Source organism: Actinoplanes sp. NPDC023936, assembly GCF_040639325.1.
Lineage (GTDB): Bacteria > Actinomycetota > Actinomycetes > Mycobacteriales > Micromonosporaceae > Actinoplanes.
In genome coordinates this window covers 1-55477 of record NZ_JBEZZR010000026.1, presented here as the reverse complement: position 1 = coordinate 55477, position 55477 = coordinate 1, and the positions used below count along the sequence as shown (strand labels likewise).

At 71.4% G+C, this 55477-nt stretch carries 60 protein-coding genes (1 of these 60 cut by a window edge); 36 read left to right on the top strand and 24 right to left on the bottom strand.

Annotation, left to right across the window (positions count from 1 at the left end; all coding sequences use genetic code 11):
- A protein-coding gene (locus AB0F72_RS28320; RefSeq protein ID WP_360436965.1) for a DUF1800 domain-containing protein crosses the window boundary here: on the bottom strand, nt 1–54 show its beginning. The gene continues 1461 nt to the left of window position 1, outside the view; 54 of the gene's 1515 nt are visible here — the first part of the coding sequence; the start codon lies at nt 52–54; the stop codon falls past the left edge of the window.
- Between the two features lie 116 nt (nt 55–170).
- Between AB0F72_RS28320 and AB0F72_RS28315 the strand changes: the two genes are divergently transcribed.
- Nucleotides 171–1220: an ROK family protein gene (locus AB0F72_RS28315; protein WP_360436962.1), complete on the top strand. Its 1050-nt coding sequence runs from the start codon at nt 171–173 to the stop codon at nt 1218–1220.
- 31 nt (nt 1221–1251) lie between these two features.
- Here AB0F72_RS28315 and AB0F72_RS28310 read toward each other — a convergent pair whose 3' ends face one another.
- Both AB0F72_RS28310 and zwf read right to left on the bottom strand, forming a co-directional pair.
- Complete coding sequence (locus tag AB0F72_RS28310) at nt 1252–1599, bottom strand: STAS domain-containing protein (protein WP_360436959.1); 348 nt, start codon at nt 1597–1599, stop codon at nt 1252–1254.
- Between the two features lie 103 nt (nt 1600–1702).
- The gene (zwf, locus tag AB0F72_RS28305; protein ID WP_360436956.1) at nt 1703–3196 is read right to left on the bottom strand and encodes a glucose-6-phosphate dehydrogenase; all 1494 of its coding nucleotides are present in this window, start codon (nt 3194–3196) and stop codon (nt 1703–1705) included.
- Nucleotides 3197–3348: 152 nt separating this feature from the next.
- On the opposite strand from zwf, the gene AB0F72_RS28300 reads away from it, so the two are divergent.
- Complete coding sequence (locus tag AB0F72_RS28300) at nt 3349–4287, top strand: exopolyphosphatase (protein ID WP_360436953.1); 939 nt, start codon at nt 3349–3351, stop codon at nt 4285–4287.
- Between the two features lie 189 nt (nt 4288–4476).
- Here the strand turns inward: AB0F72_RS28300 and AB0F72_RS28295 are convergent, their stop codons facing one another.
- Nucleotides 4477–5322 carry a DUF1775 domain-containing protein gene (locus AB0F72_RS28295; RefSeq protein ID WP_360436950.1) on the bottom strand — a complete coding sequence of 282 codons (846 nt, stop codon included), beginning with the start codon at nt 5320–5322 and terminating at the stop codon, nt 4477–4479.
- A gap of 101 nt (nt 5323–5423) precedes the next feature.
- Here AB0F72_RS28295 and AB0F72_RS28290 point away from each other — a divergent pair, with 101 nt between their 5' ends.
- Nucleotides 5424–5633, top strand: a complete 210-nt coding sequence (locus AB0F72_RS28290) for an RNA-binding S4 domain-containing protein (RefSeq protein ID WP_360436947.1) — start codon at nt 5424–5426, stop codon at nt 5631–5633.
- Nucleotides 5634–5719: 86 nt separating this feature from the next.
- Nucleotides 5720–6601, top strand: a complete 882-nt coding sequence (locus AB0F72_RS28285) for a hypothetical protein (RefSeq protein WP_360436944.1) — start codon at nt 5720–5722, stop codon at nt 6599–6601.
- 99 nt (nt 6602–6700) lie between these two features.
- Here AB0F72_RS28285 and AB0F72_RS28280 read toward each other — a convergent pair whose 3' ends face one another.
- The 5 genes from AB0F72_RS28280 to AB0F72_RS28260 all read right to left on the bottom strand — a co-directional run bounded on the left by AB0F72_RS28280 (nt 6701) and on the right by AB0F72_RS28260 (nt 8185).
- Nucleotides 6701–6835, bottom strand: a complete 135-nt coding sequence (locus AB0F72_RS28280; RefSeq protein WP_360436941.1) for a hypothetical protein — start codon at nt 6833–6835, stop codon at nt 6701–6703.
- The gene (locus AB0F72_RS28275; RefSeq protein ID WP_360436938.1) at nt 6832–7035 is read right to left on the bottom strand and encodes a hypothetical protein; all 204 of its coding nucleotides are present in this window, start codon (nt 7033–7035) and stop codon (nt 6832–6834) included. Before AB0F72_RS28275 ends, AB0F72_RS28280 begins: the two co-directional genes overlap by 4 nt.
- A gap of 54 nt (nt 7036–7089) precedes the next feature.
- On the bottom strand, nt 7090–7431 hold the full coding sequence (locus AB0F72_RS28270) for a hypothetical protein (protein WP_360436935.1): 342 nt from the start codon (nt 7429–7431) through the stop codon (nt 7090–7092).
- Nucleotides 7428–7697, bottom strand: coding sequence for a hypothetical protein (locus AB0F72_RS28265; RefSeq protein WP_014445316.1), 270 nt, complete (start codon nt 7695–7697; stop codon nt 7428–7430). The genes AB0F72_RS28270 and AB0F72_RS28265 overlap by 4 nt, the downstream gene beginning before the upstream one ends.
- A 119-nt stretch (nt 7698–7816) precedes the next feature.
- Entirely contained in the window at nt 7817–8185 is a 369-nt protein-coding gene (locus AB0F72_RS28260; RefSeq protein WP_360436930.1) for an FKBP-type peptidyl-prolyl cis-trans isomerase, read from the bottom strand.
- Between the two features lie 138 nt (nt 8186–8323).
- On the opposite strand from AB0F72_RS28260, the gene AB0F72_RS28255 reads away from it, so the two are divergent.
- The 5 genes from AB0F72_RS28255 to AB0F72_RS28235 all read left to right on the top strand — a co-directional run bounded on the left by AB0F72_RS28255 (nt 8324) and on the right by AB0F72_RS28235 (nt 12392).
- Nucleotides 8324–9241: a lytic polysaccharide monooxygenase gene (locus AB0F72_RS28255; protein WP_360436927.1), complete on the top strand. Its 918-nt coding sequence runs from the start codon at nt 8324–8326 to the stop codon at nt 9239–9241.
- Between the two features lie 84 nt (nt 9242–9325).
- Nucleotides 9326–9601, top strand: a complete 276-nt coding sequence (locus AB0F72_RS28250; RefSeq protein WP_360436924.1) for a hypothetical protein — start codon at nt 9326–9328, stop codon at nt 9599–9601.
- A gap of 22 nt (nt 9602–9623) precedes the next feature.
- Nucleotides 9624–11015: a DUF4331 domain-containing protein gene (locus AB0F72_RS28245; RefSeq protein ID WP_360436921.1), complete on the top strand. Its 1392-nt coding sequence runs from the start codon at nt 9624–9626 to the stop codon at nt 11013–11015.
- On the top strand, nt 11012–11380 hold the full coding sequence (locus AB0F72_RS28240; protein ID WP_360436918.1) for a phospholipase: 369 nt from the start codon (nt 11012–11014) through the stop codon (nt 11378–11380). The genes AB0F72_RS28245 and AB0F72_RS28240 overlap by 4 nt, the downstream gene beginning before the upstream one ends.
- Nucleotides 11381–11390: 10 nt before the next feature.
- A complete protein-coding gene (locus AB0F72_RS28235) occupies nt 11391–12392 on the top strand; it encodes an AraC family transcriptional regulator (RefSeq protein ID WP_360436915.1) in 1002 nt (333 codons plus the stop codon).
- 55 nt (nt 12393–12447) lie between these two features.
- On the opposite strand, the gene glgC is transcribed toward AB0F72_RS28235, so the two are convergent.
- Entirely contained in the window at nt 12448–13680 is a 1233-nt protein-coding gene (glgC, locus tag AB0F72_RS28230) for a glucose-1-phosphate adenylyltransferase (RefSeq protein ID WP_360436912.1), read from the bottom strand.
- A 154-nt stretch (nt 13681–13834) separates the two neighbouring features.
- Here glgC and glgA point away from each other — a divergent pair, with 154 nt between their 5' ends.
- From glgA to AB0F72_RS28205, 5 genes are all read left to right on the top strand, one after another.
- Nucleotides 13835–15034, top strand: a complete 1200-nt coding sequence (gene glgA, locus AB0F72_RS28225) for a glycogen synthase (RefSeq protein ID WP_360436909.1) — start codon at nt 13835–13837, stop codon at nt 15032–15034.
- Entirely contained in the window at nt 15034–16653 is a 1620-nt protein-coding gene (locus AB0F72_RS28220; protein WP_360436906.1) for a family 10 glycosylhydrolase, read from the top strand. The genes glgA and AB0F72_RS28220 overlap by 1 nt, the downstream gene beginning before the upstream one ends.
- A 10-nt stretch (nt 16654–16663) precedes the next feature.
- Nucleotides 16664–17932 carry an alpha/beta fold hydrolase gene (locus AB0F72_RS28215; protein ID WP_360436903.1) on the top strand — a complete coding sequence of 423 codons (1269 nt, stop codon included), beginning with the start codon at nt 16664–16666 and terminating at the stop codon, nt 17930–17932.
- 203 nt (nt 17933–18135) lie between these two features.
- Nucleotides 18136–18627: a hypothetical protein gene (locus AB0F72_RS28210; RefSeq protein ID WP_360436900.1), complete on the top strand. Its 492-nt coding sequence runs from the start codon at nt 18136–18138 to the stop codon at nt 18625–18627.
- 732 nt (nt 18628–19359) lie between these two features.
- Nucleotides 19360–19542, top strand: coding sequence for a hypothetical protein (locus AB0F72_RS28205; protein WP_360436897.1), 183 nt, complete (start codon nt 19360–19362; stop codon nt 19540–19542).
- 133 nt (nt 19543–19675) lie between these two features.
- Here AB0F72_RS28205 and AB0F72_RS28200 read toward each other — a convergent pair whose 3' ends face one another.
- The 3 genes from AB0F72_RS28200 to AB0F72_RS28190 are packed head-to-tail and all read right to left on the bottom strand — an operon-like array spanning nt 19676 to nt 22604.
- Complete coding sequence (locus tag AB0F72_RS28200) at nt 19676–21292, bottom strand: ABC-F family ATP-binding cassette domain-containing protein (protein ID WP_360436895.1); 1617 nt, start codon at nt 21290–21292, stop codon at nt 19676–19678.
- Between the two features lie 36 nt (nt 21293–21328).
- Complete coding sequence (locus tag AB0F72_RS28195; protein WP_360436892.1) at nt 21329–21760, bottom strand: PPOX class F420-dependent oxidoreductase; 432 nt, start codon at nt 21758–21760, stop codon at nt 21329–21331.
- 28 nt (nt 21761–21788) lie between these two features.
- On the bottom strand, nt 21789–22604 hold the full coding sequence (locus AB0F72_RS28190) for a PhzF family phenazine biosynthesis isomerase (protein ID WP_360436889.1): 816 nt from the start codon (nt 22602–22604) through the stop codon (nt 21789–21791).
- 114 nt (nt 22605–22718) lie between these two features.
- On the opposite strand from AB0F72_RS28190, the gene AB0F72_RS28185 reads away from it, so the two are divergent.
- Entirely contained in the window at nt 22719–24143 is a 1425-nt protein-coding gene (locus AB0F72_RS28185; protein ID WP_360436886.1) for a sigma 54-interacting transcriptional regulator, read from the top strand.
- 37 nt (nt 24144–24180) lie between these two features.
- Nucleotides 24181–26136 carry a hypothetical protein gene (locus AB0F72_RS28180; RefSeq protein ID WP_360436883.1) on the top strand — a complete coding sequence of 652 codons (1956 nt, stop codon included), beginning with the start codon at nt 24181–24183 and terminating at the stop codon, nt 26134–26136.
- Between the two features lie 20 nt (nt 26137–26156).
- Here the strand turns inward: AB0F72_RS28180 and AB0F72_RS28175 are convergent, their stop codons facing one another.
- Nucleotides 26157–27104: an AraC family transcriptional regulator gene (locus AB0F72_RS28175; protein ID WP_360436880.1), complete on the bottom strand. Its 948-nt coding sequence runs from the start codon at nt 27102–27104 to the stop codon at nt 26157–26159.
- Nucleotides 27105–27435: 331 nt separating this feature from the next.
- Between AB0F72_RS28175 and AB0F72_RS28170 the strand changes: the two genes are divergently transcribed.
- The 10 genes from AB0F72_RS28170 to AB0F72_RS28125 all read left to right on the top strand — a co-directional run bounded on the left by AB0F72_RS28170 (nt 27436) and on the right by AB0F72_RS28125 (nt 35690).
- Complete coding sequence (locus AB0F72_RS28170) at nt 27436–28065, top strand: CDP-alcohol phosphatidyltransferase family protein (RefSeq protein WP_360436877.1); 630 nt, start codon at nt 27436–27438, stop codon at nt 28063–28065.
- Entirely contained in the window at nt 28062–28997 is a 936-nt protein-coding gene (locus AB0F72_RS28165) for a DUF881 domain-containing protein (RefSeq protein ID WP_360436874.1), read from the top strand. The genes AB0F72_RS28170 and AB0F72_RS28165 overlap by 4 nt, the downstream gene beginning before the upstream one ends.
- Entirely contained in the window at nt 28994–29326 is a 333-nt protein-coding gene (locus tag AB0F72_RS28160; RefSeq protein ID WP_229072715.1) for a small basic family protein, read from the top strand. Before AB0F72_RS28165 ends, AB0F72_RS28160 begins: the two co-directional genes overlap by 4 nt.
- 18 nt (nt 29327–29344) lie before the next feature.
- A complete protein-coding gene (locus tag AB0F72_RS28155; RefSeq protein WP_360436869.1) occupies nt 29345–30316 on the top strand; it encodes a DUF881 domain-containing protein in 972 nt (323 codons plus the stop codon).
- Nucleotides 30317–30331: 15 nt separating this feature from the next.
- On the top strand, nt 30332–30712 hold the full coding sequence (gene gcvH, locus AB0F72_RS28150) for a glycine cleavage system protein GcvH (RefSeq protein ID WP_360436866.1): 381 nt from the start codon (nt 30332–30334) through the stop codon (nt 30710–30712).
- A 196-nt stretch (nt 30713–30908) separates the two neighbouring features.
- The gene (locus AB0F72_RS28145) at nt 30909–31361 is read left to right on the top strand and encodes an FHA domain-containing protein (RefSeq protein ID WP_014445292.1); all 453 of its coding nucleotides are present in this window, start codon (nt 30909–30911) and stop codon (nt 31359–31361) included.
- A gap of 68 nt (nt 31362–31429) precedes the next feature.
- Nucleotides 31430–32098 carry a MerR family transcriptional regulator gene (locus AB0F72_RS28140; RefSeq protein ID WP_360436861.1) on the top strand — a complete coding sequence of 223 codons (669 nt, stop codon included), beginning with the start codon at nt 31430–31432 and terminating at the stop codon, nt 32096–32098.
- A 127-nt stretch (nt 32099–32225) separates the two neighbouring features.
- Entirely contained in the window at nt 32226–32690 is a 465-nt protein-coding gene (locus AB0F72_RS28135) for a bifunctional nuclease family protein (RefSeq protein ID WP_014445290.1), read from the top strand.
- A 162-nt stretch (nt 32691–32852) separates the two neighbouring features.
- Nucleotides 32853–33398, top strand: a complete 546-nt coding sequence (locus AB0F72_RS28130) for a MerR family transcriptional regulator (RefSeq protein ID WP_360436857.1) — start codon at nt 32853–32855, stop codon at nt 33396–33398.
- Between the two features lie 39 nt (nt 33399–33437).
- Complete coding sequence (locus tag AB0F72_RS28125; RefSeq protein ID WP_360436854.1) at nt 33438–35690, top strand: excinuclease ABC subunit UvrA; 2253 nt, start codon at nt 33438–33440, stop codon at nt 35688–35690.
- Here AB0F72_RS28125 and AB0F72_RS28120 read toward each other — a convergent pair.
- Complete coding sequence (locus AB0F72_RS28120) at nt 35675–36514, bottom strand: alpha/beta hydrolase (protein WP_360436851.1); 840 nt, start codon at nt 36512–36514, stop codon at nt 35675–35677. The genes AB0F72_RS28125 and AB0F72_RS28120 overlap by 16 nt on opposite strands.
- A gap of 76 nt (nt 36515–36590) precedes the next feature.
- Here AB0F72_RS28120 and AB0F72_RS28115 point away from each other — a divergent pair, with 76 nt between their 5' ends.
- Nucleotides 36591–37559 (top strand): sigma-70 family RNA polymerase sigma factor, encoded by a 969-nt coding sequence (locus AB0F72_RS28115; RefSeq protein ID WP_360436848.1) that lies wholly within the window; start codon nt 36591–36593, stop codon nt 37557–37559.
- A gap of 3 nt (nt 37560–37562) precedes the next feature.
- Here the strand turns inward: AB0F72_RS28115 and AB0F72_RS28110 are convergent, their stop codons facing one another.
- Both AB0F72_RS28110 and AB0F72_RS28105 read right to left on the bottom strand, forming a co-directional pair.
- Nucleotides 37563–38009 (bottom strand): hypothetical protein, encoded by a 447-nt coding sequence (locus AB0F72_RS28110; RefSeq protein ID WP_360436845.1) that lies wholly within the window; start codon nt 38007–38009, stop codon nt 37563–37565.
- Between the two features lie 113 nt (nt 38010–38122).
- On the bottom strand, nt 38123–38416 hold the full coding sequence (locus AB0F72_RS28105; RefSeq protein WP_360436842.1) for a hypothetical protein: 294 nt from the start codon (nt 38414–38416) through the stop codon (nt 38123–38125).
- A gap of 119 nt (nt 38417–38535) precedes the next feature.
- Here AB0F72_RS28105 and AB0F72_RS28100 point away from each other — a divergent pair, with 119 nt between their 5' ends.
- A complete protein-coding gene (locus tag AB0F72_RS28100) occupies nt 38536–39150 on the top strand; it encodes a DUF4142 domain-containing protein (protein WP_360436839.1) in 615 nt (204 codons plus the stop codon).
- Here AB0F72_RS28100 and AB0F72_RS28095 read toward each other — a convergent pair.
- From AB0F72_RS28095 to asnB, 4 genes are read right to left on the bottom strand one after another with little or no spacing between them, the layout of a single operon-like run.
- Nucleotides 39147–40235, bottom strand: a complete 1089-nt coding sequence (locus AB0F72_RS28095) for a HAMP domain-containing sensor histidine kinase (RefSeq protein WP_360436836.1) — start codon at nt 40233–40235, stop codon at nt 39147–39149. The genes AB0F72_RS28100 and AB0F72_RS28095 overlap by 4 nt on opposite strands.
- On the bottom strand, nt 40228–40893 hold the full coding sequence (locus tag AB0F72_RS28090; RefSeq protein ID WP_360436833.1) for a response regulator transcription factor: 666 nt from the start codon (nt 40891–40893) through the stop codon (nt 40228–40230). The genes AB0F72_RS28095 and AB0F72_RS28090 overlap by 8 nt, the downstream gene beginning before the upstream one ends.
- Nucleotides 40893–41513, bottom strand: a complete 621-nt coding sequence (locus AB0F72_RS28085) for a VanZ family protein (RefSeq protein WP_360436830.1) — start codon at nt 41511–41513, stop codon at nt 40893–40895. Before AB0F72_RS28085 ends, AB0F72_RS28090 begins: the two co-directional genes overlap by 1 nt.
- Nucleotides 41514–41518: 5 nt before the next feature.
- Nucleotides 41519–43507 (bottom strand): asparagine synthase (glutamine-hydrolyzing), encoded by a 1989-nt coding sequence (gene asnB, locus AB0F72_RS28080; RefSeq protein WP_360436827.1) that lies wholly within the window; start codon nt 43505–43507, stop codon nt 41519–41521.
- Between the two features lie 154 nt (nt 43508–43661).
- On the opposite strand from asnB, the gene AB0F72_RS28075 reads away from it, so the two are divergent.
- The 3 genes from AB0F72_RS28075 (at nt 43662) to purU (ending at nt 47156) form a co-directional block, all read left to right on the top strand.
- Nucleotides 43662–44366, top strand: a complete 705-nt coding sequence (locus AB0F72_RS28075) for a response regulator transcription factor (RefSeq protein ID WP_360436824.1) — start codon at nt 43662–43664, stop codon at nt 44364–44366.
- Nucleotides 44363–46165, top strand: coding sequence for an ATP-binding protein (locus tag AB0F72_RS28070; RefSeq protein ID WP_360436821.1), 1803 nt, complete (start codon nt 44363–44365; stop codon nt 46163–46165). Before AB0F72_RS28075 ends, AB0F72_RS28070 begins: the two co-directional genes overlap by 4 nt.
- Before the next feature lie 85 nt (nt 46166–46250).
- Nucleotides 46251–47156 carry a formyltetrahydrofolate deformylase gene (gene purU, locus AB0F72_RS28065; protein ID WP_360436819.1) on the top strand — a complete coding sequence of 302 codons (906 nt, stop codon included), beginning with the start codon at nt 46251–46253 and terminating at the stop codon, nt 47154–47156.
- Nucleotides 47157–47257: 101 nt separating this feature from the next.
- Here the strand turns inward: purU and AB0F72_RS28060 are convergent, their stop codons facing one another.
- The gene (locus tag AB0F72_RS28060) at nt 47258–47830 is read right to left on the bottom strand and encodes a TetR family transcriptional regulator (protein ID WP_360436816.1); all 573 of its coding nucleotides are present in this window, start codon (nt 47828–47830) and stop codon (nt 47258–47260) included.
- 121 nt (nt 47831–47951) lie between these two features.
- On the opposite strand from AB0F72_RS28060, the gene AB0F72_RS28055 reads away from it, so the two are divergent.
- Nucleotides 47952–49064: an S-(hydroxymethyl)mycothiol dehydrogenase gene (locus AB0F72_RS28055; protein WP_360436813.1), complete on the top strand. Its 1113-nt coding sequence runs from the start codon at nt 47952–47954 to the stop codon at nt 49062–49064.
- Nucleotides 49061–49672 (top strand): MBL fold metallo-hydrolase, encoded by a 612-nt coding sequence (locus tag AB0F72_RS28050; RefSeq protein ID WP_360436809.1) that lies wholly within the window; start codon nt 49061–49063, stop codon nt 49670–49672. Before AB0F72_RS28055 ends, AB0F72_RS28050 begins: the two co-directional genes overlap by 4 nt.
- A gap of 166 nt (nt 49673–49838) precedes the next feature.
- Here the strand turns inward: AB0F72_RS28050 and AB0F72_RS28045 are convergent, their stop codons facing one another.
- Nucleotides 49839–51230 (bottom strand): FAD-dependent oxidoreductase, encoded by a 1392-nt coding sequence (locus AB0F72_RS28045; protein WP_360436806.1) that lies wholly within the window; start codon nt 51228–51230, stop codon nt 49839–49841.
- 74 nt (nt 51231–51304) lie between these two features.
- Here AB0F72_RS28045 and AB0F72_RS28040 point away from each other — a divergent pair, with 74 nt between their 5' ends.
- Nucleotides 51305–51958, top strand: a complete 654-nt coding sequence (locus AB0F72_RS28040) for a TetR/AcrR family transcriptional regulator (protein WP_360436803.1) — start codon at nt 51305–51307, stop codon at nt 51956–51958.
- A 454-nt stretch (nt 51959–52412) separates the two neighbouring features.
- On the opposite strand, the gene AB0F72_RS28035 is transcribed toward AB0F72_RS28040, so the two are convergent.
- Nucleotides 52413–53261 (bottom strand): MurR/RpiR family transcriptional regulator, encoded by an 849-nt coding sequence (locus AB0F72_RS28035; protein WP_360436800.1) that lies wholly within the window; start codon nt 53259–53261, stop codon nt 52413–52415.
- 72 nt (nt 53262–53333) lie between these two features.
- Between AB0F72_RS28035 and AB0F72_RS28030 the strand changes: the two genes are divergently transcribed.
- Together AB0F72_RS28030 and AB0F72_RS28025 are read left to right on the top strand one after the other, a co-directional pair.
- Nucleotides 53334–54344: an ornithine cyclodeaminase family protein gene (locus AB0F72_RS28030; protein ID WP_360436797.1), complete on the top strand. Its 1011-nt coding sequence runs from the start codon at nt 53334–53336 to the stop codon at nt 54342–54344.
- Nucleotides 54345–54573: 229 nt separating this feature from the next.
- Nucleotides 54574–55477, top strand: a 904-nt coding sequence (locus tag AB0F72_RS28025; RefSeq protein WP_360436794.1) for an aromatic amino acid lyase, incomplete at its 3' end; no start/stop codon positions are given.

The following is a 55477-nucleotide window of genomic DNA, read 5'->3' as shown; positions in this document are numbered from 1 at the left end:
AAGCGCGGCGGGCGCGGCGGCGGCAGCGGCGAGCAGGGTACGGCGGCTGGTCATGCCAGACGGTTCGGCCCGCACTTGAGGATTCCGCGCCGGCGCACCGATGACTAACGGCTCCGCAATCCGTCTGCACCCGTGTCCTCCGGCGGGCCCCACGTCGTAGGCTCAAGCCCGTGGATCGAGCTGAAACGGTACGGACCCCGTCCTCCTGGGTCGTCGTCGGGCTGGACAACGGCGGCACCTGCAACAACGCCACGGTTCTCGACGCGACCGGGCAGTTCCTCGTCAGCAATCTCGTGGAGAACCCGAGCCGGGTTCTGGAGGGGCCGGAGTCCGCCGTCGAAGCTCTGGCCGAGGCGTTCACCGGCATCCTGGAGCTGACCAGCACCCCGTTCTCGCTGGTGCGGGCGGTCGGGCTGGACACCCCCGGCCCGGCCAGCGCCAACGGGGTCATCTCGTCGAAGGGCGGCACCAACTTCAACATGGCGGCCTGGCACGGCTTCGACATCCGCAGCGCCCTGGAGAAGCGGCTCGGCTTGTCCGTTATCTACCATAATGACGCTAATGCGGCGGCGCTCTATGCCCATCACCGGCATTTCGGTACCGAAGCGCTGGGGAAGAGCTCGGTCTCCGCGATCGTCGGCACCGGCCTCGGCGGCGGGGTCGTCGAGAACGGCAAGGTGATCCGGGGCGCGGCCGGGATGGCGGGCGAGCTCGGCCACGTCCAGATCCCGCTGCACGGCGTCCTCGAGGACGGCCAGCCGGTGCCGGCGTGCAACTGCGGATTCGACGGTGACGTGGAGAGCATCGCGTCGCTGACCGGCATCAAGAAGAACCTGCTGCCGTACTGGCTGACCCGGTTCCCGGACCACCCGCTGGCCGGCGAGCCGATCGAGCGGGCCGCGAAACTGCTCCGTGGCTACGGGGAGAAGGACGATCCGCTCGCGATCGCCGTCTTCAGCCAGCAGGCCAGGGCGATCGGCAAGCTGTTCACCATCGCCGCCAACTTCACCGACCCGGACGCGTACTTCCTGGGCGGCGGCGTGGTCGAGGCCGCGCCGCACTTCCGCCAGTGGTTCCTCAACACGGTCCGGGAGAACACCCAGCTGCGCGACGAGCAGGCCCAGGCGGCGACCTTCGCCCTGGTCCCCGACCTGGACATGGCCGGCGCCCGGGGCGCGGCGGTGGCGGCCCTCGACGCCGTGGCCGCCGGCGCCCGATAGCCGGCGCGGCTCCTCCTTCAGCACGGCCCCGCTAGCCGGCCGGGGGCTCGTCCTTCAGGGCGGTCGCCACGTCCGGGAACATCGGGAGGTACTCGGTCAGGCCGAGCGTGTCGAAGAGACGCCGCAGGAAGCCGGACGGGGCGGCGAGCCGGACCCAGCCGCCCCGCTCGGTGGCCCGGCCGTGCGCCGTGACCAGCACGCCGACGCCCATCGAGTCACAGAAGTCCAGGCCGGACACGTCGACCACGACGCGCGGCGCCGGGCGTTCGACGAGGCGGCCGAGGTTGGCCTTGAGAGCGGGCGCGGTGTCGATGTCGAGGGATCCGCGCAGGACGAGCACGGCCGTGTTCGGTGGATGATGGGCGACCGAGACCTGCATATGTGTGACTTTCGTGAACGGGGCCGGGGCGGGCTCGCGGGGATCGAGACTGATGACCACCCTATGCGAGCCCACCTCCGGTTGCTCGTTTGACGCGTCCGGGTCAGGCGACGTTTCGCCACTTGCGGCCGTTACGGCCGATCAGACGGTCGGCGTCGGTCGGACCCCACGAGGCGGCCTCGTAGGTCGGGATCGGCGACCGGTCCTTCGCCCAGTGCTCGATGATCGGGTCGACGACCCGCCAGGACTGCTGCACCTCGTCGCTGCGGATGAAGAGCGACGCGTCGCCGATCAACGCGTCCAGGAGCAGCCGCTCGTACGCCTCCGGGGACTCCTCGACGAACGTGTTCTCGTACGAGAAGTCCATCGACGCGGTCCGCACCCGGAATGAGTGACCCGGCACCTTGGCGCCGAACCGCAGCGAGATGCCCTCGTTCGGCTGGATGCGCAGGACCAGCGCGTCCGCGTCCAGCTCGGTGAGCTGGCTGGTCGGGATCGGCAGGTGCGGCGGCCGCTGGAACTGCAGAGCCACCTCGGTGACCCGGGCCGGCAGGCGCTTGCCGGTACGCACGTAGAACGGGACCCCGGCCCAGCGCCAGTTGTCCACGTTGAGCCGCATCGCCGCGTAGGTCTCGGTGCGCGACAGCGGGTCGACGCCGACCTCCTCGCGGTAACCGGCCATCAGCTCCTCGCGGGTGCCGCCGCGGGTGTACTGGCCGCGGACCGCCGCGTCGGCGATGTCCCGGTCGGTGGGCAGCCGGATCGCCTGGAGCAGCTTCACCTTCTCGTTGCGCAGGTTCTCCCCCTCGAACGAGACCGGCGGCTCCATCAGCGCGAGCGCGAGGACCTGGAGCACGTGGTTCTGCACGATGTCGCGCATCGCGCCGGCGTGCTCGTAGAAGCCGCCGCGGGTGCCGACGCCGAGGGTCTCGGCCACCGTGATCTGCACGTGGTCGACCCAGGACCGGTCCCAGATCGGCTGGAAGATCGAGTTGGCGAACCGGAGCGCGAGCACGTTCTGGACGGTGTCCTTGCCCAGGTAGTGATCGATGCGGAAGACCTGCGACTCCTCGAACGCCTGGTGCACGACGGCGTCGAGCTCGCGGGCCGTCGCCAGGTCCCGCCCGTACGGCTTCTCGATGACCAGGCGGGAGAAGGTGTTCTCCGACTCCTGGTTCAGACCGGCGCCGGCCAGGCCGCAGATGACCGGCTCGAACGCGCCGGCCGGGGTGGAGAGGTAGAACAAACGGTTCCCGGACGTGCCACGCTGCGCGTCCAATTCGTCGAGCACCTCGGCGAGGCGCTTGAAGGTCTCCGGGTCGTCGTAGCCACCCGCGACGTAGCGGATGCCACCCTTCAGCTGGCGCTTCTCGGCCAGGCTGCGGCCACCCAGCGCGCTGTCCGCGAACTGCTCGTCGCTCATCGGCGTCCGGGCGACGCCGACCAGGGCGAACTGGTCGGGAAGGCGGTTGTGCCGGGCGAGGCTCTCGACGGCCGGGAGCAGCTTACGGCGGGTCAGGTCACCCGAAGCGCCGAAGATCACCAGCGTGGCTGGCGGGGCGCTGCGCTCCTGGATGAGCTGAGGTGCGTGGTCCATGGTCTGCGTGTCCTCCGACCGGGTCGTTACCGTCCGTTCGACCTTACGGCGCGGCAGGCTCCGGTGGTTCACATCCATACCGCGATGCGACCAGGGCCATACCGAAAAAAGTGGCAAACTGGGCGCAAAGGTCTGGCATCCGAGGGGGACCCGTGAAGTACCGGCTCGTAACCCGCAGCGACTTCGACGGTCTGGTCTGCGCCGTGTTACTGCGGCTGCTGGACCTCATCGACGACATCAAGTTCGTGCACCCCAAGGACGTGCAGGACGGCGTCGAGGAGATCACCGACCGGGACATCCTGACCAACCTGCCGTACGCGCCGGGCGCGCACATGGTCTTCGACCATCACCACTCGGAGACGCTGCGCAACGAGGGCAACCTGCCGAACCACGTGATCGACCCGAACGCGCCCTCGGCCGCCCGGGTGATCTACGAGCACTTCGGTGGCAAGGAGCGGTTCCCGGGAGTCTCCGACGACCTGATGCGAGCCGTCGACCAGGCCGACTCGGCGAACTACACGCTCACCGACATCCTCAGCCCGACCGGCTGGACGCTGCTGAACTTCCTGATGGACAGCCGGACCGGGCTCGGCCGGTTCCGCAATTTCCGGATCTCCAACTACCAGCTGATGATGAAGCTCATCGACGCCTGCATCGAGCACCAGGACGTGCACGAGATCCTGGCCCTGCCGGACGTCTCGGAGCGGGCCCAGCTCTTCCACGACTGCTCGGCCCGGTTCGTCGAGCAGCTGCACCGGGTCTGCCGGCTCGACGGCGACGTGGTCATCGTCGACCTGCGCAACGAGGAGACCATCGAGGCCGGCAACCGCTTCATGGTGTACGCGCTCTTCCCGGAGGCCCGCGTCTCGGTGCACATCATCTGGGGCCGGCAGAAGCTCAACACCGTCTTCGCCTGCGGCAAGTCGATCCTCGACCGCGGCTCCCCGGTCGACATCGGCGAGGTGATGCTGCGGTACGGCGGCGGCGGGCACATCGCGGCCGGCACCTGCCAGGTCCCGCACGACGAGGCGGACCGGGTGGAGCGCGAGATCATCGACGCGCTGCGCACCGAGCGGGTCGTGCCGGTCTGACGTCCGGGATGAACAGGACGGCGGGTGAAATAGGGCGGGCGGGTTTCCCCGCCCGCCCTGCGCGCGGATCACGGGCCTTGCCCGGGGCCCCACCCGCCGGTCGTGGCTCACGCCCCACGCGCTCGCCACGACGTCCTCACGCCCACCCGCGTGAGGTTCCCGCTCGCAGGCTCGGCCTGCGTCGGAGTCTCAGCCTTTGAAGGCCCACTTGCTCACGCCGGCCGCGACCGGCTCCTTGCCGGCGTCGGCCGGCTCCGCCTCGTTCTCGTCGGGCTCCTCGCCGCCCGGCTCCTCCTCGGCGCGATGCCGGTCCCGGACGTCATCGGGACGGCGCCGGTTGCGCAGGAACGCCCAGCCCGCGCCGGCCAGGGCCAGCGCCGCGACCACCCAGCCGGCGATCGACATCACCGACGGGCCGTTGCTGGAGTTGAGGATCTCGTCGAACGCGGCCTGTTCCGCGGGCGACAGGCCGGCCGTCTGATCCGTGCCGGTCGCGCCGCCGCTCGTGCCGCCGTGGTGACCGGTCGTGGCCGGGCCGCCGGACGGCGTCAGCGTCAGCGCGGCGGGCGGCATGGCCGGCGCCGCCGAGCCGTCGGCGTACCGGGCGTCGACAGTGAAGCCCATCGAGCTCAGGGTCGGCAGTGGTCCCACCGCGACGGTCAGGTCGGCGGACTTCCCGGGCGCGATGGCCGTGCCGTTCACCGCCATCCAGGTGATCGCGCTCGGCACCTGGTCGACAGGCGTCGCGCCGTGGATCTGCTCGATCGGCCGGCTCAGCTTCTGCCAGTCGATCTTCGGAGCCCAGTCGTCCACGGAGAGCGGATAGACCTCGGCGATCGGCGTGTCCGCCGGGATCCGCAGCGTCACCTCGGTGATCGGCGCCTTGCCGTCGTTGGTGACGTGGAAGGTCAGATTGGCTCCACTGCCCTGCGGCGCGCTCGCCGGGCTCACCGTCACATCAGCCGCGGCCGGGCCGGCCGCGACGAACACGGCGGCAGCGGAAACCGCGGTCAGCACGCCCGCACGGCGGGCCATCCCCAGATGCCTCACGACATGTAGTTCGGATCACCGGCCCGGATGGTTCAACGACGGCCCGGAAGTTTTCGAGATCCTGGCTCATACCCGATGATGGGCGGATGCGAGACGTTTCCATCGGCGGCGACATGATCCGGCTGGGCCAGTTCCTCAAACTGGCGGACCTCATCGACACCGGCGGCGAGGGCAAGATCCTTGTCGCCTCCGGCGACGTGGCCGTGAACGGCGAGGTGGACACCCGCCGGGGCCGCCAGCTGCACCCCGGCGACGTCGTCGAGGTGCAGGGCCGCAGCGCGCGGGTGGCTGCCTAGGGGCGCTGCGCGGAACGAGAACCCCCGATCAGGCGAAAACCGAATGCGGACGGAACCGGCGTGACGGCCGTCTCGTCGTACCGGTCATGACCCGAACCCGCGGCCTCCTGACCGCCGCCGCCATCCCCATGCTCCTGCTGGGCGCCTGCGCCCGGCCCGGCGCCGCCGGTGAGGCCGGCTCACCGGGCCCGGTGACCGAGAGCCCGGTGACCGAGAGTGCCGCCGTGCCCGCCGACGACGTGGTGCTGCGTGTGCACCACCGCGGCGGTTTCGTCCCCCCGCAGCTGCTGGCCGGCCGGCTGCCGCTGGTCAGCGTCTACGCCGACGGCCGGGTGATCACCGAGGGGCCGACCACGCTGATCTATCCCGGCCCGGCGCTGCCCAACCTGCAGGTCAGCCGGATCTCCCCGCAGCAGGTCGAGCAATTGGCGGCGGAAGCGGAGAAGGCGGGCGTGCGGACCGGCGCCGACTTCGGCACACCGAATGTCGCGGACGTCCCGAGCACGGTTGTCACGGTCGTCACCGGGTACGGCACGCAGACCGTCGACGTGGTCGCCCTGAACGAGGCGCAGCCGGACGACAGCGCGCTGACCGCCGAGAACCGGGCGGACCGCACGAAGCTGAAGGCGTTCGTCGACAAGCTGACCGGTCTGGGCGGGACCGGCACGGAGCCGTACCGGCCGGCGGGGCTCGCCGCGATCGCCCAGCCGTGGACCGACCCGGGTGACGGCCTCAGCGGCGAGCCTGTCGCGTGGCCCGGCCCGCAGCTCCCGGGGGAGGCGCTGAACAAGGCCGCCGGGATCCACTGCGTGGCCGTCTCCGGCGCGCAGAAGGACGCAGTCTGGGCCGCCGCCGGCGAGGCGAGTCAGCGGACGTCGTGGACGTCCGGCGGCAAGCAGTGGTCGGTGCTGTTCCGCCCGCTGCTGCCCGACGAGTCCGGGTGCGCGTCGCTGCGGAGCGCCGAGTGAGCCCGTTCGGCGAGGAGTTCGACGAGTTCCCCGGAGCCGGCTTCCGCTCCGGGGCGGAGCCGATGCCGGCCCGGCCACGCCGCTGCCGGGCCCGGACCGTCATCCCGCGCGGGCGCCGACGCCCCCGCCGCTGACCGTCGCGCCGGTCGTGCCGCCGGTCGTGCCGCCGGTCGTGCCGCTGGTCGTGCCGCTGGTCGTGCCGCTGGTCGTGCCCTTGGCCGTGCCGCCGGTCATCCGACGTGATTGACGACGCCCGCGCGGACGCCGGTGGAGGCCGGTGCGGCCTGCGGCGCCGCCGGGTGGCGGGACGGCAGCCGGTCACGCGGGTGCTCGGGGAGCACCGGAGCGTCCACCAGATGCGCCTGTATGAACGCCTCGGCCAGCTTGTCGCCGTGGACCTTCAGGGGTTCCTCGGTGTGATGTTCTTCTGCCATGGGCTCATGATCGACCCATCCGGTTGCATCGGGGCCGGTTTGGACCAAGCCCTGCTACGCCGCGTGGCCGCTCTGGGCCGCGTGGGCGATGGCCCGGCGCAGCACCGCGACCGACACCGTGAGGTCGCCGGCCATGTCGGTCAGGCCCAGCTCGATCCACTCGCGGACCAGCTGGGAGTAGGGCACCCCGGCCTGGTCGGCGGCGGCCCGGACGCGCTGGGCGAGCGCCGGCGGGACCCGGACACCGAGCGGCACCATCGGCTCGGTCTCCGGGACCGGGGGCAGGGACACCCGGGCCGTCTCGTCGTAGGTGACGGCGCCGGCGGCGAAGGCGGCCGCCGCCGCGCCGAGCTGATCGTCGGAGTACTGCTCACCGGAGTGCTGCTGCCTGCTCATGACGCCTCCCAAGCCTCGAACCGCGCCAGTTCGTCCGGTGTCATCTCCCGGGCGCCGATGATCTGCTGCTGGTGCCCGCCGAGAAGACGGACCGCGACGACCAGGGGCCGGCCGGACTCGGTCCGCCCGCTGATCGTCAGGAAGTGCACCCCCGCGCTCTCCGCGGCGAGCGGAAGCCGCTGCTTGGCGGAGAGCACCTGGGTCACTTCCCACGTCTCGACGTTGCGCAGGGCAGCCAGTGCCGCTGTCAGCCACTCGTACCCCACCCACCCAGCGTAAAACGTTCGTCAGACAGCGTCGAGGCCCGGTCGGTCGAACCGGCCGGGCCCCGCGGACGAACTGGACGAGCGGCAGAGCTGGACGAGCGGCAGAGCTGGACGAGCTGTCAGTGAACCTCGAGCAGGTCCACCACGAAGATCAGGGTCTCGTTCGGCTTGATCGCGCCGGCCGCGCCGCGGGCTCCGTAACCCATGTGCGGCGGGATGACGAGCCGGCGGCGGCCGCCGACCTTCATGCCGGCGACACCCTCGTCCCAGCCCTGGATGACCTGCTGGCCACCGACCCGGAAGCCGAAGGCCTCGCCGCGGTTGTAGGAGGCGTCGAACTCCTTGCCCGTGGACTGGGCGACGCCGACGTAGTGGACGCTGACGAAATCGCCGGCCTTCGCCTCCTGGCCGTCACCCTCGACGATGTCCTCGATCAGCAGCTCGCTGGCGGGGGAGTCGGGGATGGGGCCGACGTCAGGCTTGTTCATGAATCCTCCAGAATTTCTTACCGGACATCGGCCATGCAATCACAGCTTCTCGCCCGCTGAACGAGCGGTGCCCGAAGTACGTACCTCCGGGTGGCCGGGAACCGCCCGGCTGTGCCGCCGCGTGTCCAGGAGTGCTCCGTGTTCGTCCGCCGTCTCGCCGTCGCCGGTCTCGTCGCCGCCGCCGCGGTGCCCGCCGTTCCCGCCGCCGCGCTCGCGCATGGCGCGCCGGTCACGCCGATCAGCCGGACCGCCGCCTGCGGCGGCAACGGCAGCAAGACCGGTGCGGCGGCCTGCGTCGCGGCGCGCAAGGCCACCGGGGGACGATTGGGGGCGTACGACAATCTGCGGCTCGCGCGCGTGAACGGCGAGGACCGCGCGCGGGTGCCCGACGGGGAGCTCTGCAGCGCCGGGATCGCCCTGTACCGGGGCCTCGACCTGGCCCGCGACGACTTCCCGGCGACCGAGGTGACGTCCGGCCAGCGGCTCGCCGTCTCGTATCGGGGGACCATTCCGCACCGGGGCAGCTTCCGGATCTACCTGACCGGGGCGGGTTATCACCCTGCCGAGAGGCTGACCTGGGACGACCTGGGCGCGAAGCCGCTCGCCGAGATCACCGACCCGCCGCTGACCGACGGCGCGTACCGGATGCGGGTGACGCTGCCCCAGCGGACCGGGCGGCACATCCTCTACGTGGTGTGGGAGACGTCGAGCACACCGGACACGTACTACTCCTGCTCGGATCTGGTGTTCCCGGCGCCGGCGGTGACGAAGGCGGCCGTCCCGGGAAAGCCGTCGCCGTCGAAGAGCGCGGACGTGGCGGAGCCGGTGGCCGAGGAGACCCCCGCGGAGAGCGCCGAGGAGGCCGCCGCCGAGAGCATCGAGGAGACCCCCGTGTCGCCGGAGCCGTCGGACACGCCGGCCCTCGCCGCGATCGAGGCGAGCGACGACGGGACGATCACTCTCGGACACTGGCTGATTGTGGGAGCGCTCACAACAGCCGCCCTGGTCACCGCCGGTGCGGGCGTCACCCGGATGCGCCGCCGCAAAAACGGTTGAACCGCCGCTGTGTGGATCTCGTACTGACGGGCGTCGACGATGCACCGCCCGTCCGGCCCCCCAAGTGACGACGAAAGGCCCAGCATGAGTCGTGTTCGTTACCGCGCACAGACCCGCGGGTGGCTGTCCCGCCGCCGGGTCCTCGCCCTCGCCGCGACAGGCGTCGGCGTCTCCGCCGTTTCCATCACCGGCCTGAGCCTGGCCGGCGAGAACGGCGACGCGAAGAACGACGGCCAGCCACTGGTGCTCTCCCTGCGCGACGCGGCCGAGGGAACGTTCGACGTGTTCTCCGGTGACAAGAAGGTCACCATCACCGACAGGAAGCTCGCCGCCCGCCTGCTCAAGGCCACCGGCCGCTAACGGACACGAGGAGAACACCGACATGTCTTCCCACCGCGAAGCGCCGGAGATCAGCAAGGACCCGGTGGCCGACAGTTCCGACCTGTACGCCTTCGTCAGCCCCGACGACCCGGACACCGTCACGCTCATCGCGAACTACGTGCCGCTACAACTCCCGGCGAGCGGCCCGAACTTCTTCGAGTTCGGCGACGACGTGCTCTACGAGATCCACATCGACGCGAACGGCGACGCCCGCCCCGACGTCACGTACCAGTTCCGGTTCCGGACCGAGCTGCGCAACGACCGGACGTTCCTCTACAACACCGGCCCGATCGAGTCGCTGGACAGCGAGAACTGGAACCGGCGGCAGTTCTACTCGGTCACCAAAGTCGACGCGCAGGGCAAGAGCACGGTCCTCGCGAAGAGCCTGCCCTGTCCGCCCTGCAACGTCGGCCCGCTCTCCATCCCCGACTACGAGAAGCTCGCCGAGGACGCGGTGCACACGCTGAAGACCGGCGAGAAGGTCTTCGCCGGCCAGCGGGCCGACGCGTTCTTCGTCGACCTCGGCGCGATCTTCGACCTGGGCACGCTGCGCCCGTTCCAGGACAAGCACCTGGTCGGGCAGAACCTGTTCAACTACGCCGGCAAGGCGGTCAACGCCACCGACAAGACGAACGTGCACAGCATCGCGATCCAGGTGCCGCTGCACATGGTCCGCCGGGACGGCAAGAAGCGGGTACGCGGACGCGACGCCGGAGCGGTCATCGGGGTGTGGACGTCGGCGAGCCGCCGTCAGGTGGAGGTGCGCGGCAACTCCGACGGCGCCGACGTGGTGGTCGGGCCGCAGGTGCAGGTGTCGCGGCTGGGCAACCCGCTGTTCAACGAGGTGATCGTCCCGATGGCGGAGAAGGACAGGTGGAACAGCCTGCCGCCGAGCGAGGACAAGCGGTTCGCCGGGTTCGTCGCCACCCCGGAGCTCGGCGCGCTGCTGCCGGCGCTCTACCCGGGCCTCTTCGACAACCTGGCCGCGCTGAACAAGACCAAGGAGCCGCGCGCCGACCTGCTGGCGATCCTGCTCACCGGCATCCCGGACGGCCTGATCGACGGCTTCCAGAACAACACCGGCGCGTTGCAGGCGGACATGCTGCGGCTGAACACGGCGATCCCGCCGGCGAAGAAGGAGAACAAGTTCGGCGTGGTCGGCGGCGACCTGGCCGGCTTCCCGAACGGCCGGCGCATCGCCGACGACGTGGTCTCGATCTCGCTGCGCGCCATCGCCGGCGCCACGGTGCCACTGGTGAACCCGGACTTCGAGCCGGACGCCGCGGCCGCCGCGGTGGAGCAGGGCCTGAGCATCAAGGACGCCAGCGCCGGGCTGCTGAAGAAGTTTCCCTTCCTGGGCACCCCCTTCGACGGATTCGGAAACCCCTCGTGAGCCACACGCACTCCCACGACCACCACCACACGCTGGCACCCTCCGGGCAGGGCACGGTGATGCTGAACATCGGCGGCGGCATCGGCGCGCTGATCATCTACACGCCGGGCCGGCTGCACGGCCACGAGATCGAGGTGAGCCCGGCGGCGACGCCGGGCGAGCGGACCCACGCGGCGGTCCGGGCCCGGTACGTCCGGGGCGGTGTCACGTTCTGCGTGGTCCTCGACGCCCTGCCGCAGGGCCGGTACCTGATCTGGCAGGCGGGTGACGAGCCGCTCGCCGAGATCGAGGTACGCGGTGGCGCGGTCGCCGAGTTCACCTGGCCCGCCACCGCTGTCCCCGGCCGGACGCTGCTTTCCGTCTAGTCTGGACGCCATGGCGAGCGGCCCCGTCACCCCGGGGGCGGACACCCCGGTCCACGTCGCCCTGCGCACCACCGACGTGGACGAGGCGCGGGCGTTCTGCCGCCGGCTCTACTACGGCCCGTTGCGGATCGAGCCGGTCGGCGACCCGGCCCGCCTGGAGTTCAGCGCGGACGTGGTGCTGCTCGGCCCGATCACCATCGGCGAGGTGGGGTACGGGACGGACATCCGGATGTCGATCGGCGCGCTGGAGACGTCGTACCACGTGCTGCTGCCGGTCACCGGGATGCTGCGGTCCCGGCACCGGGGCGCGGTGGTCTACGCCGACCCCACCCGCGCCGCCGTCTACCGCCCGAGCGGCGCCATCGAGCTGGACTGGCCGGGCACCTGCCGGCTGATCAGCGTCAAGGTGGAGCGGGGCGCGCTGGAACGGGAGCTGGACGCCGGCCTGGACCAGCGGGTCATCTCGCCGATGCCGCTCGGGGCCAGCTTCGACCTGGTCGACGGTCCCGGGCGGACCTGGGCGGCGCTGGTCCGGCTGCTGCTCAGCGAGCTGCGCGGACCGGACGCGCTGGCCAGCCAGCCACGGATGGCGGCCCGCTGGCGGGACATGGTGGTCAGCGGGCTGGCGCTGAGCGTCGAGCATCCGTACGGGCAGGAGCCGGCCGGGCTGCAGGGCCCGTACCGGCCGCGGACCGTGAAACGGGCGCTCGACGTGATGCACGCCGAGCCGTGGCGGCCGTACACGATCCGGGACCTGGCGACAGTGGCCGGCGTCGGGGTGCGGGTGCTGCAGGAGTCGTTCCGGCAGCACGTCGGGATGCCGCCGCTGACCTACCTGCGGCGGCTGCGGCTGGACGGGGTGCACGCCGAGCTGTCCCGTTCCGATCCGGGGCAGGCAAGCGTCAGCGAGGTCGCGTACCGGTGGGGGTTCACCCATCTCGGCCGGTTCGCCGGCGCCTACCGGGAGCGGTTCGGCGTCTCCCCGTCACACACCCTGCGGCACCGGGGATAGGCAGGCGCCCGCGGGGCGACGCCCGGCGGGCGCGAGGCCCGTCAATGGGGTGATGTCACAGCTCGACGCGCTGGCCCTTGCCGATGACGACCACGCCGTTGTCGCTGACCGTGTAGAGCTTGCGGTCCCGGTCCAGGTCGACGCCGATCTGGGCGCCCTCGGGGATCACCACGTTCTTGTCGATGATCGCGTTGCGGATCACCGCGCGGCGGCCCACCGACACCCCCTCCATGATCACGGCGCCGTCCACATGGGCCCACGAGTTGACCCGCACGTTCGGCGAGATCACCGAGCGCTCGACGAGCGCGCCGGAGACGACCACGCCGGGGGAGATCATCGAGTCGATGGCGCGGCCCTGGCGGTCGTCGTACCCATGCACGAATTTGGCCGGGGGCCACGAGCCGTAGTTCGTGAAGATCGGCCACTCGTGGTTGTAGAGGTTGAAGATCGGCAGGGTGGCGATCAGGTCCATGTGGGCCTCGTAGAACGAGTCCAGCGTTCCCACGTCACGCCAGTAACCGCGGTCGCGATCCGTGCTGCCCGGCACGTCGTTGTCGCGGAAGTCGTAGACGTTCGCCTCGCCGCGCTCCACCAGCATCGGGATGATGTTGCCGCCCATGTCGTGCTTGCTGTCCGGGTTCTGCGCGTCGGCGGAGACCGCCTCGCAGAGCGCGCGGGTGGTGAAGACGTAGTTGCCCATCGAGGCGTAGACCTCGTGGGGCGAGTCGGGCAGGCCGGTCGCGTCGCGCGGCTTCTCCCGGAACGCCTTGATCCGCTTGCCGTCCTCGGCCACGTCGATCACGCCGAACTGGTCGGCCATCGAGAGCGGCTGCCGGATGCCGGCGACCGTCACCGAGGCGCCCGAGGCGATGTGGTCGTTGACCATCTGCTTCGGGTCCATCCGGTAGATGTGGTCGGCGCCGAAGACGATCACGTAGTCCGGAGCCTCGTCGTTGATCAGGTTGAGGCTCTGGTAGATCGCGTCGGCCGAGCCGGCGAACCAGCGCGGGCCGAGCCGCTGCTGGGCCGGGACCGGCGTCACGTAGTTGCCGAGGAGCGTGGACATCCGCCAGGTCTTGGAGATGTGCCGGTCCAGCGAGTGCGACTTGTACTGCGTCAGAACAACGATCTTGAGATACCCCGCGTTCGCGAGGTTGGACAACACGAAATCGATCATGCGGTAGATGCCGCCGAACGGCACGCCGGGTTTGGCCCGGTCCGCCGTCAAGGGCATCAGGCGCTTGCCTTCCCCACCAGCCAGAACGATCGCAAGCACCTTGACAGCCATGGGAAGGACGCTAGTGTTCCGGCTGCCCGTCCGCCACCCGAAGGGGTGGTTCGAAATATCTTGCTTGGCCTGTCATGGTCTTGCGATCCGTGGTGTGCTCGAGCCTACCGGTCGGCAGGGTCACTGATCGCACCGGCCAGCTATCCTGCGACTCGTGACCCGACGACTGCGCGCCGACCTGATCACCCGTGAGTACCCGCCGGAGGTGTACGGCGGCGCCGGGGTGCATCTGGAGTACCTGAGCCGTGACCTGCGGCGCCTCGCCGACGTGCGGGTGCACTGCTTCGGCGCGCCCCGCGACGAGCCCGGCGTCACCGCGTACCCGGAGATCGCCGAGCTGGCCGGGGCGAACGCGGCCCTGCGCACCATGGGTGTGAACCTCGCGATGGCGAACGGCGCGGCCGGCGCCGACGTGGTGCACAGCCACACCTGGTACGCCAACTTCGCCGGGCACACCGCGAAACTGCTGCACGGCATCCCGCACGTGATGACCACGCACAGCCTGGAGCCGCTGCGCCCGTGGAAGGCCGAGCAGCTCGGCGGTGGATACGCGCTCTCCTCGTTCTGCGAGCGGACCGCCGCGGAGAACGCCGACGCGATCATCGCGGTCTCCGGCGGGATGCGACGGGACGTGCTCCGGGCGTACCCGTCGGTGGATCCCGACAAGATCCGTGTGGTCTACAACGGCATCGACACCGAGCTGTACTCGCCGGACCACGGGACCGATGTCGTGGACCGGCTCGGCATCGACCGCAACCGGCCCAGCGTCGTCTTCGTCGGCCGGATCACCCGGCAGAAAGGCCTGCCGTACCTGATGCGGGCCTGTCACGACCTGCCCGCCGAGGCGCAGATCATCCTGCTCGCCGGCGCGCCGGACACCCCGGAGATCGCTGCCGAGGTCGCCGAGCTGGCGCGCGACCTGCGTGAGGCCCGGGACCCGCAGGGCGTGATCTGGGTACAGGAGATGCTGCCCAAGCAGGAGGTGATCCAGGTGCTCACCCACGCGACGGTCTTCGTCTGCCCGTCGATCTACGAGCCGATGGGCATCGTGAACCTGGAGGCGATGGCCTGCGAGACCGCCGTGGTGGCCACCGCGACCGGCGGGATCCCCGAGGTGGTCACGGACGGCGAGACCGGCCTGCTGGTGCCGATCGAGCAGGTCCAGGACGGTACGGGCACGCCGGTGCACCCGGAGAAGTTCGTGACCGACCTGTCCGCGGCGCTGACCCGCGTGCTCCGCGACCCGCAGCTCGCCGAGACGATGGGCAAGGCCGGCCGCCGCCGTGCGGTGGACCACTTCAGCTGGACGCGGATCGCCGAGGACACGCTCGAGGTCTATCGTTCGGTGCTCTGATGGCCCGCCACTCCGTGTTACGCCGCCCCCCGCTGCGCCTCGCCCTGCTGCTCGCCGTGGTGCTGTTCACCGTCGGCGTCCTCGGCGTCGGCCTGGTCCGGGCCGCCCTCTACTCGCCGCTCGCCACGGACGCCGTCGCCGGCGATCCGGTGCCGGTGGTGGCCGCGCCGGCGCCGACGTCGGACGGCCGCTGCGGCACCGTGCCGGTGAAAGCCCCGCGTGAGCTGCGCGGGATGTGGCTCACCACGGTCTACAACATCGACTTCCCGTCGAAGCCGGGCCTTTCCGAGGCGCAGGTGAAGGCGGAGTACCTGGGGTGGCTCGACCTCGCCGCCGCGCAGAACCACAACGCGATCTTCGTGCACGTCCGGCCGAGCGGCGACGCGTTCTGGAAGTCCGCGTACGCGCCGTGGTCGAACTGGCTGACCGGCAAGCTGGACGGCAGCGATCCCGGCTGGGACCCGATGGCGTTCATGGTCGAGCAGGCGCACGCGCGCAACCTGGAGTTCCACGCCTGGTTCAACCCGTACCGGGGGACCCAGCCGGCGCCCAGCGGCGCCGGCACCGACCTGGCGAAACTGGCCCCGAACCATCCGCTGCGCGCGCATCCGGACTGGCGGATCGCCTATCCCACGGGGAAGACCGGGCGGCTCTACTTCGATCCGGGCAATCCGGAGGCGCGGCGGTTCGTCGAGGACGCGATGCTGGAGGCCGTCACGAAGTACGACATCGACGGCGTGCACTTCGATGACTTCTTCTACCCGTACCCGGAGAAGGGCGAGGACTTCCCCGATGACGCCTCGTACGCGAAGCACGGCGGCGGGAAGTCCCGGGCCGACTGGCGCCGGGCGAACGTCGACACGCTGGTCCGGGAGATGCACGAGCGCATCGCCGCGGTGAAACCCTGGGTGAAGTTCGGGATCAGCCCGTTCGGCATCTGGCGCAACGGCGGCGAGGGCTCCGACACCAACGGCCTGGAGAGCTACGACGCCATCTACGCCGACACCCGCAAGTGGGTACGCGAGGGCTGGCTGGACTACATCGTGCCGCAGCTCTACTGGACGATCGGGTTCGGCAAGGCCGACTACGCGAAGGTGCTGCCCTGGTGGGCGAAGACCGTCAAGGGCACCGGCGTGCAGCTCTACATCGGGATGGCCGACTACCGGGTCGGCGAGGACGGCGACTGGAGCGACCCCGCCGAGCTGGACCGGCAGATGCGGCTCAACGACCGGTACGGCGTGCAGGGGCAGGTCCACTACAGCGCCAAGATGATCCGGGAGAACAAGCTCGGCTCGGTCACCCGGTACCGGAACGCGCACTACGCGACGCCGGCGCTGCAGCCCCGGATGGAACGGCTGCCGTCCGCGCCACCCGCCGCGCCACGCCTGGTCGCGGCGAAACGCGAGGGGAACGGGCAGCTCCGGTTCGAGGCGGCCGCCGACGGGGTGAGCTGGGCGCTCTACCGGAGCGGCGACCTCGTCGCCACCGGGCGGGCCGGCACCCCGGTGGTCGACCCGTCGCCGCCGGCGGGCGGCGCGGCGTACTGCCTGTCGGCGTTGGACCGGTCCGGGAACGAGAGCCCGATCAGTGCTCCGCTCACGGTGGCCGCGGGGCCTTAAGGTGGGCCGGGTGATCGCTCATCCGGGACTCCTTTTCACCGACCACACCGTCACCGTGCCGCTCGACCACCGGCGGCCCGGTGTCGCCGGGATCGAGGTCTTCGCGCGGGAGGTCGTCGCCGCCGACCGGGCCGGCGACGATCTGCCGTGGCTGCTCTACCTGGAGGGCGGTCCCGGTGGCCGGGCGCCCCGGCCGCTGCGCGCGGACTCCTGGCTGGCCCGGGCGGTGCGGACCCATCGCGTGCTGCTGATGGACCAGCGGGGGACCGGGCGGAGCACCCCGATCACCGCGCGGACCGTGCGGGACATGCCGGCCGACCGGCTCGCGGCGTTCCTCAAGCTGTTCCGGGCGGACAGCATCGTGGCCGACGCCGAAATCCTGCGGGAACGGGTGGCCGGTGGGTCGAAGTGGGACACCCTCGGGCAGAGCTATGGCGGGTTCATCACGATGGCCTATCTGTCGGGGGCGCCGCAGGGGCTGCGGACCTGTTATGTGACGGGCGGGCTGCCGGGGCTGTCCGTCACGGCTGATGAGGTCTATGCGCGTACCTATCCCCGGGTCGCCGCCAAGAACGCGGAGTTCTACCGGGCCTTCCCGGAGGACGCCGGGCTGGTGCGGCGGCTCGCTGATCACCTGTCCGAGAATGTGGTGCTGCTGCCGGACGGAGATCGGCTGACGGCTCGGCGGTTGCGGGTGCTGGGCAGCGTTTTCGGGATGAGTTATGGGTACGCTCAGGTGCACTGGTTGCTGGAGCAGGCGTGGCTGAGCAGCAGCAAATCCGACATTTCGGATTTGTTTATGTATGACGTGATGAAGCTGACCGGGTTCGTCGACGCGCCGATCTTTGCCCTGCAGGAGTTCACCTATGGGCAGGGGGCGACGCCGACGGGCTGGGCCGCCGCCCGTGCCATCACGAAATATCCGGACTTCGCGGACGGTGCCGAGCCGCTGTTGTTCACCGGCGAGATGATGTACCCCTGGATGTTCCAGGAGATCGCCGCCCTCCGCCCGTTCGCCGGCGCCGCCGACCTGCTCGCCGCCGAAGACGACTGGCCGATCCTGTACGACACCGCCCGTCTCGCCGCCAACGAGGTCCCGGTCCTGGCCGCCGTCTACGCCGACGACATGTACGTGGACGCCGGCCTCTCGATGCGAACGGCGGCCGAGGTCGGGAACGTGCGCACCTGGCTGACCAGCGAGCACGAGCATGACGGGCTGCGTACCTCGGGTGACGCGGTGCTCGGCCACCTCTTCGCGATGGCCGCCGGCCTGCGTTAGCCCGGCCGCCGGCCTGCATTAGCCCGGCCGCCGGCCTGCGTTAGCCCGGCCGCCGGCCTGCGTTAGCCCGGCCGCCGGCCCGCGGCCGTGCCGGTGCGCGGGTCGTTGCTGGCGCCGCCCGCCACGCCGCTGCGACATCTTCGCCCGAAATGTCCTATTCTCTAGGGGTAAATCAGGCACTATGCACCCCTGGGGGATCTTTCATGTCTCGTCTTCTGTGCTTCGGGGCCGCTGCCGTCTCCGTGGCCTGCCTCGCCACGCCCGCCGCGGCGGCGCCGCCTACCACGATGGACTGCAGCATCCAGACCCGCAGCGGCCACTACGTGACAGCCGTCGACGGCGGCGGCCGGGCGGCTGACGTGGTGCGCACCGATGCCACCACGGTCGGCCCCACCGAGCGGTTCCAGCTCATCGCGCTGACCGCCACCACGTTCGCGGTCCGCACCGCGAACAAGAACTACATCAGCGTCGTCGGTGGCGGCGGCCGCACGGCCGACGTGATCCGCTCGAACGCGACGACCGTAGGCGCCAACGAGAAACTGGCGGTCGTGCCGATCGCCGACGGCTGGGCCGCCATCCGCACCCCGAGCGGCAACTACCTGACGGCCGTCGGTGGCGGTGGCCGTCGCGCGGAGGTGGTCCGCTCCGACGCCACGAAGATCGGTCCGGACGAGCGCTTCAAGTTCAACTGCTGACCGCCCCGCGGTGACCAGCGCTGAGCGCCAGCCGGTCCAGCTGGCGCTCAGCGCTGCCGCCCGAGTCCTGAGACCCGGCTGGTCCAGCTGGCGCTGAGTGCTGCCGCCGGAGTGCTGAGGCCCGGCTGGTCCGGCTGGCGCTGAACGCTGACCCCGCTGGCTAATTAAGAAAGTCCCGCTGCCAGCAGATATTCGGCCCCGCGCCCCGCGTGCCCCGCCACCCCGCGCTGGCGTCCTGCGGCTGGCATCTCGCACATGGCACCTCGCACATGGCACCTCCCGCCTCGCCGATCTTGGAACCCGCCGTCCCGGCCGTAGCCCACACATGTGATCAAGCTGGGGTAGCCGTTCTGGCCTACGGCTGGCGTCGCCCGGCCGTAGCTCAGGCGTGTGATCAAGCTGGGGTAGCCGTTCTGGCCTACGGCTGGCGTCGCCGGGCCGTAGCTCAGGCGTGTGATCAAGCTCGGGTAACCGTTCTGGCCTACGGCCGGCGCCACCCGTTGCTCCGGCGCGCCCATTCCGGCAGCACTGACCCCGCTGGCTCATCCAGAAAGCTGCGCTACCAGAACATATTCGGCCTACACGGCGGTCGCGAGGTGGCGCCCGAGACCTCGAGGTAGCAGAAATCGGAGAGGTAGCCGGCCTGAGGGGCACCGGCCTGCTGGCCTCACAAATCCGACATGTCTCCCGCGGCGCCGCCCGAGGTCGAGGCAGTGTCACGGTGAGTCACTGATGACGGTGGAGCGTTGGCGCTTCGCGTCATTCTGCGGGGCCTGGAGCGTCCGCATTTTTCCTCAAAGCGCCACCTTTACCCCGGATTCCGGCACGCGGCGTGACGATCACGGCCTGACCGGCCTGACCGGCCTGACCAGCCTGAGTCGCCCCGCCACTGACACCGGCACAGCCGCGATCTAGGTGAATCGTTGACTACCAGGCGGGCGTCATCCTGACAAGATCGCGGCGTGAACAAGGGCCGCCCCGCCGGGAGCGCCGCCCCGGTGCGAGCGCCGCCCCGGTGCGAGCGCCGCCCCGGCGGGAGCGCCACCCCTCAGGCGGTCACCTTGCCGTCGGCCACTTCCAGGTGACGGTTCGTCGCGACCGCCTCCAGCATCCGCCGATCATGCGTGACCAGCAGCAACGTACCCCTATACTCGCCCAGCGCCGCCTCCAGCTGCTCAATGGCCGGCAGGTCCAGGTGGTTGGTCGGCTCGTCGAGGACCAGCAGGTTCACCCCGCGCGCTTGCAGCAGCGCGAGCGCCGCCCGGGTCCGCTCGCCCGGGGACAGCGTCCCGGCCGGCCGCATCACGTGGTCGGAGCGCAGGCCGAACTTGGCGAGCAGCGTGCGCACGTCGGCGTCCGGCCAGGACGGCACGGCCGCGCCGAACGCCCGCATCAGCGGGTCGTCGCCGAGGAACAGCCCGCGCGCCTGGTCGACCTCGCCGACCACCACGCCGGGGCCGAGGTGCTGCGACCCGGAGGTGAGCGGGATCCGGCCCAGCAGCGCGGAGAGCAGCGTCGACTTCCCGGCCCCGTTGCCGCCGGTGATCGCCACCCGGTCGGCCCAGTCGATCTGGAGTGTCACCGGGCCGAGCGTGAACGAGCCGTGCGTGACGACGGCGTCGCGCAGGGTCGCCACCACCGCGCCGGACCGGGGCGCCGTGGCGATCTCCATGCGCAGCTCCCACTCCTTGCGGGGCTCCTCGACGACCTCCAGCCGCTCGATCATTTTCTCGGTCTGCCGGGCCTTGGCGGCCTGCTTCTCGCTGGTCTCGCCGCGCTGGCTCTTCGCGATCTTGTCGTTGTCGGTCGCCTTGCGGCGGGCGTTGCGGACGCCCTTGTCCATCCAGGCGCGCTGCATCCGGGCCCGTTCGAGCAGGTCTTCCTTCTTGTCGGCGAACGAGTCGTAGGCGGCGCGGGCGTGCGTCCGGGCCAGCTCCCGTTCGGCGAGATAGGAGGCGTAGCCGCCGCCGTACAGGTGCACCTGCTGCTGGGCGAGGTCGAGTTCGAGGACCTTGGTGACGGTCCGGGTCAGGAACTCCCGGTCGTGGCTGACCACGACGGCGCCGGCACGCAGACCTGACACGAACGCCTCGATCCGTTCCAGCCCGTCCAGGTCCAGATCGTTCGTCGGCTCGTCGAGCAGGTAGACGTCGTAGCGGCTGAGCAGCAGCGACGCCAGCCCGGCCCGGGCCGCCTGCCCGCCGGAGAGCGAGGTCATCAGCGCGTCGAGGTCCATGGTCAGCGCCTCGGCCCGCTCGTCCAGGTCGGCGCCACCCAGGTCGAGCCAGCGCTCCAGGGCTGCCGCGTACCGGTCGTCCGCGTCCGGTTCCCCGGCCGCGAGCGCGAGCGCGGCGGTGTCCATGGCCTCCTGCGCGGCGGCCACCCCGGTGCGGCGGGCCAGGAAGTCGCGGACGGTCTCCCCGGCTCGCCGCTCCCGTTCCTGCGGCAGATATCCGACGTTGGCGGTGGGCGGGCTGAGCGCGACGTTTCCGCTCTCGGTGGGGATCAGACCAGCGAGGGTACGGAGGAGAGTCGTCTTGCCCGCCCCGTTGACTCCGACCAGACCGATCACGTCGCCGGGCGCGACGACGAGGTCGAGTCCGGTGAACAGGGTGCGGTCGCCGTGCCCCGCGGCGAGATCCCGGGCAATCATGGTGGCGCTCATCAAACGCCATCCTAGATTCAGCCGGGATCCCCGGGATCAGCGCAGCCGGGCCCCGTAGACGTGATCCACGGTCATCGTCATCAGCACCCGCCGGTCGGACACCATCACCGACCGGTACTCGTCCCAGTCCGGATGCTCGCCGGCGGCCCGCCGGTAGTAGTCGACGAGCGCGTCCACCTCGGGGCCGGCCGGGTCGTCGCCCGGCCCGGTGAGCGTGGCGATGCCCTCGGCGGTCGCCCACGACCAGCCGTCCGCGCTCGTCACCTGCAGTGTGGCGCGCGGGTCGCGGCGCAGGTTGATGGTCTTGGCCCGCCCCTCGGTCATCGAGACCATGATGACGCCGGCCTCGGTGTCGTAGTGGGGCGTGACCGGGGAGAGCTGCGGCCGGCCGTCCGCCTTGATCGTGGCGAGGACACCGAGCCGGCTCTCCGCGAGCAGCGTGCGCGGGTCGAACAGGGTTGCCGTCATGTGAGGGGCAGCCCTCGGCCCGCGGAACTTATTCCGTGATCGGGACGGCCTCTCCGCTGACGCGCACGCCGGGCGAGCCCGCGACGAGCCGGACCGTGATCCGGCTGGGCCGGCCCATGTCGTCGCCCTGCCGCAGGCCAACGGTGGCCTCCGCCGGCACGATCCCCAGCTCACGCAGGTAACCGCCGAACGCCGCCGCCGCCGCGCCGGTCGCCGGGTCCTCGTAGACGCCGCCGATCGGGAACGGGTCCCGCACGTCGAAGGTGTCCGCCGACGCGCGGGACACCAGCTGCACCGTGGTCCAGCCCCGCGCCTCCATCAGCGCCTTCAGCGCCGGCACGTCGTAGTCCAGCTCGGCGAGGCGCCGGCGGCTGGTCACGGCCACGATCGGGTGGTACGCCCCCGCGTACGCGACCCGGGGCGGCAGCTGCTCGTCGAGGTCGCCGTGGTCCCACCGCAGCGCCGCGAGCAGGTCCGCCAGCTGGCCCGGCGGCAGGTCCGTCACGTGCGGGTCCACGCTGGTCAGCGTCGCCACCCCGTTCTCGGCGACGACCGGGACCGGACCGGCGTTCGTCACGAACAGGTGGTCGCCGTCGCCGAGCGCGACAGCCGTGGCGACAGTGGCGTGCCCGCAGAACGGGATCTCGGCGAGCGGGCTGAAGTAGCGCACCCGGATCCCGTCGCCGGCGGGGCCGGTCACGAACGCGGTCTCCGAGTACCCCACCTCGGCCGCGATCTTCTGCATCCGCGCGTCGTCGAGCCCGGCGGCGTCGAGGACCACACCGGCCGGGTTGCCGCCCGCCGGATCCGAGCTGAAGGCCACGTACCTCGCGATGTTCGTCATGCCGCAGAGCGTGCGCCGCGGCAGCCGGGGTGAGCCAGAGCCAATCTCGCGGGTCTGGATGCGTCCCCGATCACATTCGTGGATTGCCGGACCGACAGGAGTAGCGTTCTTGCGGTGACAGAGGCTCCTTCCGCGATCACACCCATTCCCCCCGCCGACCTGCCGCGCACTCTGGGCGAGCTGCGTGCGAGCGGGCACGAGTTCCGCACCGTCAAGGAGGAGTTGCGCGCCAACCTCCTGGACCGCATGCGCACCGGACAGCCGCGTTTCCCCGGCATCGTGGGGTACGACGACACGGTCCTCCCCGAGGTCGAGCGGGCCCTGCTCGCCGGCCACGACATGGTGCTGCTCGGCGAGCGCGGCCAGGGCAAGACCCGGCTGATCCGGTCGCTGACCGGCCTGCTCGACGAGTGGACGCCGTTCATCACCGGTTCGGAGCTGCACGAGCATCCGTACCATCCGCTCACCCCGGCGACCCGCCGGCTGGCCGACGAGACCGGCGACCTGCTGCCGATCTCCTGGCTGCACCGCTCCGAGCGGTACGGCGAGAAGCTCGCCACCCCGGACACCAGCGTCGGTGACCTGGTCGGCGACGTCGACCCGATCAAGGTGGCCGAGGGACGTGCGCTCGGTGACCCGGAGACCATCCACTTCGGCCTGGTGCCCCGGACGAACCGGGGCATCTTCGCGGTGAACGAGCTGCCCGACCTGGCCGAGCGGATCCAGGTGTCGCTGCTCAACGTGCTCGAGGAGCGCGACATCCAGGTCCGGGGGTACCAGCTCCGGCTCCCGCTCGACCTGCTCCTGGTGGCGTCCGCCAACCCGGAGGACTACACCAACCGTGGCCGGATCATCACTCCGCTGAAGGACCGCTTCGGCGCCGAGATCCGCACCCACTACCCGGTCGACCTGGAGCTCGAGACCGCCCTGATCCGTCAGGAGGCCGCCCTGGTCGCGGCCGTTCCCGAGCACCTCGTCGACGTCCTCGCCCGGTACACGCGCGGCGTCCGCGAGTCGCCGTCGGTGGACGCCCGGTCCGGCGTCTCCGCCCGGTTCGCGATCGCGGCCGCCGAGACCGTCGCCGCGTCCGCGCTGCGCCGGGCCGGCCTGCGCGGCGAGCGGGAGGCGGTGGCCCGCATCTGCGACGCGGTCTCGGTCACGTCCACGCTGCGTGGCAAGGTCGAGTTCGAGAGCGGCGAGGAGGGCCGGGAGACCGAGATCCTCGGGCACCTGCTGCGGGTCGCGACGGCCGAGACGTTCCGGGCCCGGCTCAGCGGCCTGGACCTCTCCGGCTTCACCGACCTGGTCGCCGACGGCGCGATCGTCCAGACCGGCGACCTGGTCAGCGCCGAGGAGCTGCTCGGGCAGATCGGCACCGTGCCGGGCCTGTCCAAGGTGCTCGACCGGCTCGGGTTCGGTGACGCGCCGAGCCCCGGCCAGGCGGCGTCCGGTGTGGAGTTCGTGCTCGAGGGACTGCACCTGACCCGGCGGCTGGCCAAGGAGCTGACCGACGACGGCCGCACCCTGTACGGGAGCTGATCATGGCTCTTCTCACCTCTCCGGCATGGTGGCGGGCATGAGCGGCAGCGTCTTTCGCTACGGCGCGTGGCGGGACGGGCCGGACCCGCTCGCCCCGCCCTACGACGTGCGGGCCGCGGTCGACGCGATGGGGGAGCGGGTGCTCGCCGGCGACAGCCTGCGCGACGCGCTGCGCGACCTGATCCGGCGCGGCCCGCAGGACGGCCGAGGGCTCGACGACCTGCGGGCACGGGCGCAGCGGCTGCGGCGTGACGCGCTGCGCCGGGGCAACCTGGACGGCGCTGTCACCCGGGCCCGGCAGATGCTCGACCAGGCCCTGGCCGCCGAGCGGGACGCGCTGGCGGCCCGCGACGACGACGACGCGCGGTTCGCCGAGGCGCAGCTGGACAGCCTGCCGCGGTCGGTCTCCCAGGCCGTCTCGGAACTGTCCGAGTACCGCTGGGCCTCGGACGAGGCGCGCGGCATCTACCAGCAGATCCTCGACGGGTTGCGGCAGGAGGTCGTCGCGCAGCGGTTCGCCGGCATGAAGCAGGCGCTGCAGAACGGCGACATGGCCGAGGTCTCGGCGATGGTGTCCGACCTCAACGACCTGCTCGGCAAGCACGCCCGCGGCGAGGACACCGACGACGCCTTCCGCGACTTCATGGACAAGCACGGCCGGTTCTTCCCGGACAACCCGCGCACCGTCGACGAGCTGATCGACTCGCTGGCCCGCCAGGCGGCCGCCGCCGAGCGGCTGATGCGCTCGCTCAGCCCGCAGCAGCGCGAGGAGCTGCAGAACCTGATGGCCCAGGCGCTCGGCGACGGCCCGCTCGCGAGCCGGCTGGCGGAGCTCACCGACAACCTGCGGTCGCTGCGCCCGAACCTGAACTGGGGTCGCGGCGAACGGATGCGCGGTCCCGCCGACCTGGGCTACGGCGACGCCGCGTCCGCGCTCGGCGAGATCGCCGACCTGGACGAGGTGATCGACCAGCTCGGCCAGGAGCATCCCGGCGCCACCCTGGACGACGTGGACGTCGAGGCCGTGGAACGCCAGCTCGGCCGGGGCGCCGCCGACGACGTGCGCCGGCTGCGTGAGCTGGAACGCGAGCTGCGGCGTCAGGGCTGGGTGCAGCGCGACACCGAGGGCCTGACGCTCTCCCCGAAAGCGCTGCGCCGGCTCGGCCACACCGCCCTGGCGAGGATCTTCCAGGACATCGCCGGGGGCAAGCGCGGCGAGCACGACATGCGCGACGCGGGCGCGGCCGGTGATCTGATCGGCTCCTCGCGGCGCTGGGAGTTCGGCGACGACCAGCCGCTCGACGTGGTGCGGACGATCGGCAACGCGGTCCGCCGCCGGGCCGCTTCCCGAGACCTCAAGACCCTTCCGGTACGCCTTGAGCCGGACGACTTCGAGGTCGCCGAGACCGAGCGGCGCGCGTCCGCGGCGGTGGCTCTCTGCGTCGACCTGTCGTACTCGATGTACGCGGACGGCCGCTGGGGCCCGATGAAACAGACCGCCCTGGCGCTGTCCCACCTGGTCGCCACGAAGTACCCGCAGGACTCGCTGCAGATCATCGGCTTCGGCCTGCACGCGCAGACGCTCGGCCAGGGCGAGCTGGCGGCGATCGAGCCGACCGTCGAGAAGGGCACCAACCTGCAGCACGCGCTTCTGCTGGCCGGCCGGCACCTGCGCCGGCATCCCGGCGCCGAGCCGGTGGTGCTCGTGGTGACCGACGGCGAGCCGACCGCGCACCTGGAGGAGGACGGCGAGGCGATCTTCTGGTGGCCGCCGCTGCCGGAGACCGTGCGGGCGACGGTGCGCGAGGTGGACCAGCTCACCCGGTACGGCGCCACGCTCAACGTCTTCATGCTGGGCGAGGATCCGGGGCTGCAGCGCTTCATCGGCAAGGTGGCCGAGCGCAACGGGGGCCGCGTCTTCAGCCCGGACGCCGAGGAACTGGGCCGCTACGTCATCGACGACTACGTCCGCGCCCGCCGGGGTCGCCGCTGATCGGCCCGGCCCGGCGGGGGTCAGGTGCGGAGGGTGTGCGAGGGAGCGACGCCGTACCGTTCGCGGTAGGCGGCGGCGAAGCGGCTGTGGTGGGTGAAGCCGTAGCGGTAGGCGACCTGTGCCACGGTCGTTCCGGGCGCGGCCTGGCGCAGCTCCTCGTGGACCAGGCCGAGCCGCAGTTGCCGCAGATAGGTCATCGGGGGCATCCCCGCGTACCTCTGGAAGCTCTGCTGCAGTGACCGCACGCCGACGCCGGCGATGGCGGCGAGATCGGCCACGGTGAACGGGCGGCCCGGCTGCGCGCGCATCGCCTCGGCCACCCGCCGGATCGCGCCGGGCGCGGCGAGGGCCGGGCGATGGCGTTCCATCGCGTCCCGGTACCGGTGGTCGCTTGCCGCCAGCAGGCCGCTGACCAGGACCTCGCGCAGCCGGGCGCCGATCACCGGATGCCGGGTGAGCCCGGCCTCGGAGGTGTCGGCGGCGACCATCCGGGCCAGCCGGGCCCAGGCGGCGCCGGCGCCCCGGCGGACGTCGAGCTCGGGTGTCAGGTCGATCGGGCCGCGCACCGGCGCGTCCAGGATCAGCGACAGATGGTTCTCCAGCTCGGCGCGGCCGATCTTCACGGCGATGATCCGGCAGTCGCCGGACCAGCGGTCCACGATCGTGTGCCCGGTCGGCAGGTAGACGCCGGCGTGCGTGGCGGAGGCGAGCCGCGGCGCGGAGCTGCCCTGCCGGAAGACCATGTGGCCGGAGAACGGCAGGTTCACGTGGTACGCGCCCAGCTCGCCGGCGTCGATCCGCACGTCCACGCCGAGGTGCAGGTCGCCGATCATGACCGTGTCGTCGCCGCCGACCGCGAACGAGGCGGTCCAGCCCGGCAGGGGAGCGAGCACCTCGACGGCCATGGCGTAGAACGACTCGTTGAGCACCTGCTGTGCCTCGTCCACGCTGCGGATCACATGCTTCATCGACAACACGCCTCCAGCTTGGCCGTGCGGTGACACGTTGCCAACTGTCGATTACCCGCCGTGTTCATCCCTCCGCCCGTCCTGGCCTGGCGCAACGGCAGCAGAAGGGGCCGCTGTGAAAGCGGACACTGGTATACCACTCGGTGATGGGTCGACCCGGCCATTGGTCTAGCCTCCTAGGACGCAGTAGAGGGTGTGGCTCCTGTGACTGCGCGTCGGGCACGGGAACGCGGCTGGTTATAGTTGCTCGGCGAGTGGGCGGAGCCGTGCGGCCCCGATCACGAGTCAGGCGCCGAGCGGGGGCCCGGGCCGAGGGGGAGAGGAAGTCGTGATGTCGCAGCGACCTGCGCCGTCCATCGAGACCTCCAATCGCATCTTCACCCTCCCCAACGTGATCAGCTTTCTGCGGCTGGCCGGCGTCCCGCTCTTCCTCTACCTGCTGCTGGTCGCGGAGCACGACGTGGCCGCGGTGATCGTGCTGGCGATCGGCGGCTCGACCGACTGGGTCGACGGCTACCTGGCCCGCCGGATGAACTCGGTGAGCCGTCTCGGTGAGCTGCTCGACCCGTTCGCGGACCGGCTCTACATCCTGGCCACGCTGATCGGCTTCACCGTGCGCGACGTGGTCCCGTGGTGGTTCACCGGCGCGCTGCTGCTCCGCGAAGCGGTGATGGGTGTGGCGCTGCTGGTGCTGCGCCGGCACGGCTACGGGCCGCTGCCCGTGCACTACGTCGGCAAGACCGGCACGTTCCTGCTGCTCGCCGCGTTCCCGATCATCCTGCTGGCGAAAGCCGTGCCCTCGTGGGAGTCCTGGGCGTACCCGACCGGCTGGGGCCTGGCCTGGTGGGCGCTGGCGCTCTACTGGGCGGCCGCGGTGCTCTACCTGATCCAGGTTACGCAGCTGCTGCGGGCCGACCGGGCGGACGCGCGGACCGCGCCGCCGCGGACGGTCGAGCCGTGACGGTTCCGGATCCGGACGGCGGCTCGGGCAAGCGGACGTACGGCCCGGACTTCCTGACCGCCCTCTTCCAGAACCCGCTCGACCCCGGCTACGCCGATGCCGCCGCCCGCAAGGCCGAGGGCCGCGGGCGTACCGGCGCCGCCCGGAGCATGGCCGCCGGCTCGACCGCTGTCGTCCTGCTGGTGATCGGCTTCCTGCTGGTGGTGGCCTACCAGCAGACGGTCGCCGAGGAGCCGGCCCGCACCCAGGCCCGCGACGAGCTGGTCGACCAGGTGGAGAACCGCCGGGGGGAGACCGCCGAGCTACGCAGCCGCGCGGACGCGCTGGCCGAGGAGGTCGCCGCGCTGCGCGAGCGGGAGCTCAGCGGGGCCGCGCTGGCCGAGCTGCGCGACCTGGAGGCGGCCACCGGGTTCGAGACCGTGCGCGGCTCCGGCGCGAAGATCACCCTGGCGGACGGCCCGACGTCGGTGGACCCGGTGACCGGGGAACGGCGGGTCGAGAGCCGGGTGAAGGACACCGACCTGCAGCTCGCCGCGAACGCGCTGTGGAGCGCGGGCGCCGAGGCGATCTCCATCAACGGGCAGCGCCTCACCGCCACGTCGACGATCCGGCAGGCGGGCGAGGCGATCCTGGTCAACGTGCAGCCGGTCGCCACGCCGTACGAGGTGGTGGCGATCGGGCCGGACGACCTGGCCGGCGACTTCCGGAAGGGTTACGCCGGGCACTTCTTCGAGACCCTCGTCGCGCGGTACGGCATGTCGTTCGAGGCGGCCGAGGTGAAAGACGTGACGCTGGAGGCGGCGACCGAGCTGAAGCTGCGGGTCGCCACTCCGAGCACCCCACCGCCCGCGCCGTCGGGCTCCTCCTCTTCGTCGCCGGACGGCTCCGGATCCCCCGTGCCGTCCGGCTCTGCGTCGGAAGGCGGCCGATGATCGCCGTACTCGCTCTGCTCGCCGGTGTCCTGCTGGGCATCGTGTTCCAACCGGCCGTGCCGCCGGAGCTGGTGCCCTATCTGCCGATCGCGGTGGTGGCGGCGCTGGACGCGGTGTTCGGCGGGGTGCGGGCCAAACTGGACGGCATATTCGACGACAAGCAGTTCGTCGTGTCGTTCATATCGAACGTGCTGGTGTCGGCGCTGATCGTCTATGTCGGCGACCAGCTCGGCGTGGGCGGTCAGCTCTCCACGGGTGTCGTCGTGGTGCTCGGTGTGCGGATTTTCGGTAATGTCGCGGCGATCCGCCGGCACCTGTTCCGGGCGTAGGACGGGATGGGGACTGCGATGACCGACCGAGACGACGCCCGGCGTGACGACGCCGGCCAGGACGGTGCTGGCCGCGACGATGCCGCCCGCGACGATGCCGCCCGCGACGATGCCGCCCGTGACGATGCCGCCCGTGACGATGCCGGCCGGGATGCCGCCCGGGACGCTGTGGGGGAGACCGTGACGGCTCCGCCCGGGGCGGAGACCCCCGCGGCGGAGGAGACGCCCCCATCGAGTGAAAAGCGTGACGATGCCGAACCCGTACCCCCGGAAAGTGATCTTGTTAACGCTCGCCCCAGACGGCTCCGGCGCCCGGCGCCGGCCGGGACGCTGATCTGGGTGCTCCTCGCGCTGCTGGGTTTCATGCTGGTGGTGCAGCTGCGCAGCAACGACGCGGAGGACGGGCTGGCGACCGCGCGGCAGGAGGACCTGGTCCGGATCCTGAGCGACCTGGAGGCGCAGGACAGCCGGCTGCTCTCCGAGATCCAGGCCCTGGAGACGACCCGTCAGCAGCTCTCCTCGGGTGTCGAGGGGCGGGAGGCGGCCCTCGCCGAGGCGAGCAAGCGCAGCGAGGAGCTGGGCCTGCTGGCCGGCACCCTGCCCGGCCGCGGTCCCGGTCTGGAGATCACGCTGGAGAAGGTGAAGGCGTCCGGGATCCTCAACGCCGTTCAGGAGCTGCGCGGCTCGGGTGGCGAGGTCATGCAGCTGATCGGGGAGAACGGCGCGGCCGTGCGCATTGTGGCGGCGACCTATTTCGTCGACGCCCAAGGTGGCGGAATCCTCGCCGATGGCGTGCACCTGACCGGTAAGTTCCGGCTTCTGGTGATCGGTCCGGCGGGAACGATGAGCACCGCGCTGCAAATCCCGGGCGGGGTGGTCGCGTCGGTGAAGAACGACGGCGGTAGCGTGACCATGGACTCGCGTCCCATGGTCGAGGTGACCGAGGTGCGCAAGGCGACAGCCTTGCAGTACGCGCGTCCGGTTTCGTGATAAACGGAGGAAGCGTTGATTCCTGAGGATCTGCGGTACACCGCGGAGCACGAGTGGGTCGCCGGCGACGGCAGCGGCCCTGTGCGGGTGGGCATCACCCACTTCGCGCAGGACGCCCTGGGTGACATCGTCTTCGTGCAGTTGCCCGACGAGGGCACGGTGGTGCAGGCGGGTGACTCGCTCGGTGAGATCGAGTCGACGAAGAGCGTCTCGGAGATCTACGCGCCGATAGCGGGCACGGTGGTGACGAAGAACGGCACCCTCGCCGACGAGCCGGAAATCATCAACGGCGAGCCGTACGCTGCGGGCTGGCTGGTGGAGATCGCGCCGGACGATCCGGCGGCACTCGATTCTCTGCTCGACGCCGCGGCGTATCGCGCTCTGACCGAGAGCTGATAAAGCGCATATCGGCCTCCGCGAGTCTTGTTGCTCAGCGATATTGAGGCTGACTAGGCTCGCCAAGCACACGAAGAACTGTTATTCCTTTGAAACCGATAGTCGTGCGTCGGGCCAGCAATTGGCCCCGGCCGGGGACCGCAGTGCTGCGAGCCTCGCCGGGAGGCGACGACCAACTGATCCGTGAGGTGGTCCGATGACGCGCCCAGACGACGAGTTTCCCCCACTCGACGTCACGTCCACGCTGAACCTTGGCGCCCTTGACGAGGTGCTCGAGGGACCCGAGACCGACGTGGTGCCGAGCCGGATGTCCGGTTCGCTGCCGCCCGGTATGGCGCTGCTGGTGGTCCGCCGTGGCCCGAACGCGGGTGCCCGGTTCCTGCTCGACCACGACGTGACGACCAGTGGACGGCACCCGGACAGTGACATTTTCCTCGACGACGTGACGGTTTCGCGCCGCCACGCCGAGTTCCACCGTGACGGCGGCACGTTCACCGTCCGCGACGTCGGCTCGCTCAACGGCACGTACGTGAACCGGGAGCGCGTCGAGGCCGCGACACTGAGCAACGGCGACGAGGTCCAGATCGGCAAGTTCCGTCTGGTGTTCATCGCCGGTCCGCGACCGGAGGGCGAGGGCGGCCGGGCGTGAACGCGTCGGGGGCGGCCGCGCGCGACCCGGGAGCTTCCGGCTCCGCGGGCGGGCGTGAGAGTGCGCTGATGAGCATCGGGGAGGTGCTGGCCCATTTGCGCACCGAGTTCCCCGACACCACGATCTCGAAGTTGCGGTTCCTGGAGGCGGAGGGTCTTGTCGACCCGCAACGCACCGCCTCCGGGTACCGCAAGTACTCCTGGAACGACGTGGCCCGGCTGCGTTTCGTGCTGACCGCGCAGCGGGATCAATACCTCCCGCTGCGGGTCATCCGCGAGCAGCTGGACCGGATGGAGCAGGAGCCGGCGGTGCCGCAGCGGCCGACGCTGGTGGCGGTGGGCCCCTCCCGGCCCGCCGACCCGGCGGACGCCCGGATCCCGAAGGCCGACCTGATCGAGCGCACCGGCGTGGACGAGGCGGTGCTGGCCGAGCTGGAGCAGATCGGCCTGGTCACGGCCCGTCCGCCGGGCTGGTACGACGCCGACGCGGTGATCATCGTGGAGGCCGTGGTCGGGCTCGGCCGGTACGGGCTTGAGGCCCGTCACCTGCGCGCGTTCCGCAACGCCGCGGACCGCGAAGTGGGCCTGTTCACACAACTGCTGGCGCCGCTGGCCCGCCAGCAGGACCCGGCGGCCCGGGCCCGGGCCGCGGAGACGGCCCGTGAGCTGCAGGCGCTTTCGCAGCGGCTGCACGCGGCTCTGGTCCGCTCCGGCCTGCGCGGCGAACTCGGCCGCTGACCGGCGTTCGGCCTACCCTGGACAGGGGTATCCCGCACAGGTCGGACCGAGGACGCGTGCGTGTACCGTGCAGGTTAGGGGCGGCTGGACCGACAGCGGCGACAAAACAACGACACGGAGGCATGCGGTGCGCGAGCTGAGCGTGGTCGGGGTCCGGGTGGAGCTGCCGAGCAACCAGCCGATCGTCCTGCTGCGGGAGGTCGACGGCGATCGGTACCTCCCGATCTGGATCGGTGCGGTGGAGGCGACCGCGATCGCGTATGAGCAGCAGGGCGTCAAACCGGCTCGCCCGCTGACGCACGATCTGCTGCGGGACATCCTCACCGCTCTGGACGCGCCGCTGAAGGCGGTCGAGATCACCGAGCTGAAGGACAACGTCTTCTACGCCGACCTGCTGATCGGTGACGAGCTGCGGGTCTCCGCGCGGCCGAGCGACTCGATCGCGCTGGCGCTGCGGGTGGGCGCGCCGATCCGGTGCGCCGACCAGGTGCTCACCGAGGCCGGCATCGTGATCCCGGACGAGCAGGAGGACGAGGTGGAGAAGTTCCGCGAGTTCCTCGACCAGGTGCGGCCGGAGGACTTCGCGGGCTGAAGCGTCTGACCTATCGACGCTCGCCGAAGGAATCCCTCGCCCGCACGCGGCGTGTCGTGCGGTTACCTCCATGTTTCCACCGGGGCTGAGATATACGCTCGTGAAGTCCAGGTGAACCGGCATACCGCCTAGATTCGTTCATGGGCAGGGGGAGGTATTCGCGTGCACGAGCAGCCTCTTGAAGGCCCACTCGTCGGCGAGGACGGCTCGGTCGGCTACCGCGGGGTCACGGCGTGTCAGGCCGTGGGCATCAGTTACCGGCAGCTCGACTACTGGGCGCGGACCACGCTTGTCGTGCCGAGTGTGCGCGACGCGTCCGGCTCCGGCACCCAGCGGCTCTACTCCTTCCGCGACCTGGTGGTCCTCAAGGTCGTCAAGCGGTTGCTGGACGCCGGTGTCTCCCTGCAGAACATCCGCCGGGCGATCGAGACGCTGCGCTCGCGCGGGGTGGACGACCTGGCCGAGATCACGCTGATCTCGGACGGGACGACCGTCTACGAGTGCCGGTCGCCGGAGGAGGTCGTCGATCTGCTCCAGGGCGGCCAGGGTGTGTTCGGCATCGCGATCGGCGGCGCGTTCAAGGAGATCCAGGGCTCGCTGTCGCACCTGCCGGCCGAGCCGGCCGCTCCGGCGCCGGTGGGCCTGCCCCACGAGCCGGCCGAGGGCGACGAGCTGGCGGCCCGCCGGGCGCGGCGCCGCGCTGGATAACGGACAGCTTCTGACCGCAGGGCGCGATAGCGTCGCCGCGTGACTGAAGCCATCGAAGTTCGCGGCGCCCGGGAGAACAACCTACTCAACGTTTCCGTCGACATCCCGAAACGCCTGCTGACCGTCTTCACCGGAGTCTCCGGATCCGGCAAGTCGTCGCTGGTGTTCGGCACGATCGCGGCGGAGTCCCAGCGACTGATCAACGAGACGTACTCGGCGTTCCTGCAGTCGTTCATGGGCAGTCCGGCGCGACCGGACGTCGACGCGCTGCATCACCTGAGTGCCGCGATCGTGGTGGACCAGGAGCGGATGGGGTCGAACGCCCGCTCCACCCTGGGCACCGCCACCGACGCGTACACGATGCTCCGGATCGTCTTCTCCCGGCTCGGCGAGCCGGGCGCGGGCAGCGCCCTGGCCTACTCGTTCAACGCCGAGGGCATGTGCCCGGCGTGCGAGGGCATCGGCAAGGTCTCCACGATCGACGTCGACCAGCTCGTGGACCGATCCAAGTCGGTCAACGAGGGCGCGATCACGGTGCCCGGCTTCGCCCTCGGCGGCTGGTACGTGAAGAACTTCACCGAGTCCGGATTCCTGGACCCCGACAAACCGGTCCGGGACTTCACCGAGCAGGAACTGCAGGACTTCCTCTACCGCGAGGCCACCAAGGTGAAGATCGCCGGGATCAACACCAACTACGAGGGCCTGGTCGTGAAGGTGCAGCGGTCCTTTCTGAGCAAGGATCGGGACGCGCAGCAGCCGCACATCCGGGCCTTCATCGACCGGGCGGTCACGTTCGCGGCCTGCCCGGACTGCGGCGGAACCCGTCTGCGCCCGGAGGCCCGCGCCTCCCGGATCGACGGGCGCAACATCGCCGAGTGCTCCGCCATGCAGGTCAGCGACCTCGCCGCGTTCATCGGCGGGATCACCGCGCCGTCCGTCGCGCCGGTCGTGGCGACCCTGCGGCAGACCCTCGACTCGCTGGTCGAGATCGGACTCGGGTACCTGTCACTGGACCGCGAGTCGGGCACCCTCTCGGGCGGGGAGGCGCAACGGGTCAAGATGGTGCGCCACCTCGGCTCGCCGCTCACCGACATCACGTACGTCTTCGACGAGCCCACGGTCGGCCTGCACCCGCACGACATCGAGCGGATGAACGGGCTGCTGCTGCGGCTGCGCGACAAGGGCAACACGGTCCTCGTGGTCGAGCACAAGCCGGAGACCATCGCGATCGCCGACCATGTGATCGATCTCGGACCGGGCGCGGGACCGGCCGGCGGCCGGATCCAGTTCGAGGGCACCGTGGAGCGACTGCGGGCCTCGGACACCGTCACCGGGCGCTACCTCGGCCACCGGGTCGGGCTCAAGGACGTGGTCCGCCCGCACACCGGCGAGATACCGATCCGCAACGCCACGCGGCACAACCTGCGCGACGTGTCGGTGGACATCCCCACCGGCGTGCTGACCGTCGTGACCGGGGTGGCCGGCTCCGGCAAGAGCTCGCTGATCTACGGGTCGCTGCCGCAGCGCGACGGCGTCATCGTGGTCGACCAGTCGGCGATCCGCGGCTCCCGGCGCAGCAACCCGGGCACGTACACCGGCCTGCTCGACCCGGTCCGGACCGCGTTCGCCAAGGCCAACGGGGTGAAACCGGCCCTGTTCAGCGCGAACTCCCAGGGCGCCTGCCCGAACTGCAAGGGCATCGGCCTGGTCTACATGGATCTCGCGATGATGGCCGGTGTCGCGACGGTCTGCGAGGAGTGCGAGGGCAAGCGGTTCACCGCCGAGGTGCTCGGCTACAAGCTGCGCGGCCGCGACATCAGTGAGGTCCTGGCCATGCCGGTCACCGACGCCCTCGAGTTCTTCACCGAGCCGAGCTCCTCCGAACGGGCGGCGCGGGTGATCCTGGACCGGCTGGCCGCGGTCGGCCTGGGGTACCTCACCCTGGGCCAGCCGCTCAACACGCTCTCCGGCGGTGAGCGGCAGCGCCTCAAGCTGGCCGTGCACATGGCTGGCGGCACCGCGACGTACCTGCTGGACGAGCCGACCAGCGGGCTGCACCTGGCCGACGTCGACCAGCTGCTGGCCCTGCTGGACCGGCTGGTCGACGCCGGGAACACGGTGGTGGTGATCGAGCATCATCTCGCGGTGATGGCCCGGGCGGACTGGATCGTCGACCTGGGCCCGGGCGCCGGGCACGACGGGGGCGCGGTGGTCTTCACCGGCACCCCCGCCGAGCTGGTCGCCGCGGACACCCTGACCGCCCGGCACCTGCGCGCCTACTGCGCCGGCTGATCGAGGGCCGGCTGATCGAGAACCGGCTGATCGAGGGCCGGCTGATCGAGGAAGGCGAGCGCGGTGGCCGCGAACAGCGGGGAGTCGACCACGTTGTAGTGGGTGAGGCCGGGCAGGATGGCGAGCGCGTGCCCGCCCTTGGGCCGGCCCTCACCCATCCAGCCGCCGTCCCGCTGCCCGCCGTCGAGCAGCGCGAACACCTCGACGAAGTGGCTCGGCGGGCACATGTCCGCGTCGGCCGCCATGACCAGCGTCGGGACCTGGAGGCCGCGGACCTCCTCGGTGAGGTCGTAGTCCTTCGCCATCGTCTCGCCGATCTTGTCGAGCAGCCGGGGGAAGTGCTCCGGGTGCGGCGCGACCCGCTGGTACAGCTCGTACATCGGGGTGTCCTTCATGAACTCGGCGGACGCGCCGGAGACCTGGAGCTGTTGCTCCAGGATCTCCGGGTAGATGGCGCCGCGCCGGATCCCGGCCGATCCGGCGACCACCTTGGACACCGTCTCCGGGTGCCGGATCGCGACCTGCAGGGCCACGCCGCCGCCGAGCGAGTAGCCGACCACGTCCGGCTTCTCCAGGCCCAGGTGCGCGATCAGGGCGGCGATGTCGTCGCCCATCGTCGCGTAGTCGAGCGGCCGGTCCACGTCGGCGGTGCGGCCGTGACCCTGCAGGTCGGGGAGGATGACCTGGTGGTTCGCGGCGAACCGGTCCAGGTTCTCGCCGAACATCTCGCCCGAGCCGAGGCCGCCGTGCAGGAGCACCAGCGGGCGGCCGGCGCCGTGGATCTCGTAGTAGAGGTTGATGCCGTTCACGTCTGCGTAAGCCATGCCGGGTAGACCGGGCGGGCGGCGGAAACTCATCGCGGGTGGCCAAGGAATTTCCGATTGGGCTAGGTTCGCCCGTGTGACCGACATCGCGACGCAGCTGGAGCCCTTCCGTCCGGAGCTCACCGGGTACTGCTACCGGATGCTCGGTTCGATGTTCGAGGCCGAGGACGCCGTGCAGGACACGATGATCCGCGCCTGGAAGGGCTTCGACCGGTTCGAGGGACGCTCCGCGCTGCGCTCCTGGCTGTACCGGATCGCCACGAACGTCTGCCTCACCATGCTCGGCGCAGCGCAGCGCCGGGTCCGGCCGATGGACCTCGGCCCGGCCGGTTCCGGTCACGCGACCGACCCCGGCGAGCCCCGGCCGGAGGAGATCTGGGTGGGGCCGGTTCCGGACGGCAGGCTTTTCGAGGGTACGGACCCCGCGCACGTGATCGCCGAACGGGAATCGGTCCGGCTGGCGTTCGTGGCCGCGCTGCAGCACCTGCCGGCCCGGCAGCGGGCGGTCCTGCTGCTGCGCGAGGTGCTCGCCTGGTCGGCGCAGGAGGTGGCCGAGCTGCTCGGCACCTCGGTCGCCGGGGTCAACAGCGCCCTGCAGCGGGCCCGGGCCACGATCGCCGCCGCCGACCTGTCCGCCACCACCCAGTCCGCCGACGTCTACCAGCCGCTCGACGCCGACCAGCGGGCCCTGCTGGCGCGCTACGTGAAGGCGTTCGAGGAGTACGACCTGACCGCGCTGACCGCCCTGCTGCACGACGACGCCACGCTGTCGATGCCGCCGCTGCCGCTCTGGCTGCGCGGCCCCGACGACATCACCGCGTGGATGTCCGGCACCGGCAGCGGCTGCCGGGGCTCGCGGCTGGTGCCGACGGTGGCGAACGGGCTGCCCGCGTTCGGGCAGTACCGGCCGGCGGCGTCCGGCGACGGGCACGAGCCGTGGGCGCTGATCGTTCTGGAGATCTCCGGCGGCCGGGTCGCGTCGGTCACCAACTTCCTCGACACCGGCCGCCTGTTCCCGCTCTTCGACCTGCCGCCCCGGCGCTGAGCCTTACTGCACCCAGAACCAGCCGGTGGAGCGGATGAACTCGTCCGGCTCGGGGGAGAAGTCGACGACCCGGCCGGTCATCTTGACGAAACCCTCCTCGTCGAGGTCCTTGTTGCAGGCGCCCCACTTGCCGTTGCCGAGCTTGTTGCGGCACTCGCCCTGGCGGTCCCAGTAGTTCCAGTCCCGGTTGTAGTTCATGTACCACATGGCGGTGGCCGAGGCGCTGTCCGCGGCGGTGTCCTTCACGTAGAACCAGTCGCCGTACGGCTTGTAGCACGCGGTCACGCCGGTCACCGAGTGGCACTCGTAGTCGCCGCTCGGGGCGCTGGACGCCACCGCGTTGTCGTACTCCCACGCGGCCGCCGCCGCGGGCGCGGGATTGATCAGGACTCCGGCCGTCACCGCCAGCAGCGCGGTCACCAGCATGCTCAGCCAGCCTCGTCGGGACATGCGTCCACCCCCGTTGATCGTGCACATCAGATAGTGATCAGTTCTAGCCGATGGTCGATCATCGGTGATCAGCCGTTCGGCGCATGTCCATGAACGATGTCGCGCCGTTCATGTCAGGGCTGGATGTCGCCGTCCGCCGGCAGGGTGGCGGACAGGCCGAGCACGCCGATCAGCTGGTGCAGATCGGCGGTCATGCCGCGGACGCGCAGCTGCCACCCGTGCCGCTGGGCGGTGAGCCGCAGCCGGGCCAGGGCCTCGACCGTCGCCACGCCGGGCGGTCCCGGGCCGGTCATCTCGCAGAGCACCACGCCGGGTCTCCGGCCGTGCAGCAGCGCGCCGAGATCGGCGCAGAGCGCGGGGATCTCGGCGCGGCCCACCCCCGAGCCGACCGGGAAAATCGTCGCCATGCCGGGTATGACCGGCGCCGCGCCCGGAACTCATCGGCCCGCGGGGGCCAAGCCGCCGAAACCGGTAAATTGCCTCATTTAACGCCGATACGCTGCAATTCTCACGTAAGGAGAACAGCATGCTCTTCCGGCGCATCGCCACCACCCTCGGACTGGCCGGGGCCCTGCTCGCACCCGCCGCATCGGCCCCAGCGGCACCCGCCCCGGCCACGTCCGGCCCGGCCGCGTCCAACCCGGCCACGTCCCGCCCGGCCGCCGTTCCCGCCGTCTCGCAGCGGGACGCGGCCTTCCTCATGGCGGCCCACCAGGTCAACCTCGCCGAGATCGCCGCGGGCCGCCTGGCCTGGTTCAAGACCACCGACAAGGGGGTGAAGGAGCTGGCCGGCATGTTCATGGGCGACCACATCCGCCTCGACGCCGCGCTCTACAACGTGGCCCGGCAACTGCGCGTCTACCTGCCGGACAAGCCCAACGCCGAGCAGCAGGCCCTGGCCGCCCGGTACGAGGCGGCCGGCGCCGACACCTTCGACGAGTACTTCATCTCCACCCAGCTCGCCGCCCACCGGGAGGCCCTCGCGATGATCGAGGCGGCGGCGGAGGAGAGCGACGCCCGCACGGTCAGGAGGCTGGCCGAGGACGCCATTCCGGTTGTCGAGAAGCACCGGGATCACCTGCGCCAGGCGGCCGCGGCCGCGAACATGGTCGGCTACGCCGACGCGGGCGGGCGGGCTTAGGGCGTACCCGGAAGGCGCACCGTGACCAGCAGGCCCCCGCCGGCGCGGGGGCGCAGGCCGAGCGTCCCGTCGTGGGCGCGGACGATGCTGTGCACGATGGCCAGGCCGAGGCCGACTCCGGGATGCTCGTCGCTGCGGACCCGTTCGGTCCCGCGCCGGAACGGCTCGGTGAGGGCCGGCACGAAGTCGGGGGCGAGCGTGCTGCCGGTGTTCTCCACCCGGAGCACGCTCGTGCCGGCGTCCTCCCCGGTGTGCACGGTCACCGTGCCGCCGGCGGGGAGGTTGTGGACGATCGCGTTCTGGACGAGGTTCGTCACCATCCGCAGCAGCAGCTCGGCGGAGCCGCTGGCCGGCGCCGCCCCGCCGGTGACCTCCAGGGTGATCCCGCGCTGTTCGGCGAGCGGGAGCAGCGTCTCGGCGGCCTCCTCGGCGATCAGCGAGAGGTCGGCCGGCGCCCGGCTGACCGTGCCGCGGCTGAGCAGCAGCAGGGCCTCGGTGAGGTCGATCGCCCGGGTGTTGGCGGCGTGCAGGCGGTCGAGGAGCTCGTCCCGGTCGTGCCCGGGGTCCCGGCGGGCGACGTCCAGCAGGGCGCGGGAGATGGCCAGCGGCGTGCGCAGCTCGTGGGAGGCGTTCGCGGCGAACCGCTGCTGCTCGGCGACGTGGGACTCGAGCTGCCCGAGCATCGTGTCGACGGTGTCGGACAGCTCCCGGAACTCGTCCTGGCGGCCGGTCATCCGGATCCGGTGGGACAGCGACCCGCGCCCGGCCGCCCGCGCCGCGTCCGCGATCCGGGCCAGCGGGGCGAGCATCCGGCCGGCCAGGAACCACCCGGCCAGCAGGCCGAAGACCAGCAGGAACCCGAGGAGCGCGGCGGCGCGGGGCGCGAACACGTGCAGCAGGGTGGACCGGACCGGGAAGACGCCGTGCAGGGGAGTGTCGGCGCGCACGATGAGCGCCTGGTCCGGGACGTAGCGCAGCAGGAACATCCACACCGCGGCGAGCAGCAGGGCGCCGGTCACCAGGATGACAGCGGCGTAGCTGAGGGTGAGCTTGAGGCGGACGCTGAGGCCCGGGCGTCTAGGCATGCGCGTCGATCCGGTACCCGACGCCCGGCACCGTGGCGATCATCCAGGGCTCGCCCAGGCGTTTGCGCAGCGCGGAGACGGTGATCCGCACGGCGTTGGTGAACGGGTTCGCGTTCTCGTCCCAGGCGCGTTCCAGCAGCTCCTCGGCGCTCACGATGCCGCCCTCGGCGGCGACCAGCACCTCCAGGACGGCGAACTGCTTGCGGGTGAGCGCGACGTAGCGGCCGTCGCGGAACACCTCCCGGCGGAACGGGTCGACCCGCAGGCCGGCGATCTCGCGGACCGGGGGACGGGCGTGCCCGCGGCGGCGGTCCAGCGCCCGCAGCCGCAGGACCAGCTCGCGCATGTCGAACGGCTTGGTCAGGTAGTCGTCGGCGCCGAGGGAGAACCCGGAGGCCTTGTCGTCGATCCGGCCGGCGGCGGTGAGCATGAGGATCGGGATGCCCAGGCCCGCCGCGACGATGTGCCGGGCCACCTCGTCGCCGGACGGGCCGGGGATGTCCCGGTCCAGCACCGCGAGGTCGTAGGAGTTGACCGCGAGCAGCTCCAGCGCGGCGCCGCCGTCGCCAGCGATGTCGGCGGCGATCGCCTCCAGCCGCAGGCCGTCCCGGACCGCCTCGGCAAGGTGCGGCTCGTCCTCCACGATCAATACCCGCATCAGTACGACGGTACCTGCGCCGTGCCGCGCCACCAGCGCCGCGACGCCAGCCCGGCGAGCACCGCGCCGGCCGCGTTGACCAGCACGTCGTCGACCGAGGAGACCCGGTCCAGCCGCAGCGCGTACTGCGCGATCTCGACCAGCGCCGAGCAGCCCGCGCCGAGCGCGAGGATCCGCGGCGCCGACGCCAGCGCCGCGAACCGGATCGGGGCGAAGAACCCCAGCGCCGCGAAGATCAGCAGGTTGCCGCCGATCCCGAGCGGGCCCATCGTGGCCAGGTCGCGCAGCGGCACCAGGCTGATCCGGCCGTCGACCAGGCCGGCCCCCGGACCCGGCATCAGGGTCAGCCACAGCAGCGGCACGGTCCCGTACACCATGCCGACCTCGGCCAGCGACAGCCGGCCGTCGCCGCGGAGGCGGGCCAGGGCCCACGCCGCCAGCGCGGCCAGCGGCAGCCCGGCCAGCATCATCAGCAGCACGCCGTTCTCGGTGTCGTAGCAGCCGTGCCAGTGCCTGGCCAGGCAGCGCGGCGCCGCCATCAGCAGCGGCCGCCGCAGGACGTAGAGGACGGCCGCCACGCCGGGCAGCGCCAGGCCGAGAAGCAGGATCCTGGAATTCATGGCTCCTATCGGAGCGGGACGGCTGTTGCGGTGGCGTATCCGAAATTCGATACGCCCGCGATATCCGGCTCGACAGTGACATCCGGCTTGACAGTGACATCCGGATCGACAGTGATATCCGGCTCCACAGTGATCGACCGCTCCACGGCGATGGCGTGCCAGAGGCAGAACATCGTCACCGTCCAGACCTTGCGCGAGCGGTCCGCCTCGCCGCGCCGGTGCTCGGCCAGCAGCCCGCGCGCGTAGTTCAGATCGATCAGGTGACCGGCCTGCGAGGACGACATCAGCCAGTCGGCCCAGTCGCCGATCGGGCCCTTCAGCCACAGCCGGGTCGGGGTGGGGAAGCCCAGCTTGGCCCGGTCCCGGGCGGACTCCGGGACGATGCCCTTCATCGCCTCCCGGAACGCGTGCTTGGTCGACTTCGCGCCGGCCGGCAGCTTCAGCTCGGTGGACAGGCCGGCGGCGGCCGCGTAGACCTGCTGGTCCAGGAACGGCACCCGCAGCTCCAGGCTGTGCGCCATCGACATCCGGTCCGCCTTCACCAGGATGTCGCCGGGCAGCCAGGTGTGCAGGTCCACGTACTGCATCGACGCCACGTCGTCGACGTCGGCGGTCTCGGCGTACAGGTGGGCGGTGATGTCGGTGTGCGGCTGCGCGGTGTACCGCAGCAGCCGGGACTTCTCCTCCGGCGTGAAGATCCGCGCGTTGCCGTAGTAGCGCTGCTCGATCGGGGTCGTCCCGCGCTCGATGAACGAGCGCCCGCGGACCCCCTCGGGCAGCACGTCGGCGAGGTGGCGCAGGCCGCGCTTGACGCCGGGCGGCAGCTTGTCGACGCCGGCCAGCGACAGCGGCTCCCGGTAGATCCGGTAGCCGCCGAACAGCTCGTCCGAGCCCTCGCCGGAGAGCACCACTGTGACGTGCCGGGCGGCGGTCCGGGCCAGGAAGTAGAGCGGGATCAGCGACGGGTCGGCGACCGGGTCGTCGAGGAGCTGGACGATCCGCGGCAGGGCGGCCAGGACGTCGTCGTCGGAGACCACGGTGGGCGTCAGCCGTACCCCCAATTGGCCGGCGGTGTCGGCAGCCACCTCGATCTCGCTGTACCCACCGGCGGCGAAGCCGGCGGTGAACGCGTGGATGTCAGGCTTCTCCCGGGCGGCCAGCGCGACGATCGCCGACGAGTCGACGCCGCTGGAGAGGAACGTGCCCACCGGGACGTCGGCGTGCAGGTGGCGGCGCACGCTGGCGGTCAGCGCGTCCTGGATCGCCTGGTACGCGGCCTCCGGCTGGACGTGCAGCGGCCGCAGCGACGGCTTGAACCAGCGATGCTGGCGCACGCCGCCACCCGGCGTCCAGACGAGCCGGTGGCCCGGCGGCAGGCGGCGGATGTGCCGGTGCAGGGTGAGCGGGTCCGGCACGTACTGGAAGGTGAGGTAGTGGGCGAGCGCGTCGGTGTCGAGGGCGCCGCCGGCCGGCGCGGCGAACGGGTCGAGCGCCTTGCGCTCGCTGGCCAGGTGCAGCCCGTCGGCGGTCTCCAGCAGGTACAGCGGTTTGATCCCGAAGGCGTCCCGGGCCGCGTGCAGGGTGCCGGTCCGGTGGTCGTAGGCGACGAACGCGAACATGCCGCGCAGCCGGGGGAGCGCGGCCTCACCCCAGTGGTGGAAGGCGGCGGCGAGCACCTCGGAGTCGCCCTCGGTCTCGAACGTGGCGCCGTGCGAGCGGATCAGGTCGGCCCGCAGCTCCCGGTAGTTGTAGATCTCGCCGTTGAACACCACTGTCCACCGGCCGGCGTAGTGCAGCGGCTGGGCGGACAGCTCCCGGTCGATGATCGCGAGGCGGTTGAAGCCGAACGCGTACCCGTCGCCGTACTCGATCCGGGTGTCGTCGGGTCCGCGGTGCCGCATGGTCGCCAGGGCGGCGCCGAAGGCGGCGGTGGTGTCCGCGTCCGGCGGACCCGCATCGGGCCGGCTGCTGACGAAAGCGCTCAGACCACACATGGATGCCTCCTTCATGAATCGGAAGGCGACCGTAGGGCGGCGCTGGTGAAGAACCTGTGCGGTTCCGGCCCGGATCCGGACCCGCACCGCAAAGCCGGACGGTTCTTCATCGGAACCTGACATTTCTTGGGCTTCGCCGGAGGGCTGAGCCACAATGCGAGCCGTGACAGCCCGCATTCTCGTTGCCGACGACGATCCGAAGCATGCCCAGCTGATCCGCCTCTATCTGGAGCGGGAGGGGCACCAGGTGCTCACGGTCGGTGATGGGCGGGCGGCGCTGGAGCAGGCCCGGGCGCGCCGGCCCGACCTGATCGTGCTGGACGTGATGATGCCGCTCGTCGACGGCCTGGACGTGTGCCGGATCCTGCGCGCGGACCCGGACGCGGCGATGTCCGACATGGCGATCGTGATGGTGACCGCCCGGTCCGCGGAGAACGACATGCTGCTCGGCCTCGACATCGGCGCCGACGACTACCTGAGCAAGCCGGTCAGCCCGCGCGAGCTGACCGCGCGGATCCGGGCGCTGCTGCGCCGCACCCGCGGCGGCGGCGACGCCGAGGTCCTGCGGGTCGGCGGCCTCGAGGTGGACGGGCCGCGCTTCGAGGTACGTGTCGACGGCGCCCCGATCCGGCTGACCGCCAAGGAGTTCGGCATCCTGGAGCTGCTCGCCCGCGAGCCCGGCCGGGTGTTCACCCGTGCGCAGATCCTGGACAAGACGTTCGGCTTCGAGAACGACGTGTCGGACCGTACCGTCGACGCCCACGTGGTCAACCTGCGCCGCAAGATCGAGAAAGACCCGGCGGAGCCGCGGTACGTGCAGACCGTCTACGGCCGTGGCTACCGGATGGCCGAGCAGTGAGCTTCCGGCTCCGGATCTTCCTGCTGGTGCTGGTCGTGGCGGTCTCCGCGATCGGCGCCACCGCCTACCTGACGATCAGCCTGACCTACCGCGAGGCGGCTCGCGTCGACGCGGCCCAGGACCGGCACGAGGCGGCGATCGTCGACGCGATCCGCGGGTTCGGCATCCGGAACGGCCAGTGGGCCGGCATCGACGGCGTGGTGCGCGAGCTCTCCGCCACGACCGGTCTGCACATCCGGGTGGAGACCCCGGACCGGCTCGTGGTGCTCACCGACTCGGACACCCTGGCGAAGCGGAAAGCCGGGCCGGTGCAGCTGCTCTCCCGTCAGATCGAGCCGGCCCCCGACCTGGACCGGCTGATCCTCGCGGCCGCCGACCAGCTGTCGATGGCCGCGGCCCTGTCCGCTCCGCCCAGGATCGATCCGACAGCGACGACGAGGCCGGACGACCCGCTCCGGCAGCGGATCGAAGCGGCGCGGCGGCCGGACGCGCCCCCGGCGATGCCGGCACTCCCGGAGAGCCTGTTCGGGCCGATCCCGCGCGGCGCGCCCGACGCGCAGGCGCTGTACCAGCTCGCCCAGTACCGGGCCGCCCTGACCACGGTGCGGTGCCGGGCCGAGCGGGCCGCCCGGTCGCCGGCGCTGGCCCTGACCACCTCGCCCTACCTGGACGCCGCGCAGCTCGCCGGGGAGTCGTCGTGCGTCACGTCCGCGAACAGCCAGGTCCTCGCCGACCGGCAGTGGCTGTCGCGCCGGTGGGCGGAGCTGTCGGGCTGCCGGCTCGCGATGGCCGCTTTCGACGAGTGCCTGACGAACGAGTTCGCGCAGGGGGCGCTGGGCTTCTCGGCCGTACCCGTGGAGGTCTTCTTCGGCGCTCCGGAGAGCCCGGAGATCGGCGAGCTGAGCCGGCCGGCGGGCTACGCGGTGGCCGGCGTGATCGTGGTGGCCGCGCTCGGGACGGCCTGGATCGCCCGCCGGGTGAGCCGCCCGGTGCGCCTGCTGACCGGCGCGTCGCTGCAGCTGGCCGCGGGCCGGCTGGACGTGCGGGTGCCGCACGGCAAGGTGGCCGACGAGCTGGCCGCGCTCTCCGCCTCGTTCAACTCGATGGCCGAGGCGCTGCAGCGCAGCGAGGAACGCCAGCGCCGGCTCATCGCCGACGTCGCCCACGAGCTGCGCACGCCGCTGTCCAACCTGCGCGGCTACCTGGAAGGCCTGGCCGACGGGGTGATCGAGCCGAGCCCCGAGCTGTTCGCCTCGCTGCACGAGGAGACCCTGCTGCAGCGGCGCATCCTCGACGACCTGCAGGTGCTGGCGCTCGCCGAGGCCGGCGACCTGGACTACGCGCCGGCGCCGGCCGACCTGTCCGAGCTGACCGAGGCGGCGGCGACCGCGCACCGGGCGGTGGCCGCGAGCGCCGGCGTCGAGCTCGTCGTGGACGCCCCGGAACCGGTCGTGGTGCACGCCGACCCGGACCGCACCCGCCAGGTGATCGGCAACCTGCTGAGCAACGCGATCCGGTACACCGACGCCGGCGGGCGGGTGGAGATGCGGGTGCGGCGGGATGCGCAGGGCGCGATTCTGACGGTACGCGACACCGGCGTCGGCATGAGCCCGGCGGAGGTCGCCCGCGTCTTCGACCGGTTCTGGCGGGCCGACCCGGCCCGGCAGCGCGCGACCGGCGGCTCCGGGCTGGGTCTGACGATCGCCCACCGGATCGTCGCCGACCAGGGCGGCACGCTCGCCGCGGAAAGCGCGCCGGGACTGGGGACGACGTTCACCGTGCGGCTGCCGCCGTTGTGAGACGCGGGCACCCCGCCGTCACCCGCCCGCGGCCACCGGGCACGATCTTGTCGGACCCAGGAAACACCGGAAGGACCTGACGATCGTGTCTCTGACCCAGCACGCTCCCGCGCTGCCCACGCCCGTGCCCGCCGTCGCCGACCAGGCCGTCCTGATCGTGCACGGCAAGGACCGGACCGGGATCGTCGCGGCGATCAGCGCGGTGCTCGGCAAGCACGAGGCCAACATCGTGCAGCTCGACCAGCACTCGGACAACCCGCACGGCGGCGCCTTCTTCCAGCGGACCGTGTTCAGCCGGCCCGGCCTGAAGGCGGCCCTGCCGGCGATCGAGCGGGACCTGCGGGAGCGGCTCGCCGACGGATTCGACCTGGAGTACACGCTGCGGGATCTGTCCGTACCCAAGCGGGTGGCGATCTTCGCTTCGAAGGACGGGCACTGCCTGCTCGACCTGCTGTGGCGGCACCGCCGGGGCGATCTGCCGATCAACGTGTCGATGGTGATCTCGAACCACCCGGACATGGCCGACGAGGTGCGCTCGTTCGGCATCCCGTTCTTCCACGTGCCGTCGCAGGGGCCGGACAAGTCGGCCGCCGAGGCCCAGCACCTGCGGCTGCTCGCCGGCAACGTCGACTTCATCATCCTGGCCCGTTACATGCAGATCCTCTCCGGTGACTTCATCGAGCGGGTCGGCGTCCCGATCATCAACATCCACCACAGCTTCCTGCCGGCGTTCATCGGCGCCGGGCCGTACGCGAAGGCGAAGCAGCGCGGCGTGAAGCTGGTCGGCGCGACGGCCCACTACGTGACCGAGGACCTGGACGAGGGCCCGATCATCGAGCAGGACGTGGTCCGGGTGAACCACTCGCACACCGTCGCCGAGCTGCAGCGGCACGGCGCGGACGTGGAGCGGGCCGTGCTGTCGCGGGCGGTCCACTGGCACGCCGAGGACCGCGTGATCCGGCACGGCAACCACACGATCGTCTTCCCGTAGCGGGCTCGGCCGGGGCTTCTCGTGGCGCGCTCGGCCGGGGGTTTTCTCGTGCGCTCAGCCGGGGGTTTTCGCGTGCGCTCAGCCGGGGGTTTTTCGTGCGCTCAGCCGGGGAGCAGCGCGGCGATCATCACGCGCAGCGGCTCGGCGAGCTGGTCCTGGTCGGCGGCGGCGAGCGGCTGCAGCGCCGCCGATCGCAGGATCAGCACGCCGAGCGCCGCGGAGAGCACGACCTGGGCATTGAGCAGGATCCGCGGGTCGTCGGAGTCGCTGCCGGCGGCCGTCGCAAGACGCCGTGAGATCGATTCCAGGGTCTCCCGGCGGATCCGCTCGGCGGTCTCGTCGCCCGAGGTGCGGAGCAGGAGCAGCAGCTGGTTCGGCTCCTTGGTGTGCGGCCCGGCCAGTTTCTCGGCGAGCTGCCGGGGCGGGTCGGTGAGCGGCAGGTTCTCGAAGACGCTCTGCTTGAGGTCGTCGACGGTGCCGCGCAGGCAGGCCCGGAACAGCCCCTCCTTGGACTCGAAGTACCGGCTGATCAGCGCCACGTTCACCCCCGCGTCGGACGCGATGTCGCGCACCGAGGTGGACGTGTAGCCGTCCGCCGCGAACCTCCGGCGCGCGGCGTCGAGCAACGCCTTCCGGGTGGCGGCCGCGTCCCGGCGGCGCACGGGTGTCGTCATGCGTTCATCCTAACGATCACGAACCATGACGTAAACAATTGTTGACTTACCCGCCTCCCTCCCCGGCCGCCGCACTGTGGCAGGCTGTGACGCACCGATGAAAGAAGGGAACCTCGCACCCATGCAGCAGGTGAAAGCGGTCATCGCACGGGCCAAGGGCGCGCCGGTCGAGCTCGTCACGATCAACGTTCCGGATCCCGGCCCCGGTGAGGCCGTTGTGAAGATCCAGTCGTGCGGGGTGTGCCACACCGACCTGCACTATCGCGAGGGCGGCATCAACGACGAGTTCCCGTTCCTGCTCGGTCACGAGGCGGCCGGTGTGGTGGAGTCGGTGGGCGCCGGTGTGACGGGTGTGGCGCCGGGCGACTTCGTGGTGCTGAACTGGCGTGCCGTCTGCGGCGAGTGCCGGGCGTGCAAGCGTGGTGACCTGCAGTACTGCTTCAACACGCACAACGCGAAGCAGAAGATGACCCTGGAGGACGGCACCGAGCTGTCGCCGGCCCTGGGGATCGGCGCGTTCGCGGAGAAGACGCTCGTCGCCGCGGGTCAGTGCACGAAGGTGGACCCGGAGGCCCGGCCGGCCGCGGTGGGCCTGCTCGGCTGCGGTGTGATGGCCGGCATCGGCGCCGCGATCAACACCGGCGGGGTGACCCGCGGCAAGTCGGTCGCCGTGATCGGCTGCGGCGGTGTGGGTGTCGCGGCGGTGGCCGGCGCGGCCCTGGCGGGCGCTTCACCGATCATCGCGGTGGACATCGACCCGGCGAAGCTGGAGGCGGCCCGCAAGCTGGGCGCCACGCACGTCGTCGACTCGTCCAGGACCGATCCGGTCGAGGAGATCAAGCGGATCTCGGCGTCGGTGTATCCGGGCGCGGACGGCGCCGACGTGGTGATCGAGGCGGTGGGCCGCCCGGAGACGTGGAAGCAGGCGTTCTACGCCCGTGACCTGGCCGGTGTCCTGGTGCTCGTCGGTGTGCCGACGCCGGACATGAAGGTGCCGGACCTGCCGCTGATCGACGTATTCGGCCGGGGCGGCGCGCTCAAGTCGTCGTGGTACGGCGACTGCCTGCCGTCGCGGGACTTCCCGATGCTGGTGAACCTGTACCGGCAGGGTCGTCTCGACCTGGACGCGTTCGTCACCGAGGAGGTCGGCATCGAGGACGTGGAGGCCGCGTTCGCCAAGATGCACGGGCACTCCGGCGAGGCCCCGGTGCTGCGTTCGGTGGTCGTCCTGTGAGCACCCGGGTCGATCACGCCGTCGTCGCCGGCACGTTCAGCCTCGACGGGCAGACCTACGACGTCGACAACAACATCTGGGTGGTCGGCGACGACAACGACTGCGTGGTGATCGACGCCCCGCACGACGTCGACGCGATCCTCACCGTGGTCGGCGGCCGCAAGATCGTGGCGATCGTCTGCACGCACGCGCACGACGACCACGTCCGGGTCGCGCCCGCCCTGCGGGAGCGCACCGGCGCGCCGATCTTCCTGCACCCGGCGGACCGGCCGCTGTGGGAGCTCACCCACGGCACCGACGAGGTGTGGGACGCGGACCTCACCGACGGCGCGGAGATCGCGGTCGGCGGCACCACGCTGACCGTGCTGCACACGCCGGGTCACGCGCCGGGCGCTGTCTGCCTGTACGCGCCGGCGCTGGGCTGCGTCTTCACCGGGGACACGCTGTTCCAGGGCGGGCCGGGCGCGACCGGGCGGTCGTACTCGGACGCGGACCTGATCGTCGACTCGATCAAGGCGAAGCTGCTCACCCTGCCGGGGGAGACGGTGGTGCACACCGGCCACGGCGACGACACCACGATCGCCGCGGAGCGCGACGGCCTGGCCTGACCCGCCGCGCGGCGCCGCTGACCCGCTCGCTGCCACCGCCCCCGCGCCTGCCGGCGCCGGTCTCTCTACCGCGATCTTGGCGATTTTCACAAAGGCCGGGCCCAAATCGCCAAGATCGCGGCGGAGAGCGGGGCGCGCAGGGCGCGCGGGAGGCGGAAGCGCGGGGTCAGCTGTCGAAGCCGAAGCCGACCGCGTCCATCGCCTTCAGCCACAGGTTGCGGCGTCCGCCGTTGGCGTCGGCGTGGGCGAGTGACCGCCGGGTCAGCTCCACCCCCGCCCAGCGCACCGGCTCCGGCGGGAACGGCAGCGGCTTGGACCGCACCATCCGCGTCCGGGTGCGAGCCGTGCGGACGCCGGACAGCAGGTCCAGCATCACGTCCGCGCCGAACCGGGTGGCCGCGACGCCGAGACCGGTGTACCCGGCCGCATAGGCGACCCGGCCGCCGTACGCTGATCCGAAGAACGCCGAGAACCGCGTGCAGGTGTCGATCGCCCCGCCCCACGCGTGGCTGAACCGGAGCCCGGCGAGCTGCGGGAACGTGTCGAAGAAGTGGTCCGCCAGGCGGTGGTAGGTCTCCTGCCGGTGCTCGTGCGACGGGTCGAGCTTGCCGCCGAAGTGGTAGATCGCGTCGTAGCCGCCCCAGAGGATGCGGTTGTCGGCGGTCTGCCGGAAGTAGTGGAACTGGTTGCCGGAGTCGGACAGCCCCTGCCGGTTGTGCCAGCCGATCGACTCCATCTGCGCGGCGGAGAGCGGCTCGGTCATCAGCGCGTAGTCGTACACCGGAATGGTGTAGAGGCGGGTGCGCTTGACCAGCGACGGGAAGACGTTGGTGCCGAGCGCGACGTGCCGGGCGCGGACCCGGCCGAGCGGCGTGCGCACCGCCATGCCGGCGCCGTCGCGGGCCAGTTCGGTGGCGAACGTGCCCTCGAAGATGCGCACGCCGAGCCGCTCGGCGACCTCCGCCAGGCCCCACGCCAGTTTCGCCGGGTTGACCATCGCGGTGCCACGCTTGTCGTACGCCCCGGCCAGGAACCGTGGCGACGCGACCTCGGCCTGCACCGCCTCGTGGTCCAGGAACTCGACGCCGACGCCGTGGCCCTGTGCCAGCTCGACGCCCTGGCGCAGCGCCTCGACCTCGTGCGGCGCGGTGGCCACGTCCAGGGCGCCGGTGCGCTCCCACTCGCAGTCGATGCCGTACCGGTGGATGGTGTCCTCGATGCCCTGGAGGTTCTCCAGGCCGAGCCGTTCCAGTTCGGCGATCTCCTCCGGCCAGCGGCTGTACCCGTTCGCGAAGCCGTGGGTGAGGCTCGCCGCCACGAATCCGCCGTTGCGCCCGGACGCCGCGTGCCCGATCCGGCCGCCCTCGATCAGGACGACGTCACGCTCGGGGTTCCGCTCCTTCGCGATGATCGCGGTCCACAACCCGGTGTAGCCGCCACCGACGACGACGAGGTCCGTGGAGAGCTCGCCGGTGAGCGGTCCGCGCACGGCGGGCCGTCCGGGGTCCGCCAGCCAATAGGTGGAGTAACTCACGTCGCTCAATGACTGCCGGTTCATGGGTTGCACCTCGGTGCGGAGTTGGGGCGAGCACTAACATTGGTCGGTTGCCCGAGCCGGAGACTGGAGAGAAATTGCGAGCCCGAGTCGCGCTGACCCCGGAGCTGATCGTTGACGCGGCGAGCCGGCTGGCGGAGAACGCCGGCGCTGACGCGCTCAGCATCCGGGCCCTCGGTAAGGAACTGGGGGTGGACCCGACGGCGGTCTACCGGCACTTCCGGGACCGTGATCAGATCGTCCTGGAGGTCGCCGACCGCCTGCTCAGCGGCATCGTCGACGGTCTCCCGGCGGACCTGGAGTGGCGCGCCCGGCTGGAGTGGCTGGCGCAGGAGGTGGTCCGGTCGTTCGTGGCGCATCCGGCGATCGCCCCGATCCTGGCCCTGCGGACGACCCGCCGCCAGGGCGAGTTCCGCCTGGCCGAGGCGATTCTCGGAGCGCTCCGCGAGGCGGGCCTCTCCGACGAGCGGGCGGCCGTGCAGCACCGCGTCTTCGACGACACCGTGATGTCCTACGCCGCGATGATCAGCGCGTACACCGCGATGGACGAGTCGAGCCGGGAGGGCGACGAGTCGGCGTGGTCCCGCGAGTACCGCGCGCTGCCGGTCCGCCGTTACCCCAATATCGCCGCCGTCGCGCAGCACTTCTCCGGCATCGAGGACGAAACGGTCCTCCAGGAGCTGGTGAGCGCCCTCCTCGACCGCGTCGAGAAGCTCGCCGCCACCGAGTAAGCCCTGCTCGTGGCCCGCGTCACCGAGCCCGCCGGTTCTTCCCCGGTCCGCCGCGCGCATGGCGTGGGCCGCAGCCGAGCCGGCTGGCTCGCACTCACCGACCACGACGCCGGAAGGCATGGGACACCCCGTTCTCCAGCCGCGCCGATCGCGGCCGCCCACTAAGCATCGCAGTTGTCAGCGGTGTTGACAACACCCTTTAACCAGGACCTTCAACCCCACACCCCGGTACGGGCTACGCGCTAGCACCGAGCCAGGATCGGCGTGACCGCCCCGTGGCACTGGGGCAGCAGGGCGGCCATCCCACCCCGTCCGGGTCCGCACCGGCAGGAACGCGCGGTCGGCGGCCGCCGGAAACACCAGCCCCGAACGCCGGCTCCGCAGCCCGGGATGCCCGTCAGGGGCGGTCAGCCCGCCATAGCCCGTCGCGGGCGGTCGGCCCCGGGATCGCCCGTCAGGGGTGGTGGATCCAGTCGTCGACCAGGGACTCGTGTGCCTCCAGGCGCTCCTGGGTCCGCTGCGGATCGGTGGCGGCGATCGCGTCCAGCAGACTGATCGACAGCACCACCGCGGCGGCGTGCGAGTCGAAGACCAGGCCGGTCGCGACCGGGGCGGCCAGAAGCACGTCGGCCTCGTGCGCGAACGGGGCGAGCGCGGTGTCGGCGACCACGACCGTGGACATGCCGAGGCGGCGGGACAGCCGGAGGGCGGCGACCGTGGCGGCCGGGTACCGGGGCATCGCGAAGATCAGCAGCGCGGTCGCGTTCTGCCGGCTCAGCTGCAGCACGGTGTCGGACACGGTGGCGCCGTTCGTGCACACCTCCACGGACGGCAGGATCCGCCGCGCGAAGTATCCGAAATAGTCTGCCAAAGCGGCGGAGGCGCGCAGCCCGATCACCCCGAGCGGCGTGGAGTCCGCGAGAAGGCGTACCGCGTCGGTCATGGCGTCCGCAGTGACCACCCGGCGCAGGCCGGCAAGGTTCTCCCGTTCCTGCTCGATCGCCGTGGTGCCGGCGTCGTGGCGCTCGGGCGCCCGCTGCGACGGAACCCCGGAGATCACCGCCTCGCGCAGCGCGGCCCGGAACTCGCCGAAGCCGGCGAACCCGAGCGCCGTGGCCAGCCGGGTCACGGTCGGCTGGCTGACGCCTGTCAGGTCGGCGATCTCGATCGTGGACAGGAACGCCACCTCCGGGAACATCCCGAGCATCCGCTGCACGATCTGCCGCTGGGTGGGGGAAAGGCGGTGCTGCTGGGCGAGGTGCACCAGCCAGTCCTCGGGCGCCCGACCCTCATCAGCAGCCATGACTGAATATCTTAAAACACAAATCCGATAGGATGTATGTGTTGATTCAGCGTGTCGAGAGGACGCCTCACCGTGACCGATATCTGGCTGCGTTTCCTCAACGGCGCCGACATCGACGCGCTGAACATCACGGACACCGAGGTGATCGATGCCGTCGAGTCCGTGGTGGACGCCCACGGTCGTGGCCGCACCGTCTTCGAGCCCCGCACCCACCTCGTCCCGGACAACGGCGGCGCCGGCCACTTCAACATCCTGCGCGGCCACGTCTCCACCCTCGGCGAGCGCGGTCTGAGCGGCGTCAAGATCGTGGGGGACTTCGTCCCCAACTATCGGTACGGGCTACCCAGCGAGCTGGCCATGCTGACCCTGCTCGACCCGCACACCGGCGTGCCCAGGGCCATCCTGGACGCCACGCTGATCACCGAGGTCCGCACCGGAGCGATGACAGCGGTCGGCGCCAAGCATCTGGCCCGCCCGGACGCGAAGATCCTCGGCCACGTCGGCGCGCGCGGCACCGCCTTCGCGAACGTGACGATGCTGGACAACCTCTTCGACCTGGACGAGATCCGGGTGACCAGCCGCCGCCCCGAGTCGCGGGAGGCGTTCGCGGCCCGGCTACGCGAGGTCACCACCACCCCGGTCCGCGCGGTGGACACCGCCGACGAGGCCTACGAGAACGCCGACATCCTGGTGGAGGCGTCCCGCTTGGAGACGCCGCAGCCCCTGCTGCGCACCGCTGCGGTGAAGCCCGGCGCGTTCGTGGTCCCGTACGGGACGATCAGCGCGGTCGAACTCGACCTGCTCGACGTGATGGACAAGGTGGTCGTCGACGACTGGCGCGAGTCGCGGTCCGGCCGGTTCGGCGCGCTGCGCGCCCACGTCGACACCGGCCGGCTCAGCGAGGCGACGCTGCACGCCGAGCTCGGCGAGATCGTCAGCGGCCGGAAGCCGGGCCGCGAGCGCCCGGACGAGCGGATCCTGTTCTGGCACCGCGGTTTGTCGATCCTCGACGTGGCGCTCGGCCAGCTGATCCTGACGCGCGCCGAAGCCACCGACACCGGCACGATGCTGAAGTATCGATGACCGCCAAAATCCCATCACGTGTTGACGCCGCATCACCTGTTGACGCCGCATCACGTGTTGACGCCGCGTCAAGTGTTGATTTGGCGCCGCATGTTGACGTGACGTCGCATGTTGACGTGACGTCAAGTAGAGATGTGGCGTCAAGTAGAGATGTGGCGTCAATGTTGACGGGGCGTCCAGTGGTGAGCGGGCGTCCAGTGTTGACGTGCCGCCGGGAATTAGCGGATCAATGATCGAGAACCGTCTCATCAGCGCGCCGGAGGATCTCGATCCCGACGTGATCGCCGCCGTCGCCGGTGGAACCGCCCGCATTGACCTTGCCCCCGAACTACTCATCGCTCTCGCCGCCAACCGCGCCGCCGTCCTCGCCGCTCTCGACGGGGACCAGCCGGTCTACGGGGTCAACACCGGCATGGGCGCGCTCGCCGGCGTGCGGCTCGACGCCGACGCCCGGGCTCGTCACCAGAACACCCTGATGGCGGGGCGCTCCGTCGGCTCGGCGCCGTGGTTGAGCCGGACGCGGGCGCGAGCGCTTCTCGCCGTACGCCTGCGGGATCTTCTGCATCCGGCCGCCGGCGCCTCGCCGGAGCTGTGCTCGCACCTGGCCGCGCTGCTCACCGCCGACGTGATCCCGGCGATCCCGGCCCGCGGCTCCGGAGCCGCCGGCGAGATCATCCCACTCGCCCACGCCGGCGCCGCCCTGATCGGCATCGGACAGGTGCTCGACGAGGCGGGACAGGCCGTCGACGCCGGCCCGGCGTTGGATGCCGCCGGGCTGCGACCGTATTCGTTCAGCGCGAAGGAGGGCGTCGCGTTCCTCGAGGGCGTGCCCGGCCTGACTGGACTGGCGGTGCTGGCCGCCCGCGCGGCACGCACGCTGATCGACCAGGTCACGGCCGTCGTGGCGGCCGAGCACGCGGTGGCCCGCGCGAGCCGTGACCCGTGGCACCCGGCGTTCGCGGCGGCGGACCCGGAACTGCGTGCCGTCCTCGACAACCTGCGCGCGCCCAGTAGCCAGCGGCCGACGGGGTCATCCCACGATCCGGCCGCGTCGCACGGGCCGGCCGCGTCGCACGGGCCGGCCGCGTCGCACGGGCCGGCCGCGTCGCACGGGCCGGCCGCGTCGCACTGGC

Coding starts and splice junctions, on each gene's coding strand:
- AB0F72_RS28310 (WP_360436959.1), bottom strand. CDS start 1,599: ATGCAGGTCTCGGTCGCCCATCATCCACCGAACACGGCCGTGCTCGTC.
- zwf (WP_360436956.1), bottom strand. CDS start 3,196: ATGGACCACGCACCTCAGCTCATCCAGGAGCGCAGCGCCCCGCCAGCC.
- AB0F72_RS28295 (WP_360436950.1), bottom strand. CDS start 5,322: ATGGCCCGCCGTGCGGGCGTGCTGACCGCGGTTTCCGCTGCCGCCGTG.
- AB0F72_RS28290 (WP_360436947.1), top strand. CDS start 5,424: ATGCGAGACGTTTCCATCGGCGGCGACATGATCCGGCTGGGCCAGTTC.
- AB0F72_RS28285 (WP_360436944.1), top strand. CDS start 5,720: ATGACCCGAACCCGCGGCCTCCTGACCGCCGCCGCCATCCCCATGCTC.
- AB0F72_RS28280 (WP_360436941.1), bottom strand. CDS start 6,835: ATGACCGGCGGCACGGCCAAGGGCACGACCAGCGGCACGACCAGCGGC.
- AB0F72_RS28275 (WP_360436938.1), bottom strand. CDS start 7,035: ATGGCAGAAGAACATCACACCGAGGAACCCCTGAAGGTCCACGGCGAC.
- AB0F72_RS28270 (WP_360436935.1), bottom strand. CDS start 7,431: ATGAGCAGGCAGCAGCACTCCGGTGAGCAGTACTCCGACGATCAGCTC.
- AB0F72_RS28260 (WP_360436930.1), bottom strand. CDS start 8,185: ATGAACAAGCCTGACGTCGGCCCCATCCCCGACTCCCCCGCCAGCGAG.
- AB0F72_RS28250 (WP_360436924.1), top strand. CDS start 9,326: ATGAGTCGTGTTCGTTACCGCGCACAGACCCGCGGGTGGCTGTCCCGC.
- AB0F72_RS28245 (WP_360436921.1), top strand. CDS start 9,624: ATGTCTTCCCACCGCGAAGCGCCGGAGATCAGCAAGGACCCGGTGGCC.
- AB0F72_RS28235 (WP_360436915.1), top strand. CDS start 11,391: ATGGCGAGCGGCCCCGTCACCCCGGGGGCGGACACCCCGGTCCACGTC.
- glgC (WP_360436912.1), bottom strand. CDS start 13,680: ATGGCTGTCAAGGTGCTTGCGATCGTTCTGGCTGGTGGGGAAGGCAAG.
- AB0F72_RS28220 (WP_360436906.1), top strand. CDS start 15,034: ATGGCCCGCCACTCCGTGTTACGCCGCCCCCCGCTGCGCCTCGCCCTG.
- AB0F72_RS28210 (WP_360436900.1), top strand. CDS start 18,136: ATGTCTCGTCTTCTGTGCTTCGGGGCCGCTGCCGTCTCCGTGGCCTGC.
- AB0F72_RS28205 (WP_360436897.1), top strand. CDS start 19,360: ATGACGGTGGAGCGTTGGCGCTTCGCGTCATTCTGCGGGGCCTGGAGC.
- AB0F72_RS28200 (WP_360436895.1), bottom strand. CDS start 21,292: ATGAGCGCCACCATGATTGCCCGGGATCTCGCCGCGGGGCACGGCGAC.
- AB0F72_RS28195 (WP_360436892.1), bottom strand. CDS start 21,760: ATGACGGCAACCCTGTTCGACCCGCGCACGCTGCTCGCGGAGAGCCGG.
- AB0F72_RS28190 (WP_360436889.1), bottom strand. CDS start 22,604: ATGACGAACATCGCGAGGTACGTGGCCTTCAGCTCGGATCCGGCGGGC.
- AB0F72_RS28180 (WP_360436883.1), top strand. CDS start 24,181: ATGAGCGGCAGCGTCTTTCGCTACGGCGCGTGGCGGGACGGGCCGGAC.
- AB0F72_RS28175 (WP_360436880.1), bottom strand. CDS start 27,104: ATGAAGCATGTGATCCGCAGCGTGGACGAGGCACAGCAGGTGCTCAAC.
- AB0F72_RS28170 (WP_360436877.1), top strand. CDS start 27,436: ATGTCGCAGCGACCTGCGCCGTCCATCGAGACCTCCAATCGCATCTTC.
- AB0F72_RS28160 (WP_229072715.1), top strand. CDS start 28,994: ATGATCGCCGTACTCGCTCTGCTCGCCGGTGTCCTGCTGGGCATCGTG.
- AB0F72_RS28155 (WP_360436869.1), top strand. CDS start 29,345: ATGACCGACCGAGACGACGCCCGGCGTGACGACGCCGGCCAGGACGGT.
- AB0F72_RS28145 (WP_014445292.1), top strand. CDS start 30,909: ATGACGCGCCCAGACGACGAGTTTCCCCCACTCGACGTCACGTCCACG.
- AB0F72_RS28140 (WP_360436861.1), top strand. CDS start 31,430: ATGAGCATCGGGGAGGTGCTGGCCCATTTGCGCACCGAGTTCCCCGAC.
- AB0F72_RS28120 (WP_360436851.1), bottom strand. CDS start 36,514: ATGGCTTACGCAGACGTGAACGGCATCAACCTCTACTACGAGATCCAC.
- AB0F72_RS28110 (WP_360436845.1), bottom strand. CDS start 38,009: ATGTCCCGACGAGGCTGGCTGAGCATGCTGGTGACCGCGCTGCTGGCG.
- AB0F72_RS28105 (WP_360436842.1), bottom strand. CDS start 38,416: ATGGCGACGATTTTCCCGGTCGGCTCGGGGGTGGGCCGCGCCGAGATC.
- AB0F72_RS28100 (WP_360436839.1), top strand. CDS start 38,536: ATGCTCTTCCGGCGCATCGCCACCACCCTCGGACTGGCCGGGGCCCTG.
- AB0F72_RS28095 (WP_360436836.1), bottom strand. CDS start 40,235: ATGCCTAGACGCCCGGGCCTCAGCGTCCGCCTCAAGCTCACCCTCAGC.
- AB0F72_RS28090 (WP_360436833.1), bottom strand. CDS start 40,893: ATGCGGGTATTGATCGTGGAGGACGAGCCGCACCTTGCCGAGGCGGTC.
- AB0F72_RS28085 (WP_360436830.1), bottom strand. CDS start 41,513: ATGAATTCCAGGATCCTGCTTCTCGGCCTGGCGCTGCCCGGCGTGGCG.
- asnB (WP_360436827.1), bottom strand. CDS start 43,507: ATGTGTGGTCTGAGCGCTTTCGTCAGCAGCCGGCCCGATGCGGGTCCG.
- AB0F72_RS28075 (WP_360436824.1), top strand. CDS start 43,662: ATGCGAGCCGTGACAGCCCGCATTCTCGTTGCCGACGACGATCCGAAG.
- AB0F72_RS28060 (WP_360436816.1), bottom strand. CDS start 47,830: ATGACGACACCCGTGCGCCGCCGGGACGCGGCCGCCACCCGGAAGGCG.
- AB0F72_RS28055 (WP_360436813.1), top strand. CDS start 47,952: ATGCAGCAGGTGAAAGCGGTCATCGCACGGGCCAAGGGCGCGCCGGTC.
- AB0F72_RS28045 (WP_360436806.1), bottom strand. CDS start 51,230: ATGAACCGGCAGTCATTGAGCGACGTGAGTTACTCCACCTATTGGCTG.
- AB0F72_RS28035 (WP_360436800.1), bottom strand. CDS start 53,261: ATGGCTGCTGATGAGGGTCGGGCGCCCGAGGACTGGCTGGTGCACCTC.